Source organism: Oceanihabitans sp. 2_MG-2023, from assembly GCF_030547245.1.
Classification (GTDB): Bacteria; Bacteroidota; Bacteroidia; order Flavobacteriales; family Flavobacteriaceae; genus Oceanihabitans.
Window position 1 is genome coordinate 576,713 of record NZ_JAUOQT010000001.1, and the last position, 57,671, is coordinate 634,383.

The window sequence follows — 57,671 nt, forward strand, 5'->3', positions numbered from 1 at the left end:
TGATTTTGCATCTTTAACAAAAGCGGAATCTCCACATTGGCAAATGGCAGGACCTGAAGGTGTAGTGATTACAGAAGTAGGAAATGTACATACCAATTCTGGTGTTCTTCGATCCGATCCTGCTATGAATTAAAATTCAATTAAAACGTTACGGAATGTTATGATTTTTAACCATTTGATATTGAACCGCTTCCGTCATATCTTTTAAATTAAAATGTCCATAGGGTGAGGAGCTGTATGTTTTTTCTCCATTTTGTCCAGGAATTCTAGAAGTATATTGTCCATAAACAAGATTGCCATAACCAATAATCTGATCTGCTGTAGACCAAATTGAATAGGTGTACGCTCCTTCATAATTTGTAGTACTATTTATATCTACTAAATAATCGGAAACACCATAAGGTCCATAACCCCACCATAAATAACCAGGATATAAACCGTTATCATTATCGCAAGTTGCAGTTGCACCATTTACTTGATAACAAGAAACCAAACCTTGATTAGCTCCTGCAATACCAACAAATGCGTCTACTGAAGACGTTAAAGAGCTTCCTAAATTATAATTACCTACTGCTGCATCATAACCGCTTCCTCCTTTTATGGCTTTTCTACCTAAAGTAACTCCCATAGAATGCGAAATAATATCCACTTTTGAAGCACCAGTATATGTTTTTACTGCTTGAATAAATGCTCTTATTTGAGTTAGATATGCATAAGAATGGTATTGGGATCCTGATTGATAGGCATCTGCCGGCCCCCAAGTAAAACCATATAACTCTGCATTAGTATATCCTTGAGATACAAAATAATCTCTAGAATCTGTCCAACCAGATTGTCCAAACACATCTCCTAACGCTTTATCTGAATTACCATGAATAAATATGACTGGTTGATTTACGACTTGGTCTGTAGAGTTTATTTTACCTCCAAAACTACCACCTATTAAATCGTTTCTTAGGAAGTCATAATTCCCATAACCATTAGATTGTAGCCAAGATTGAAAATCGTTTGTAATAGCATCTTGAATTACAACACCAATTTTAGATTGCGAAGTAGTGGATGGGTTTAAATAGATAAAATCCTCTTCTTCTGCTTCGCATCCAAAAAAGGAAATAACTATAAATACCAAAGGAATAATATAAGTGAATTTTTTCATGATTTTGATTGTTTGTTGTACGTAATGTAACCCAAAACAAAGAAAAAAGTAGCTCTTGATAAAAATACAATCCCTAGACTATTATGATTAATCAAAAAAAATGAAAATATTAAATATTTGATAATCAGATAGTTAAATTAAATTTTAAGCTTTTAATTTTAGGGATGACTATCATTTAAGTAGCTACAAAGTGGAATATTAAAACCATTTAGAATAAAAAACCAGCGACAAGGACGTAACTTGTTCTATTAGATATATTTTATACTCTTGTATTTGCTATTCTAGCTTTTAGATTAAAAAAAGCAAGATATTACTCGATGTTTTAAATATCACTTTTAGCTTTTATAACATCTCGAAATGTTGGTACATTCTCTGAGATACTTCCTACTCCTTTTTTATTTACTTTAAAAGTAACATCTTTAGTTGTTGTAAATAAAATAACGGATAAAAATGGGTTTAATAAATAGGGCTTTAAAAATGCAAAAGCCTCTTCTAAAGAAAATTCGTGTACCTCATCTTCTATTTCTCTTGGTCTATAATGCAGTTTTACTAAAACCATAGAATTATTTTCAGAATCAAGAGGTCTTACAAATATGTTTTTTAATTCTAATTTACCAATAGTTTTTGCCATAGTTAATTTGGCAAATCGGTCTTCTTGAATACTATCTTTTACTTGTTCCCAGAAAAGAAGAAATACATCTTGGTATGGCATAAATAAAGTTAAATGTTATGATTGTCAAAAGTAACATTAATAATTCAATTCGTATATTATTGTTAGGCTTGAAAATGAAGTATTAAAAAACCAGCTACATTACTGTAACTGGTTTTCATTATTCTTCTATTCTCGATTTCGCGTTAGCGATAGAACGGTTTGTTTGAGCTCCTCGCAGAGAGCGAGTAGTGAAAGCGCGACCCTTGTGGTAACGCCCAAGTGTTTAGAAACTACAGCTAGTAATTTCGGTTACACGTAAAGTATTTACCATTCCTTTTTCTTGTATTGGCATTGCGGCAAGGCTGATTAGCATGTCGCCAACTTCTAAATATCCTTTTTTACAAGCTATTGCATTTACATCTTCTATGGTTTCGTCTGTGCTTACAAACTTATCATAATAGAATGCCTTTACTCCCCAAAGTAAGTTGAGTTGGGTTAATATGCGTTTGTTGGATGTAAATACTAGGATGTGTGAGCTTGGTCTCCATGCCGAAATTTGAAATGCGGTATATCCACTATTGGTAAGTGTTGAAATACCTTTTGCATTAATTTCGTTTGCCATATTTGCTGCGTGATAACATATAGATTTAGTGATGTATCTTTTGGTACGAATATGTGGTGGCAATTGTGGTACTTGAATAAGTGGTGAGTCTTCTACACTTTTAATAATGTTAGACATTTGTCTTATTACTTGTACTGGATATTGCCCAACGGAAGTTTCACCAGAAAGCATTACTGCATCTGCACCATCCATTACAGAGTTGGCAACGTCATTAACTTCTGCTCTTGTTGGTGTAAGGCTAGAAATCATGGTTTCCATCATTTGCGTTGCAATAATCACTGGGATTCTAGCTTTTTTAGCACGTAAGACTAATTGTTTTTGAATTAAAGGAACTTGCTCTGCAGGAACCTCAACACCTAAATCACCACGAGCTACCATTAAACCATCGCAATAGGCAACAATTTTATCGATGTTTTCTACAGCTTCTGGTTTTTCAATTTTTGCAATAATTGGAATTTTATGATCGCTATGTTTTTTAATTAGCTCTTCTAACTGCATTAAATCTTCTGCATGACGAACAAAGGATAAAGCCATCCAATCTACTTTTTGAGAAATAGCGAAGATTGCATCTTCAATATCTTTTTCGGTTAAAGCAGGTTGCGAAATATTAGTGTTTGGCAGATTAACTCCTTTTTTAGATTTAAGAGGTCCTCCTTGTATAACTTTTGCTTTTACTTCGGTTTTTTTATCTGTTGAGACTACTTCAAAAATAAGTTTACCATCGTCTAAAAGAATACGCTCTCCAGGTTTTGCATCTTGTGGAAAACGATCGTAGGTCATATAAACACGTTCCTTTGTTCCTTCAAAACGTTCGCCCGTTGCAAAAATGATTTCATCTCCTTCATTTACAATAACATCTCCTTTCATTACACCTACGCGTAGTTTAGGCCCTTGTAAATCTCCTAAAATTGCAGCATTATATCCAAATTCTTCGTTTAGTTCACGTATCATTTGGATGCGCTCTTTTACATCTTCGTAATCGGCATGCGAAAAGTTAATTCTAAACACATCTACTCCTTCTTCAAGCATTGCTTTTAAAACTATTTTGGTGCTTGTTGCTGGTCCTAGAGTTGCTACTATTTTTGTTTTTTTTCTTTTTAACATTAGTTAAATATTAATTGGTCTGTAGTTTTTAATTTGTTTGCATCTATACCAAAAGCAGTTACTACTTGAGGTATTTCTAAAATTTTATTCAAAGCTTGTTTTTCTAAGTGTTGATTAGGGTCTTCACTTATCTTTAGTATAAAGTTTACTTTTTTATATTCTGGAATTAAATGTTTTGTTTTAGTAAATTTCTCTTCGTTTATAAATAATGAAGTAACATCTACTGTGTCGCTAACTTCTATTTTGCTAATGTTAGAAACTAAATTCCAAATGGTTAATTGTTTTTCATCTTCCCATTCAAAAATAGAATAACTAGAAGTGTCTTTATATTCTATATCAACGGTTTTTCTTGTAAGATTTAACCCTAAATGTTTATTAAGTAAATAGGCCAATCTGTAATCTTCAATAGAGCAATGTATGCCTATTAGAGCATAGTCTATATCTTCTATAAAGTCTTCAAGAATTAGTTTTCGCAAAATGTTAATTCCTTTTAATTATTGTAAATATAGTATTTAAAACGAATAATTATGTTAAGCAAAAGGTAATATTAGCAGGAGTTTTTAACGAAAACGTTATAGTTTGTATATTATTTTTTAAACGGAAGTTCCTCTAGGAATTTGTTTTTGTAAAGCAAAAAATGCTCGTTTAGAAGCTTTTTCTTCAGCTTTCTTTTTAGAAGTTGCTCGTGCTTTAGAAATGACTTTTTTCTCTATGGATAGTTTTACAGAAAAATGTCTAATATTATCGTTTCCTGTATCTTCATAAACGTCGTAATTAAAGTTTTTCTTTTCTTTTTGACACCATTCAATAAGTAAACTTTTATAGCTAATTACTTTACCTTCTAATGTTTCGATGTCAACATGTGGTGTGATTACGCGTTTGTAAATAAATTTCTCACAGTATTTATAGCCTTTATCTAAAAATATTGCTCCTACTAAAGCTTCAAATAAATTACCATGAATATTATCGCCAAATTGGCCTTTTGGTATTTTGCTTTCTACAAGTTTAATAAGCTCCAGCTCTCTACCAAGTTCATTTAGGTGCTCTCTACTTACAATTTTAGAACGCATCTTAGTAAGATAACCTTCGTCTCCACTTGGTACCTCTATATATAAATGATGTGCAATTACAGCACTTAGCATCGCGTCTCCTAGAAATTCTAGTCGTTCATAATTAATAGCATGACCTTTGCTATTTTTTATGTTCATAGAACGGTGTGTAAAAGCCGTTTGGTAAACTTTTATTTGCTTAGGTTTAAAGCTTAAAATTTTAGTAATTTCCATAAAAAAATTCTCGTTGCCTTTAGCACGAGAATTAAATATGTTACTTATGTAGCTCATTCAAAAATTAATCTAACTTCTTAAATAAAACACAAGCATTATGACCACCAAAGCCAAAGGTATTACTCATAGCAACTTTAACCTCTCTTTTTTGTGGTTTATTAAGCGTTAAGTTTAATTCTGGATCTATATTTTCATCTACTGTAGTATGGTTTATTGTTGGAGGAACAATACCATGTTCCATTGCAAGTATAGATGCAATAGACTCAATAGCTCCTGCTGCTCCTAATAAATGACCAGTCATAGATTTTGTAGAGTTTATGTTTATATTTTTTGCATGCGCGCCAAATACTTCCGAAATAGCTTTAAGCTCTGCAACATCTCCTAAAGGTGTTGAGGTACCATGTGTATTAATATGGTCTACTTCTTCTGGTTTAACTCCTGCGTTTTCTAAACAATTTTTCATCACAGCAATAACTCCAATTCCATCAGGATGTGGTGCTGTCATGTGATGTGCATCAGAAGACATTCCGCCTCCTAATACTTCTGCATATATTTTTGCTCCTCTTGCTTTTGCGTGCTCATACTCTTCTAAAATAATAGCTCCTGCTCCTTCTCCCAATACAAAACCATCTCTGGTTGCATCAAAAGGTCTAGATGCTGTTTCTGGACTTTCATTTCTAGTAGATAATGCATGCATAGCATTAAAGCCTCCCATTCCTGCAATAGTTACTGCAGCTTCACTTCCTCCGGTTACTATAACATCACAATGTCCTAAACGAATATAATTTAAAGCATCAATCATAGCGTTAGCAGAAGAGGCACAAGCAGAAACTGTTGTATAATTAGGTCCCATAAATCCATGTTTAATAGATATGTTACCAGGTGCTATATCTGCAATCATTTTTGGGATAAAGAACGGATTAAATCTAGGTGTTCCATCTCCTTGAGCAAAGTTTAAAACTTCGTTTTGAAATGTTTCTAGACCTCCAATTCCAGCGCCCCAAATAACACCAACACGTAGTTTGTTGATGCTGTCCAAATTCAGCTTAGCATCTATGATAGCTTCATCGGAAGCTATCATAGCATACTGAGCAAACTTGTCCATTTTACGCGCCTCTTTTCTATCAAAAAAATCGGTAGCGTTAAAGTTTTTTATTTCACAAGCGAACTTGGTTTTGAACTTTTCGGTATCAAAATATGTTATAGGTGCAGCACCACTTTTACCACTTAATAAGGCTTCCCAATATTCATCTTTGGTATTACCAATAGGTGTTAATGCGCCTAGACCTGTAACTACAACTCGCTTTAGTTCCATAAAGTTTGTTCTTATTTAGCTGCTTCAATATAAGAAACCGCTTGACCAACTGTTGCAATATTTTCAGCTTGATCGTCTGGTATTTGGATATCGAATTCTTTTTCGAACTCCATTATTAATTCAACAGTATCTAATGAATCTGCTCCTAAGTCGTTTGTGAAGCTAGCTTCTGTTACAACTTCGTTTTCATCAACTCCCAGTTTGTCTACGATAATCGCTTTTACTCTTGATGCAATGTCTGACATAATCTTTTTAATTTTAAGTTTTAATTAGATGGCAAAAATAAAAAACTTTATTTTAAAACACACCTTTAGTTTAAAAATGTGCTTGTAATTTAATAAATAAAGCTGAATATTTTCTTTTTTGCTACTAATTGTTAATAATTATTCTTTTTTTTGTTCGAACAATTTTAACATTATTATCTGTAAATGAAACGTATTGTAATTTTTGCTTCCGGAAGTGGAACTAATGCTGAAAATTTAATTAAGTTTTTTCACAACAGAGAAAATGCTTCTGTTATTCAGGTTCTAACTAACAATCCTCATGCCAAAGTACTGGAGCGTTGCAAAAAACTGAATACAAGCGCTTTATCATTTAACAAAATAGCTTTCACTAAAACCAATGATGTTCTAAACATACTTAAAAACACGCAACCGGACTTAATTGTACTTGCTGGTTTTTTATGGAAATTCCCAGAAAAAATACTCGCACATTTCCCTAATAAAGTGATAAATATACACCCTGCTCTGTTACCAAAATTTGGAGGAAAAGGCATGTACGGTATGCATGTTCACGAAGCGGTTGTTAATAGTAAAGAAAAAGAAACTGGTATCACGATTCATTACGTAAATGAACATTATGATGAAGGAGCAATCCTTTTTCAGGCAAAATGTGAAGTAAAAACGACAGATTCTGCTGAAGATATTGCAAAAAAAATTCATTTATTAGAAATGAAACATTTTCCAGAAGTGGTAGAAAAATTGTTGCTAGATACTAAATAATAAGATTTCTGTTTTCACGGAAACTAAAGATGGCTAAAAAGAAAAAAAAATATTACACGGTTTGGAAAGGGCATCATGTTGGTGTTTTTGAAACATGGAATGATTGTAAAGCGCAAATTAAAGATTATCAAGGTGCACAATACAAATCTTTTGCCACTTTTGATGCTGCAAAAAAGGCATTAAATGGGAATTATAAAGATTATATAGGTTCCAACAAAAAATTTAAAAGCGAACTCACACCAGAACAATTAAAAAAAATAGGTCAACCTAATTATAACTCTATTGCTGTAGATGCTGCTTCCTCTGGGAACCCTGGTATTATGGAATATCGTGGTGTAGAAACAAAATCTAAAAAACAACTTTTCATCCAAGGCCCTTTTGCCGAAGGCACAAATAACATAGGAGAGTTTTTAGCTTTGGTTCACGGATTAAGCTTTTTAAAAAAACACAATAGCAACCTTATTATATATACAGACTCTAGAACAGCCATGAGCTGGGTTCGCAAAAAGCAATGCAACTCTAAGCTAGAACGAAACGATAAAAACAAACCTGTTTTCGATTTAGTAGATCGTGCAATTACATGGCTTAATAAAAACACGTACACCACAACCATTGTAAAATGGGAAACAAAAGCTTGGGGAGAAATACCTGCAGATTTTGGTAGGAAATAATTTATTAAACTCGTTTTAAAATAACGTATATTTGCAAAAAAAATTAACATCGCTTTATGAGCAAATTAGTAATAGTTGGAACTGTAGCCTTTGATGCTATTGAAACCCCTTTTGGTAAAACCGATAAAATTCTTGGAGGCGCAGCAACATATATAGGTTTTTCTGCAGCCAATTTTGACAATGTAGATGCAGTAGCTGTTTCTGTTGTTGGTGGAGATTTCCCTCAAGAATACTTAGACCTTTTAACCGAAAGAAAAGTAAGTATAGAAGGAATAGAAATAGTAAAAGAAGGCAAAACGTTCTTCTGGAGTGGTAAATATCATAACGATATGAACTCTCGTGACACTTTAGTAACAGAGCTTAATGTACTTGAACATTTTACACCTGTTGTTCCTGAAAGCTATAAAGACGCAGATATTGTTATGCTTGGCAACTTACATCCTTTAACCCAACAAAGTGTTTTAAATCAAATGTCTAAAAAACCAAAATTGGCTATTTTAGACACTATGAATTTCTGGATGGATATTGCTATGGATGATTTAAAAGCAGTATTAAAAAATGTAGATGTTATTACTATTAATGATGAAGAAGCTCGCCAATTATCTGGAGAATACTCATTGGTAAATGCTGCAAAAAAGATTCATGAAATGGGTCCTAAATATGTAGTTATTAAAAAAGGAGAACATGGCGCTTTACTTTTTAGTGAAGGGAATATGTTTTATGCACCAGCTTTACCTTTAGCCGAAGTATTTGATCCAACAGGAGCAGGAGATACTTTTGCCGGTGGTTTTGCAGGTTATATTGCTAAAACAGGCAACATCTCTTTTGATAATATGAAGAAGGCAGTCATTTACGGCTCTGCATTAGCGTCCTTTTGTGTTGAAAAATTTGGAACTGAACGCATGCTAACACTAACAGATAAAGAAATCTTCGAACGCTTGCAACAGTTCAAGGATTTGACCCAATTTGATATCGAATTAAAATAAACACAAACGCGCTCTAAAATAGAGCGCGTTTTTTATTTCCGCTAAACAAAAGAAGCACAATTAAAATATTGTAAATTAACTGGTAAAGCGAAAAACAAAATAAAAAACAACAAACACAATACAACAAAATGAGCGATGCTTTAAAACATGAATGTGGAATTGCACACATTAGACTTTTAAAACCATTAGAATATTACAAGAAAAAGTATGGTACCGCATTTTACGGCGTGAATAAAATGTACCTTTTAATGGAAAAGCAGCACAATCGTGGACAAGATGGAGCTGGTTTTGCAAGTATTAAACTAGACACCAAACCAGGAGAACGTTATATTAGTAGAGTTCGCTCTATTGCACAACAACCAATTCAAGATATTTTTGCGCAAATTAATGAGCGCATTAACAAAGAACTAACAGAGCATCCAGAATACCAAAACAATGTTGCTTTACAAAAAAGAAACATTCCTTATATAGGAGAAGTTTTATTGGGTCATGTTCGTTATGGCACCTTTGGAAAAAACAGTGTAGAAAGTGTACACCCTTTCTTAAGACAAAATAACTGGATGCATAGAAACCTAATTCTTGCGGGTAACTTTAACATGACTAATGTTAAAGAGTTATTTAAAAACCTGCTGGACCTTGGGCAACACCCAAAAGAGTATACAGATACCATTACTATAATGGAAAAAATTGGACACTTTTTAGATGATGCTGTTGCAAAAATTTACAAGAAACTCAAAAAAGAAGGTTACAACAAAAACGAATGCTCTCCGTTAATTGCCGAAAGATTAAACGTGGCTAAAATATTAAAAAGAGCAGCTAAAAACTGGGATGGTGGTTATGCCATGGCTGGGCTTTTAGGTCATGGAGATTCTTTTGTACTTCGAGATCCTGCTGGAATAAGACCAACGTATTATTATCAAGATGATGAAGTGGTAGTTGTAGCTTCAGAAAGACCTGTAATACAAACTGTTTTTAATGTAGATTTTGACGACGTTAAAGAACTAGAACCAGGACATGCAATTATTACAAAAAAATCTGGAGAAGTTTCTATTCAAAAAATATTAGAACCTTTAGAAAGAAAAGCCTGTTCTTTTGAACGTATTTATTTTTCTAGAGGAAGTGACGCTGAAATTTATCAAGAACGCAAAGAGCTAGGCAAATTATTAATGCCTAAAGTTTTAGAAGCAATTAATAACGATACTGAAAACTCTGTGTTTTCCTATATCCCCAATACCGCAGAAACTTCCTTCTTTGGAATGATTGAAGCTGTTGAAGAACATCTTAATAAAAAGAAAACACAAGCTATTTTAGATGGCGATGGTAAACTCTCCAAAGAACGTGTTATTGAAATTTTATCGGAAAGAACCAGAATTGAAAAAATAGCTATTAAAGATGTGAAGCTAAGAACTTTTATTACAGAAGATAGTAGTAGAGATGATTTAGTTGCTCATGTATACGACGTCACTTATGGGGTAATAAAACCAACAGATAATTTAGTGATCATAGATGATAGTATTGTAAGAGGTACCACCTTAAAAAAGAGTATCATTAAAATGATGGATAGACTACATCCTAAAAAAATAGTTGTTGTCTCTTCTGCTCCTCAAATACGTTTTCCAGATTGCTACGGTATTGACATGGCTAATCTAGAAGGACTAATTGCTTTTAGAGCAATGTTAGCTTTGTTAAAAGAAAACAACAAATATCATTTAATTGAGGAAGTATATAAGAAATGTAAAAAACAAGTAGACTTAAATGATTCTGATGTAAAAAACTTTGTTAAAGAATTATACGACCCTTTTACAGACGATGAAATTTCAAATAAAATTTCGGAACTCTTAAGCGATGAAACAGTAAATGCTGAGGTAAAAATATTATTTCAACCTGTTGCTAATTTACATAAAGCCTGTCCTAAAAATTTAGGAGATTGGTATTTTACAGGAAACTATCCAACAGTTGGAGGAAATAGGGTAGTAAATAGAGCTTTTATTAATTTTTATGAAGGAAACAAAGAACGTGCTTATTAATTTGTTTTTTACGGTTTATCCGTATCTACCTTGTTTTGAAACACTTAATCCAAAAAAAAAGCTTTTCATCTAAAAGATTTTATAAATTCCAATAAATAAAAGTACATTAGTTGTACCATAACATAAGTAGGTTAAGTTCATGGTAGATTTGGGGCAAAAAAGGTGAACTCTCGTTCACCTTTTTTTTATTTAATAACATTTCTTTCATATTTCTCTCTAAAACAGACACTTTACCCCTTTAGACTAATATATTAGTCGTTTGTCTAATAATTTTCGCATTTACATCCAAGCACACTTATATTTGCTAGACCATAACATAAGTAGGTTAAGTTTATGGTAGATTTGGGGCAAAAAAGGTGAACTCTCGTTCACCTTTTTTCATTTTATAACCTCAAAAAAAATAAAGTTATATAAAATATTCAAAATACTTTTACGTTATTTGTATATCTCCATAACATAAGTAGGTTAAGTTTATGGTAGATTTGGGACGAAAAAAGGTGAACGCAAGTTCACCTTTTTTTATTTACACCTACTAAAATAATAATAGGTTTTGTTTTTGTATTAAAGCTTATTTAGCTTCGGCATAACGTCTTTCTACTTCGTTCCAGTTAATTACATTAAAGAAAGCTTCAATATAATCTGGTCTTCTGTTTTGGTAATTTAAATAGTAAGCATGTTCCCAAACATCTAATCCTAAAATTGGTGTTCCTTCACAAGTAACTCCTGGCATCAATGGATTATCTTGATTTGGTGTAGAACAAACCTCTACTTTCCCTCCTTTATGCACACATAACCAAGCCCAACCAGAACCAAACTGTGTAGCTGCAGCTTTACTAAAAGCATCTTTAAAAGCATCAACAGATCCATAAGCTGCTTCAATAGCATCTTTTAAATCTCCAGACAAACGCCCTTTTCCTTCTGGATTCATTACTTCCCAAAATAAAGAATGGTTATAAAAACCACCTCCATTATTTCTAACTGCACCATTATTCATATCTAGATTACCAAGAATATCTTCAATAGATTTTCCTTCTAAATCGGTACCTTCAATAGCAGCATTTAATTTTGTTGTATAACCGTTATGATGTTTTGTGTGGTGAATCTCCATTGTGCGTGCATCAATGTTTGGTTCTAAAGCATCATAAGCATATTTTAATTTCGGTAATTCGAAAGCCATAATATTTCTTTTTTTAAGTTAATATTTAATTTCTTTCAAATTTACGCATAAATGCTTTCAATTAAAAATAATAAATCGTTATGAAATCATTGATAGTTTTTATCTTGTCTAAAATTTAACGCATGACAAACCAACATCCTTTTACTATTTATAATGCATCTGCAGGAAGTGGCAAAACATTCACGCTAGTAAAAGAGTATTTAAAGATTTTATTGCAATCTAGTAATACCCAACAATACAAGCACATTTTAGCGATTACATTTACCAATAAAGCAGTTGGTGAAATGAAAGAACGTATTATAGAAATGCTTACTGCGTTTTCTTTAGAAGAAAGTATAGAAAACCCAAATAGCATGTTTACTGTACTTAGTGAAGAACTTGAAATGAAGCCTGAGAAACTTCAAAAAAAATCTAAAAAAATATTAAACAGTATTATCTATAATTATGCAGCTTTTGATGTTTCTACCATTGATGGCTTTACACATAAAATCATAAGAACTTTTGCACACGATTTAAAACTACCTTTAAATTTTGAAGTCGAACTAGATCAAGATTCGCTTTTACAAGAAGCTGTAGATAGTTTGATTGCAAAAGCAGGAACCAATAGAGAACTTACTAAAGTTTTAGTGGATTTTGCTATTGAAAAAGCAGATGAAGATAAAAGTTGGGACATTACTTTCGATTTAAATAAGATTGCTAAACTGCTAGTTAAAGAAAGTGATGTTCCACATATTGAAAAACTGAAAGACAAATCGCTTGAGGATTTTAAAACACTTAAAATACAAATAAAAAAAGACCTTAAAAATCTTGAAGATCAAATTGTAGAAATTTCAAAAAATCTATTACAACTTATTAGTGAAGCTGGTTTACAGTTTAATGATTTTTCAAGTAGTTATTTACCAAAACATTTTGAGAAACTAGCAAATAAAAACTTTACTGTAAAATTTGATCCTAAATGGCAAATTACCTTAATTAACAACGAAACACTATACCCTAAAAGACTCACTCCAGATCTTGGTGCTGTTATAGATGGTTTGCAACCGCAATTAATTAAGGCGTTTCTAGATACCAAAAAATTAGTTTTTCAATATAGATTCTTAAAAGCCTTTTACAGAAACATAACACCTTTATCGGTTTTAACTGCCATAAACAAAGAGCTTACAAACATAAAAATAGACCAAAACAAATTATTGATTTCCGAGTTTAATACCTTAATTCAAAAAGAAATTAAAGACCAACCCACTCCCTTTATTTATGAACGTTTAGGCGAAAAATTTAGACACTATTTTATAGATGAGTTTCAAGACACTTCTAAATTACAATGGCAAAATTTAATTCCGCTAATAGATAACTCACTTGCCGGCGAAAACCTAAAACAAGAAAACGGAACCGCTATGTTGGTTGGCGATGCCAAACAAGCAATTTATAGATGGCGAGGTGGAGAAGCAGATCAATTTATAGACTTATACTCTAAAAACGTTTATCCTTTTCAAGTAGAACAACATGTAGATAATTTACCAACAAACTATAGAAGCTATCAAGAAATTATTCATTTTAACAATCATTTTTTTCAATATGTAGCTTCAACTGTTTTTAGTAACCAAGATTACAGTAAGCTATATATAGATGGTTCTAAGCAAAAGACCTTTAATGAAAAAGAAGGTTATATTCAATTAGATTTTTTAGACCTAAAAGATGAAGCTAGAGACGAAATCTATCCGCAAAAAGTATTAGAGATTATTAAAACTTGTTTAACAAATGGGTTTACCTATCAAGATATTTGCATTTTAGTACGTAAGAAAAAGGAAGGTGTTGCTATTGCAGAATATTTAAATCAAGCAGATATTCCTATTATGTCCTCGGAAACAATGCTAATTTTTAATAGTCCAGAAGTACAATTTATAGATAATATGTTAACCCTCTTGGTACAATCTGAAAACGAAGAGATCAAGATTAACATGTTAAATTATCTTACTGAAAAATTTAATATTAAAGACAAGCATGCTTTTTTTAGCAAACACACAAAACAGTCTCTTTTTCAAACCTTTACCAGTTTTGAAGATTACAACATCTACCTAACTCCTAAGCAATTATTACAATTACCATTATATGAATTAGCAGAAACCATTGTTAGAAATTTTAACCTTGTAGAAACATCTAACGCATATGTTCAATATTATTTAGACTTTATACTAGAGTATGCGCAAAAACAAGGGTCTAGTCTTTCTGGTTTTTTAGAGCATGTAGCCAACAAAAAAGAAAAATTAAGTATTGTTTCTCCTCAAGGACAAAATGCAGTGCAAATAATGACCATTCATAAATCTAAAGGTCTAGAATTTCCTGTAGTTATTTTTCCATATGCAGATGTAAATATTTATAAAGAAATAGAACCAAAAGAATGGTTCCCATTACAAGCAGAAAATTTTAATGGCTTTTCCAACACCTTATTAAATTACAATAAAGAATTTGAAAACTATGGTGAAGTTGGCCTAGAAATTCATAACAAACACCAATCCGAATTGGAGTTAGATAATATAAACCTGTTATACGTAGCACTAACCAGACCAAAAGAACAACTTTATATTATTACAAAAAAAGAGACAACTCCTAAAAAAGAAGCAAAACCAAGAACCTTTTCTGCCTTGTTTTTAGAATATCTAAAACAAGCACAAAAATATAACGACAATGAAAGCATGTACACTTTTGGTACTGCTAAAAAAGTTTCAAAAAGGGAAACTTCCCCTAAAGAAATTATAGAACAAAAAGAATTTATAACTACAACCAAAGAAAGTCATAATATAAAAATTGTAACAAACTCTGGTTATTTATGGAATACCAATCAAGAAAAAGCCATTGAAAAAGGAAACCTTATTCATAACATTATGGCGCATATTAAAACAAAAGAGGATATTACATTTGCAATCTCGCATTTTCTAGACAAAGCTATTATTAACCAAGAGCAAGCAAAAGAATTACAAAAAACCATATTACAAATAGTTAACCACAAAGATTTAAAAAACTATTTCACAGATGGTTACACGATATTTAATGAAAGAGACATTATATCTAAACATGAAATTATAAGACCAGACAGATTGGTTATAAACCAGAATAATCAAGCAACTATTATAGATTACAAAACAGGAGCAATAGACAAAAAGCACCAATTACAATTAGAAAATTACCAAAGTATTATTGAGCAAATGTCTTACAAAGTGATAAATAAAATTTTAATATACATTAACGATGACATTCATGTAGTTACTTTTTAATAATGGCGTTACGCTTTTTCGTTAAAGACTTCAAAACCGTCGTGTCATCCACTATATCTTTTTTATAATTTCCTATAAAATATTATACTAAAAGAAGCCTTTCATCTAAATATAAACTCTAATCTTAAAACCAATATAAAAAAGGATGCCGTTTCTACCACTAACGCAAAAAACATCCTAAATTTGTAAAAAACAAAAATCATGTACGGAAATATTCAACAACAACTACAACAAGAAATTCAAGACATAAAAGATAATGGTCTTTATAAAGAAGAACGCATTATCACCTCTCCTCAAGGAGCAGAAATAACATTAAACACAGGAGAAACCGTTTTAAACTTTTGTGCAAACAACTACTTAGGGCTTTCTTCACATCCAGAAGTAATTCAAGCTGCAAAAGACGTTATGGATACCCATGGTTTTGGTATGTCTTCGGTACGCTTTATTTGCGGCACACAAGACATACACAAGGAGTTAGAACAAAAAATTGCAGATTTTTATGGCACAGAAGACACCATTTTATACGCTGCAGCATTTGATGCAAATGGTGGTGTTTTTGAACCTTTATTAGGTAAAGAGGACGCTATTATTTCAGACGCTTTAAATCACGCATCGATAATAGATGGAGTACGTTTATGTAAAGCTGCTAGATATCGTTATGCAAATAATGACATGGCAGATTTAGAAAAACAATTAATAGAAGCGAATACAAATGGAGCAAGAAATAAAATCATTGTAACAGATGGTGTTTTCTCTATGGATGGCTTAGTAGCTCCATTAGATGAAATTTGTGACTTAGCAGATAAATATGATGCAATGGTAATGATTGACGAATGTCATGCAACAGGATTTATTGGGCCAAAGGGAATTGGTACATTAGAAGAAAAAGGTGTTTTAGGTAGAATAGACATTATAACAGGTACCTTAGGAAAAGCTTTAGGAGGAGCTATGGGAGGATATACTACAGCAAAAAAAGAAATTATTGAAATCTTACGTCAACGCTCTAGACCATATTTATTTTCAAATTCTTTAGCCCCAGCAATTGTTGGTGCATCTATTAAAGTTTTTGATATGCTAAAAAATGACACCACACTTAGAGACAAATTAGAATGGAATACCAATTACTTCAAAAAAGGGATGAAAGAAGCAGGTTTTGACATTGTTGAAGGAGATTCTGCTATTGTTCCAGTAATGTTATACGATGCAAAACTTGCTCAAACAATGGCAAATATGTTATTAAAAGAAGGTATTTATGTTATTGGTTTCTTTTTTCCAGTCGTTCCAAAAGAAAAAGCAAGAATAAGAGTACAACTTTCTGCAGCACATGAAAAAGCGCATTTAGATAAGGCTATAACTAGCTTCATTAATGTTGGGAAAACATTAGAAATTATTTAAATTGATTACAAACAGATATTTTTAAACGTTTTTTTTAATATTTTTTTATATTTGTCTTTGTTAATAATATTTAACAACTTACTTTTGCTTATCAATTAACACTTAAAAATTAAATTTTTGAATATGAAAAATCTTAGCAGATTATTGTTCGCTATGTTGCTTGTATTAGGTTTTAGCAACACGTATGCACAAGATGAAAACAATCCTTGGGCAATTAGTTTCGGGGTAAACGCAGTTGATCTTTATCCAGTAGGAGAAGATTCTCCTCAAGGTGACTACTTCGATGAATACTTTAATGTAGATGATCACTGGAACATCCTTCCTTCATTATCTACCATTTCAGTTTCTAAATACCTTAACAATGGGTTTTCACTTGGAGTAACAGGATCGATCAACAAAATCGAAAAAATTGGTGAAACAGTTGGAGTACCTAGCGTAACTGTTAGTGAAATGTCTTATTATGGTCTTGATGCAGCTGTTAGATATAGCTTTGCAGACTTATTAAACTGTACAACTATTGAGCCTTATTTAGGTGTTGGTGGTGGTTACACTTGGATTGATGAAATCGGAGCTGGAACTTTAAATGGTTCTTTAGGATTAAACTTCTGGATTACAGAAAACATTGGTTTCAACTTACAATCTACGTATAAACATTCTTTCGAAGATTACTTATCTAAACATTTCCAACATTCAGCAGGTTTAACTGTTAAGTTTGGTGGAAAAGATACAGATGGTGACGGTGTATATGATAAAGATGATGCTTGTCCAGAAGTACCTGGTTTAGAAGCATTCAACGGTTGTCCAGATGCTGATGGTGATGGAATCGAAGATTCTAAAGATTCTTGTCCTAATGAAGCTGGTTTAGCTGAATTTAATGGATGTCCTGATAGCGATGGTGACGGTGTAGCAGATAAAGACGATAAATGTCCTACAGTTCCTGGATTAAAAGCTTTAGCTGGTTGTCCAGATGCAGATGCTGATGGTGTTGCTGATGGAGATGATAAATGTCCTAACGAAGTTGGTCCTGCTGCTAACAATGGATGCCCATGGGCAGACACTGATGGTGACGGTATCTTAGACAAAGATGATAAATGTCCTAACGAAGTTGGTGTTGCTGCAAACAATGGTTGTCCAGAAGTTGTTGCTGCTCCTACTGCAGAAGTAATGGCTACATTAAACAACTATGCTAGAACAATCTTATTTGATAGTGCTAAGTCTTCTTTCAAACAAGAAACATTCCCAGTATTACAAGCAATTACTGCTATCTTAAAAGAATATCCAGAATCTAACTTTACATTAGAAGGACATACGGATAGTGATGGTTCTAAATCTTCTAACCAATTATTATCGGAAAGAAGAGCTAACGCTGTAAGAGATTATTTAATTTCTAATGGAGTAAGCGCTCAAAGATTAGTTGCTGCTGGATTTGGTGAAGATTACCCAATCGATAGTAACTCTACAAGAGCTGGTAAGAAAAATAACAGACGTGTTGAAGTAAAACTTAGAAAATAAGTATTACCAAACAATCTAAATATTTAATAAAAACGCTTCGATATATCGAAGCGTTTTTTATTTTTATAGAATGACAACATTCATTCTAGATGTATTAAAAGATTTACAAAAAAGAAATAAAGATTTATCTACACTAATCTTTATATTACCCAGTAAACGGGCTGGTATTTTTTTAAAACATCAAATTGCTCAAATAGTTAATCATACTATTCTATCTCCTAAAATTATTAGTATAGAAGAATTTGTAGAAGACTTATCGCAATTAAAAAAAACTTCAAACACTGAACTTCTATTTGTTTTCTATAAAGTCTATTTAGAATTAACTAAAAAAGAAGATCAAGAAGGTTTTGATTCCTTTTCAAAATGGGCTCAAATACTACTTCAAGATTTTAATGAAATAGATAGATACCTTATTTCTCAAGACAAAATATTTAATTATTTAAGCGCTATACAAGATTTAAAACATTGGTCTTTAGAAGAACCTAAATCTGATTTTATAAAAAAATATTTATCCTTTTGGAGTAAATTAAATCAATACTACACAAAATTTTCAGAAACGCTTTTACAAAACAAAACAGGTTATCAAGGTTTAATCTACAGAGAAGCCGTTGAGAATTTAGAAACATACATACAAAGTAATTCTAAAAATCAACATGTTTTTTTAGGGTTTAATGCATTAAATAAAGCCGAAGAAAATATTATTCAAGAATTACTTGAAAATGAAATGGGAGAAATTTTTTGGGATATTGATCAAAAGTTTTTTGATAATAAATATCATGATGCTGGCTTATTTACAAGACAACATCACAAAAACTGGAAATACTTTTCTACAAACCCGTTTAATTGGAAAACGAATAATTATAAAAAAGAAAAAAAAATAGAGGTTTTTGGAGTCCCTAAAAACATTGGACAAGCAAAATATATTGGTACACTTTTAAAAAAAATAAAAAAAAATAATGCAAGCTTACAACAAACAGCAGTTGTTCTAGCAGACGAAAACCTACTCACACCAACATTAAATGCTCTTCCATCATCAATAGATGCATTAAATATTACAATGGGGTTTCCCTTACAATCCATTCCCTTAGCATCCTTGTTTGAACAAATTTTTCAAATACACAAAAAAGGAGGCGATACATTTTATTACAAAGATGTAATAGCTATTCTTTCTCACCAGTACATTAGGCCTTTACTTAATAATAATAATGTAGATATAGCATCAAAAATAACAAAAACGATACTTAACAATAACTTAGTTTACATCACTATAGATCGCTTAAAAGAGTTAGCCGTAAATTCTTCAAAAGTGCTAGACTTATTATTTGTGGTAAAAGACAACAATGTAGAAAACATTCTTAAAAACTGTAATACACTAATTTTATGCATTAAAGAAGATTTGGACTTAAATAAATCTTTAAACAAACTCTCTTTAGAATACTTATTTCGCTTTAATGAGCTATTTAATGAACTTTCTAACCTAAATAAAAGCTACAGCTATATTAAAGATTTAAATACGCTTCATGGTATTTATAAAGAATTATTAAGCGCAGCTACTTTAGATTTTCAAGGAGAACCTTTACAAGGCTTACAAGTTATGGGAATGCTGGAGTCTCGTGTACTAGATTTTGAAACCGTAATCATAGCTTCGGTAAATGAAGGTGTACTTCCGTCAGGAAAAACTAATAATTCATTTATACCTTTTGATGTTAAAATAGAAAACAAACTACCAACATATAAAGAAAAAGATGCTGTTTATACTTATCACTTTTACAGGTTAGTACAACGCGCTAAAAATGTTTACATTTTATACAATACAGAAGCAGATGTTTTAACTGGAGGAGAAAAAAGCAGGTTTATTACGCAGTTAGAATTAGAAGGAGATCATTCTATTAAGCATCAAATAGTAACTCCAAAGGTAGAAGCGTGTTTTACTAAACTAATAGAAATTGAAAAAACGGAAGCAATACAAAACGAGTTAATAGCTGTTGCGAAAAAAGGGTTTTCACCTTCTTCATTAACCAACTATATTAGAAACCCGATAGACTTTTATTATCAAAAAATATTAGGGATAACGCAACAAGAGGACGTAGAAGAAAGTGTTGCCTTTAATACACTTGGGACGGTTGTGCATAATACACTAGAGGATTTATATAAAGAGTTTATTGGTGTTTTTTTAACGGCTGAGAATTTAGAAAAACAAAAACAGAAAATCGCCCAAAAAGTTACCTATCATTTTGAAAAGGAATATAAAGAAGGAGATATTAATACTGGAAAAAACCTTATCATTTTTGAAATTGCAAAACGCTATGTTTTTAATTTTATTAATTTAGAAATAGAAGAAGTAAAACAAGGAAACCAAATTAAAATAATTGCTTTAGAGGCTAACAACAGAACAGCCATTTCTATTTCAGAATTAGATTATACAATACACCTAACCGGTAAAGTAGATCGCGTAGATTCTTACAATGGTATTACCAGGATTATTGATTATAAAACTGGGAAAGTTGCTTCCAATCAAGTAGAGATTTCTAATTGGGAAGACATTACAACAGATTACAAAAAATATAGTAAAAGTTTCCAGGTACTTTTATATGCGTATATGATGAAGCAAGAAAACAAAGTAGCATTTCCTTTAGAAGCAGGTATTATCTCTTTTAAAAACCTAAGCGCTGGTTTTATAAAATTTGGTGTGAAAGAGGGACGAAATAGCGACCAACTTATTACTGAAGAAACCCTCGCTAATTTCGAAATAGAACTCAAAAAAATCATTATAGAAATCTGTAATCCTAAAATTAATTTTATTGAAAAAGAAGTCTAATGCTAATGATTCACAAAAACCTAGTAATACAAAGAGAGCAAAAAAAACCAATACTTTGGGATGCTTTTTATAAAGACAATGCCAACAAAAAACCTTTAGTTATTTTCTGCCATGGTTATAAAGGATTTAAAGATTGGGGAAGCTGGGATTTAGTTGCGCAAGCTTTTAGTGCTGCAGAATTATTTTTTATAAAATTTAATTTCTCGCATAATGGAGGAACAATAGATAACCCAATAGACTTTCCAGATCTGGAGGCTTTTGCAGAAAACAACTACACCAAAGAACTAGAGGATGTTGAAAGTGTATTACAACATATTCTATCTAAAAATAATGCGTTTTTAAATCAAATAGATACAAATAACATTACACTAATTGGACATTCAAGAGGAGGTGGAATTTCAATACTAAAAACTTCTGAGGATATTAGAATAAAAAAACTAATTACTTGGGCAAGTGTTAGTGGTTTTGCAAAAAGAACTGCTACCATTGGCGATCTTGGGCAATGGAAAAAAGATGGTGTTAAATATGTTTTAAACGGTAGAACTAAACAACAAATGCCACATAATTATCAGTTTTACTTAGATTATAAAGCAAATGAAACAAGGCTTAATATTGAATTAGCTGCCAAAAGAATCAAGATTCCATTTTTAATTATTCATGCCGTTGAAGACCCTTCGGTACCATTTAACGAAGCAAAAAATCTAAATCTTTGGAACTCAGAAAGTGAACTTTTTAAAATAGAAAATAGCAATCATGTTTTTAATAGTTCCCATCCATGGACAGAAAGCAAAATGCCAATTTCGTTAAAAAAAATAGTCGATAAGAGTATTTCTTTTATTAAAAAAAATTAAGCGATTTTTAAAACAGCAGTATGACAACTAGAAGCGATTTTTGCTAATAAAACGTCTTTATTAACTGGTTTGGTTAAATAATCATTCATCCCCAAATCCAGAACTCTTTGCTTGGTTTCTTGCATTGCATCTGCAGTAACTGCTATTATTGGTATTTTTGTAATCGCTTCATTAAAGATGCCACTTCTAATAATTTCTGTTGCTTCATAACCATCCATTACCGGCATTTGTAAATCCATTAAAACGACATTAAAGGTCTCTGTTTTTAAAGCATCTAAAGCCTCTTGACCATTATTTACCATAGTATAAGTAACATCCGAAAAACTTTTTAAAAGTTTTCCCATAACCATTTGGTTTAACTTGTTATCTTCAACAACCAATATATGCATTGGCGTATGCAACTGTTTTACTTTTTGTTTTAAAATTTCCTTTTTTAATGCTTTTGGTGCACTTTCTAATTCTAAATCAATAAAAACTTCTGTACCAACCCCTTTTTCACTTTCAATTTTAATACTTCCTTTAAAAAGAGCTACTAAATGTCTAACAATGGTTAACCCTAAGCCAACACCTCCAAACTCTCTTTTATGGTTTAATCGCATTTGATTAAAACTATCGTAAACACTAGATTTCATTTTAGCATCCATTCCTACTCCTGTATCTGAAATATGAATAGAAAAGCGATGTATGTTATTGGGTTGCGCGATACAACTAAGCTTAAAACGAACACTTCCCTTATTGGTGAATTTTACAGCATTACCTAAAACATTATTAATTATTTGAATGAAGCGTTTCGAATCTCCTTTAATACTTTCTGGTAAATTATTATCAATTTTAAATTGATATGCAATACCTTTTTCTTCTGCTTTTATTTTCCAATTATCTACAATTTGTTGAATCGCTTCTGTTGGATTGAATATAGATTCATCTAGCTTTAGCTTATTTTTTTCTATATTTTCAAAATCCAATATGTCATTTATATTACTTAATAAGCTAAAGGAAGCATTTTTAATAATTTCAAAAGGCTTTCTATCTTCATCCTTTAATTCTTTAAGCTCTGTTTCTGCTATTCCCATAATAGCATTAATTGGAGTTCTTAATTCATGGCTCATATTAGACATGAAATATGTTTTTAGTAAACTAACTTCTTCTGCTTTTTGTAGTGCTTCTCTTTGCGATATTTCTTTTTCTACCCGCAAATTTCGTATTAATGTAGTCATGGACATAGATAGAAAAATCACTTCAAATCCAGAACCAAATTTAGCACTGTTTAATGTGTAAAAATTATTAGGAAGTAGACTTAAATTATTCATTACAAAACCTAATAAGCCAATTACTAAAAAGAAAATACCGAAAGTAAAATAGGTGTCAATTTTAATGCGCTTATATCGCATTCTAAAAAGAGTACCAACAATTAAAACTAAACTAAATAGTCCATTTAAATTACTAAGAGGATATGCTAACTCTAATGTTTTAGGGTTTATAAAAAGCATTAAAAACAAAATACCTAACACAATGTAAATGGTATTAAATACTTTGTGTGTTTTATTAAATACTTCTCTTACTTTTAAAAAATGCTCACAATATTTTAAAAGAAAAAAGTTTGATAATAGTGCTGTAATTAAAACAGCTCTACTATTAAAGAAACCTCCTTCTGGAAGGATATATTGATGTATAAAACCATCTAGAGCAGCTTGCATTAATCCTATTGAAAAAACATAAAAACCATAATACAAAAAAGTTTTTTCTTTTATTCCTGTGTAAAAGAATAAATAGATTGTTCCTGCTAAAAATAGTAAACCATAAAAAATACCTAAAAACAATTGTTGCTTATAATTTACCATCCAAAAAGTAGACTCACTATATAGGTTCAATGGAATATTAATAGTTTCCCCGTCACTTTTTAGGTGAATATAAAACTGTTGTGTTGATCTACTTGGAAGGGTTAGCTTAAAAAAGGTGGAACGATGTTGTACTTGTCGTTCATTAAAAGAAATTTGATCACCACTTTTAAAAGCACTAATATCTCCTGCTTTATTTATTTGATATAATGTAGCAACATCTGTTATTGGTCTTGCCGTTTCTAGATAATAAGTCTTTTCGTTTTTAGTAGTGTTTTCAAGTTTAAATTTCACCCAGTAATCACTAGATGTAAAACCTACACTATGGTTATCAGAAGATAGTGATTGGTATTTTAAACTATCATTTTTAATAATAGAATTAATATCTAAATCTTGATTTTCTACAGTAGTAAAAGAAGCAGATTTATATAATTCATTTTCTCCTTTTTCAGGATTAAAAGACTCTTGAGCATGCATTAAATGGCACACAAAAACAGCAAAAAAAAGTAGGTATCTCATAGTTTTGGGGTTATGGGAATATATACGAATGTATTAAAAAAGGGTTTTACTAAACCCTTGGTTTTCGATAAGATACCAAAAAAATCTATGAATTGACTCAAAAAGACAATTCTCTAATTAAATAATAAGCATTAAAAAATTTTACTCTGCTCCTTTTAAAACCAATAATGGTACACGACTTTCAAAATCTGCTTTTTTAATCGTGTTTTGTTCCCAAAGCTTTTTAAAGAAACCTCTTTTGCGTCTAAAAACACAAATAACATCTGGATTATGTGTGTTTAAATGTTCTAAAACACCTTGAAATAAAGTAGCGTTTTCTGAAGTGCTATAACCTGTCTTTAAAGATTCTAATTCCCTAGAAATCTCTAAATCTTTTGGTGTGAATTTTTTAGTTTTCACTTGTAATAAATGCATGTTAGCTTCAAAAGTAGTAACTATTTTTTCTAAAGGTAATACTGCATTTTTCTTAGTAATAATACCCGATTTAATTGCTGTTAAAACCTTTTTAATTGGTTGAAAAATATATCCTTCCGGAATTATTAAAACTGGAATGTTTGTTTGTTTAACTAGACTTCCTGAGGTTCTTCCTAAAAAAAAGGATTCTTGTAAATCATTTGGCCTTTGCCCTACAATAACTAAATCTATTCCTATCTCTTTATTTAAAACATCTAAACTATCAATAACTCCACCTTTAGCAGATATTATCTTTACATCAATACCTTTAGTGTCTACTTGATCTACAACTGCTTTTACACTTGCAACCTGTTCTCTCGCAATAATACTATCTATATTTATCATTGCTCCTGCTTTTGCTGTTACACTAAAAGCTCTAAAAACAAAAACATTTGCATTCATATCTTTTGCAAAATCTATAGCATATTGTAAGGTGTTTTTTGCATTACTTGATGATCCTATAGGAACTAAAATATTTTTCATTACGTATTATTTAGATTGCAAAAATACAGATTTTATAATAATTGTTACGACCTTTAGTTTTTCTAATTAAATAATTAAACAATTGCACACCAATATTAGCTTGAAAAACATAAATAAATTGGCAATTCCTGCATTGATTTCTGGAGTGTCTGAGCCTATTTTGTCTCTAACAGATACTGCAATTGTAGGAAACATAAGTGTAAATGCTACAGAATCTTTAGCCGCTGTTGGTATTGTTGGTGCTTTTATTTCTATGCTTATTTGGGTTTTAGGGCAAACAAGAAGTGCTATTTCCTCTATCGTTTCGCAATATGTAGGAGCAGATAATGTCGATGCCGTTAAAAACCTTCCTGCACAAGCTATATTTATTATTACTTCTTTAAGCATTCTTATTATTATAAGTACCTATCCTTTTGCTCAACATATTTTTAAACTCTATAATGCCTCTGGCTTAATATTAGATTATAGTGTAGATTATTATAAAATTCGCGTTTTCGGTTTTCCTTTTACTCTTTTTACTATTGCTGTTTTTGGAACTTTTAGAGGCTTACAAAACACTTATTACCCAATGCTTATTGCTGTTATTGGTGCTTCAGCAAATATTATTTTAGACTTTATTTTAGTGTATGGTATTGAACACTATATTCCTGCCATGCATATTAAAGGTGCTGCATATGCAAGTGTATTTGCACAGTTTTTAATGGCAATTTTTTCTGCATATTACCTTTTAACCAAAACTAATATTCCATTACGTTTTAGCTTTCCGTTTAATCCAGAAATAAAACGTTTTATAGGTATGATACTTAATCTTTTTCTACGTACTCTGGCTCTAAATGTAACCTTGTATTTTGCAAGTGCTTTTTCTACAAGCTATGGTAAACAATATATTGCAGCATATACAATTGCTATTAACTTATGGTTTCTTGGTGCTTTTATTATTGATGGTTATGCTAGTGCAGGAAATATTTTATCCGGAAAATTATTAGGAGGAAAAGAATATAAAAACCTCTTAAAACTAAGTAATAAATTAATAAAATACGGAATTATAATAGGACTTATCATTGCATGCTTTGGTGCTCTTTTTTACTATTCTTTAGGAACCCTTTTTACAAAGGACCCAGAAGTACTAAAAGAATTCTATAACATATTCTGGTTGGTACTACTCATGCAGCCACTTTGTGCTTTAGCTTTTATTTTCGACGGTATTTTTAAAGGTTTAGGTAAAATGAAAACCCTTAGAAACGTACTACTCCTTTCTACAGGTCTCGTATTTGTACCTATTCTATTTTGGCTAGATGCTTTAAACTATAAATTATATGGCATTTTTATAGCTTTTACACTATGGATTATCGCCAGAGGATTCCCATTAATCATAAATTTTAGAAAAGAATTTTTACCACTTTCACAAAAGGCGTAACTTTGACTAAACTTTTATCTTAAATATAAAATATGCTGCTTTCCCTTATTCAAGACATAGATATAGAAGAAAAAATACAACACGCGCCAGATGCTAATTATAGCATCGGTGTATTTATTGGTTCTATGTTGCCTTTTATCATTTTAGTGGCTCTTGCTTATTTAATATTTAGATATAATAAAAACAAAAAAGAATAACATGGATATTTTAAATTTTTTAAGCGGAAACGGATTGTTTTTAGTGCTAGGAATAGCACTAGTTATCATCTATTTTTATAACAGAAACAAACGCAGATAATGAGTAACATACGCATTACAAAACAATTTTCATTCGAAACTGGTCACGCGCTTTATGGCTATGATGGCAAATGTAAAAACGTACATGGGCACAGCTACAGGTTATTTGTAACCGTTATTGGTAAGCCAATCAAAGACGCAAACAATGTGAAATTTGGAATGGTTATCGATTTTGGCGATCTAAAAAAAATAGTCAAAGAAGACATTGTTGAAGTTTTTGATCACGCAACCGTTTTTAATAAAAACACACCACATCGCGAGCTTGCCAAAGAATTATCAGACAGAGGGCACAACGTACTTTTGGTAGACTACCAACCAACTAGTGAAATGATGGTTATCGATTTTGCCTCGAAAATAAAAAAACGCCTACCAGAAAACATACAATTACACTCGCTAAAACTGCAAGAAACAGCAACTTCTTATGCAGAATGGTATGCAAGTGATAATGCCTAAATAATTTTGGCGTTACCTAAAAGGTCAGGCTTTCGCAAGTCGCTCTTTACAAGGAGCTCCAACAATTGCTTAATCCTTAACGCTGCATCTAGTTAACTAACAAACATTTTCTATATTTACAGTATGCAAATTCCAAAAGGAAAAAAAATATACTTCGCAAGCGATAACCATTTAGGGGCTCCTACAAAAGAAGCTTCACTACCTCGCGAAAAAAAGTTTGTAGCCTGGTTAGATCATGTAAAACAAGATGCTGCCGCTATTTTTCTTTTAGGAGATTTATTTGATTTTTGGGTAGAATATAAAAATGTAGTTCCTAAAGGCTTTACAAGAACACTTGGTAAACTAGCCGAAATAGCAGATTCTGGCATACCAATCTATTACTTTGTTGGTAATCATGATTTATGGATGAATGGCTATTTTGAAGAAGAACTAAACATCCCTGTTTATCACAAACCCAAAGAATTTACCTTTAATAACAAAAGTTTTTTTATAGGTCATGGCGACGGCTTAGGTCCACATGACAAAGGCTACAAACGCATGAAAAAAGTGTTTACCAACTCTTTGTGTCAATGGTTATTTAAACGCATTTTACATCCAGATTTTGCCATGCGAATCGGGCAATACATGTCTGTAAAAAACAAACTGATTTCTGGAGATGACGACGCAAAATTTTTGGGCAATGATAACGAATGGCTAGTACAATATTGCAAACGTAAGCTAGAAGACAAACATAGAGACTTTTTTGTTTTCGGACATAGACACCTTCCGTTAAACATTGATTTAGAAAACAACGCAAAATACATCAATCTTGGCGATTGGATTCAATATTACACCTATGGTGTTTTTGATGGAGAAACCATGACTTTAGAAACCTTTAAACCATAACACTTGCTAGTAACCGCTTGTATATTTATCCTTTTGGGAACATTAATAAAATATGGCAAATGCTATTTTTTAATTGCTGGTTATAACACCATGACTAATGAAGAAAAAGAAAAGTACCATATAGAAGGAATTGGCAACCCTTTTTAAAAATGTTATGTTTGGTATGGCATTAGTAATAGGTATAGGGTATTTGGCTTCCAAATATTTTGAAAACAACAACCTGCAAAACATCTTTTTCTTTATTTCTCTACTCATTGGAATTCCTTATTTACTTCTCCAATCCAATGCCAAAAAATATAAAAAATAGAAGGTTATTCTTCATTTTCATGTGCTTCAATATCCTTGGTTAAATCCAATTCCCGTAATGGCTTATTTTTAACCCCAATTATCGTAACAATAATAAGAGTAACTGTACCACCAAGAACAACCGCTAAAGGTGCCCCAAAAATACGTGCTGCAATACCACTCTCTAAAGCTCCAAGTTCATTAGAAGAACCAACAAACATAGAATTAACCGCACCAACGCGACCACGCATATTATCGGGGGTTTTAAGTTGGAGAATTGTTTGACGAACCACCATAGAAATACCATCAAAAACTCCAGAAAAAAACAATGCTACAATACTTAGCCAAAATAATTTTGAAGCCCCAAATAGGATCATAAAAACACCGAAACCAAAAATAGAAACCAACAACTTTTTACCTGTATTTTTAGTTATTGGAATATACGTTGTTGCTAACATGGTTAAAATACTTCCTGAAGATAGTGCCGCATTTAATATACCAAAACCTTTGGGTCCAGCATTTAAAACATCTGTTGCAAATACTGCAAAAAGAGCGACTGCACCACCAAATAAAACAGCAATCATATCTAAGGTTAATGCACCTAAAATAACTTTATCGGTAAAAACAAAGCTAAGTCCTGCCCGCAAACTTTCTTTCACAGATTCATTAACACCTTGGTTTAAAATTGGTTTCTTATCAATTTGGAATACCAGTAACAAAGCAATCATTACCAAAACAAAAATAATTCCGAGCGTATAGTTTACTCCTATCCATGCTATAAAAAAACCTCCAAACAAAGCACCAAATACATTCGCTCCTTTCCAGGTACTACTGCTCCATGTTGCAGCATTTGGATAGGCTTTTTTAGGAACGATAAGTGCTATTAAGGAAAAGATTGTTGGCCCAAAAAAAGCACGCAATACACCACCAAAAAACACCAAACTATAAATTCCGTACAAAATGGTTTTTGTTTCCCAAGAAGATTCTATGGTATCTGACGTTAGCCAAAACAAACCAAAACTTATCAATGAAAATAACGCAATACAAAGCGTGAAAAGGTTTCTTTTTTCCTTTTTATCTACAATATGCCCAGCAAATGGGGCTAAAAAGAATGCAGGTAAAAATTCACAAAGACCAATAATACCTAATGCTAATGGGTCTTTTGTTAAAGCATAAACCTGCCATTCAATTACTACAAATTGCATGGACCAGCCAAAAACTAAAGCAAAACGCACCAATAAAAAAACATTAAATTCTTTAAACCTTAGCGCTTCATAGGGATCTTTTCTTGCCATAAACTTATGCTTTTAAATCTCTTAGTTTTAATTGCAAAGACACATTGCCTTGCCAATGATTTTCATCCACAGAATACACTGCTTTAAATCGTTTTTTGTTTGTTATAAGATCTAGCTTGTTTCCTAAACCAAAACCAATACAAACTATTTTATCTGCTTGCGGTTGTGTTACAGTAATTCTTAAATGCTTATCGTCTTCACCAACACATTTTCCGTAGCCTGTATCTTGTAAATCTTCGGTTACAAAAATGGGTGTCATATTTCCTGGACCAAAAGGAGCAAATTGTTTAATAATTCGCCATAACCTTCCATCTACTTGACGTAAATCTATCTTTCTATCTATTTTTATTTCTGGAGTCATTAAAGACTTGGCTATCGTTTTAGAGACTACCGCTTCAAAAGCCTGTTTAAAAGCTTCGTAGTTTTCTTCTTTTAAAGTTAAACCAGCAGCATATTTATGTCCACCAAATTGTTCTATATGTGTTGCGCAAGCTTCCAAGGCATTGTATACATCAAAACCAGAAACCGAACGTGCCGAAGCAGCCAATTTATCACCACTTTTAGTAAACACTAAAGTGGGTCTGTAATAGGTTTCAATTAATCGAGAAGCCACAATACCAATAACGCCTTTGTGCCAAGTTTCATGGTAAACAACAGTAGTAAAACCTTCCTGTTCTTTATGTTCTTCAATTTGTTGAAGTGCTTCTTCCGTAATGCGTTTATCTGCATCTCGTCTATCGGTATTAAATGTTTCAATCTCGGTAGCATATTTTTCGGCCAAAGCAAAATCCATTTCGGTTAATAAGGTTACCGCGTAATTACCGTGTTTCATTCTTCCGGCAGCATTAATTCTTGGTGCAACGGTAAATACAACATCTGTTATGGTTAATTCTGTTTTTTTTACCTGATTAATTATAGCTTGAATTCCTGGTCTCGGATTGGCATTTATTACTTGCATACCAAAATAGGCAAGAGTTCTGTTTTCACCTGTTATAGGAACAATATCTGCTCCAATTGCAGTAGCTACCAAATCTAGATATTGGGTTAAGTCTTCTACTTTTTTATTTTGTTTGCTAGCTAAAGCTTGAATAAGTTTAAAACCTACACCACAACCACAAAGTTCTTTATACGGATAATTACAATCCCCTCTTTTAGGATCTAAAACAGCAACAGCATCTGGCAAATTTTCTCCAGGTCTATGGTGATCGCAAATAATAAAATCGATGCCTTTTTCTTTAGCATATGCTACTTTATCAATCGCTTTTACACCACAGTCTAATGCAATAATTAATGTAAAATCATTGTCTTTTGCAAAGTCAATTCCTTGATAAGAAACGCCATAACCTTCGTCATAACGATCAGGTATATAGGTTGCTATACGGTCTACTCTAGTTTTTAAATACGAAGACATTAATGCCACAGAAGACGTACCATCTACATCATAATCGCCAAATACCAATATATTTTCTTTTTGAAGAAATGCGTGTTCAATTCGAGCAACAGCCTTGTCCATATCTTGCATTAAAAAAGGATCATGCAAATCGGCTAAGCTAGGTCTAAAAAACGTTTTTGCATCCTCATAAGTATCTATACCACGTTGTAAAAGTAGAGTTGCAACCACTTCATCTACCTGAAGCGCTTTTTGTAAAGCTTCTAATTTTTTAGTTTCCGGTTTTGGTTTGATTGTCCAACGCATACACTAATATAGAAAATTTTCGCTATTTATTATGAAGATGAACAGAAGTTTTTACGGTAGCAAACTTTCTAAACATTTCCATAACACCGCAATATTTTTCAACCGATAAATTAACAGCCTTATTAATTTTAGATTCGTTTAGCTCTTTTCCAGTAAAATGATATTCAACAGTTACTGTATGGTAGTATTTTGGATGTTCATCGGTAAGCTCTCCTTCTACAGTCATATAAAAACCTTCTACAGAAGCTTTCATTTTTTCTAAAACAGAAACCACATCTAAACCAGAACAACCAGCTAAAGAAGAAAGCATCATAGCTTTTGGAGCCATTCCTGAATTGGTTCCTCCAAATTCTTCAGAAGCATCCATCATTATAGAATCCCATCTTGGGTTATCAGATTCAAAAACCATATTCCCTTTCCAATTGGCTGTAATTTTATCAGACATTGTATTATTTTTTTTGTTTATTGTTACATCAAAAATACCACTAAAAAAAAGATTATGCCATTAGTTACACCATTATCTGCCGACCATGACTTAGAAACCAAAGCGTTAGCAGAATTTTTTAACGAAACATTAGGTTTTTGCCCAAATTCGGTACTTACCATGCAACGTCGCCCTGCTATTAGCAAGGCATTTATTCATTTAAACAAAGCCGTTATGGCTAATGAAGGTAAAGTCACCTCTGCTTTAAAACGAATGATTGCTTGGGTTTCTAGTAACGCTACAGGTTGTAGGTATTGTCAAGCACATGCTATTCGTGCTGCAGAGCGTTATGGCGCAGAACAAGAACAGTTAGATAATATTTGGGAATACAGAACCCATCCTGCATTTAATGAAGCAGAACGTGCTGCTTTAGATTTTTCTCTTGCTGCTAGTCAAGTACCAAATGCTGTAGATGCCGAGATACAAAAACGATTACATGCACATTGGACAGAAGGCGAAATTGTAGAAATGCTAGGAGTAATTTCTCTTTTTGGTTATTTAAATAGGTGGAATGATAGTATGGGAACAACCCTTGAGGGAGATGCTATTGAAAGCGGAAACCAATTTTTAGGAAAACACGGATTTGAAGTTGGAAAACATGTGTAGATAGTAGGGAGTTGTTGTTTTCAGTTTGCTTACTCTTCTAAATAAGATATAAACCTTGCTAGAGATAGTGAGGTTTATTAGGATAAAATATTTTGTGTTATTCTCTGCAACTCAGGAACCACATCGATTTCAAACCAAGGGTTTTTACTTTTCCAAAATCTATTGGTTGGTGAAGGATGCGGAATAGGAAAATACTTAGGTAAGTATTCTTTATAATTCGCAACCGTTTCGGTTAGTGTTTTTTTAGCATCCTTTTTTAAATAATATTTTTGCGAATACATTCCAATTAAAAGAATCAATTTTACATTTGGCATTTTTTCTAATAAAGCTCCATGCCATTCTGGTGCACATTCTTTTCTTGGTGGTAAGTCTCCTGTTTTTCCTTTTCCTGGATAACAAAAACCCATTGGCATAATGGCAAATTTGTTTTCATCATAAAAATCTTCATCGGTTACTCCTAACCATTTTCTTAATTGTCTTCCGCTAGGATCATTCCAGGCAATTCCAGTTTTATGCACACTAGTTCCTGGTGCTTGTCCTATAATAATAATTTTAGATTCTATATTTCCTGTTACTATTGGTCGTGGACCAAGTGGTAAATGTGCTTCACAAATAGCACATTGTCTTATTTTGTGCAGTAAATCTTCCATTGTATGAGAAATAATTTTTTCACTTTTTCACCAAAGGAAAGCTTTCAAAAACCAAACCTTCAAAACTAGTATTCATAAAATTTCTAATATTTTGATGCCCTTCTCCGTTTGGGTCTTTTAAAACATCTTTAAAATAAAAAGCACCAAAACATGCTAGCGTTTCTTCTTTAGATAATCCTTCTGTTATTGCAAAAGCAAACAATTTACAGGAACCAGAATTTTGTCCTTCGGCATTTTCTAAAGGACCATTTTTAAATGCTTTTGGTGTGAATTCATAATTCGTTTCAATAACATCCATAGTTTCTGAAAACACAATAGTCCTTGGAGTTGTTTTTAATTTATTTTTGAATGTTTGTATATCCATTTTCATCTTTAAATTGTTATTCTAAAAAAGAAAACAACTTTCTTATTTTTTAGGATTTCCTCCAACCACAACTACAATTTCTCCTTTTGGCGGTTTATTTGTGTAGTATTCTAAAACTTCTTTTGCTGTTCCTCTAACCGTTTCTTCGTATAGCTTTGTTAATTCTCTAGAAACAGAAACCTGTCTTTCTTCTCCAAAATATTCTGAAAAATGGGTGAGTGTTTTTATAAGCTTATGTGGACTTTCGTAAAAAATCATGGTTCTGGTTTCTTCAGCTAGAAGTAATAATCTAGTTTGTCTTCCTTTTTTTACAGGAAGAAAACCTTCAAAAACAAATTTATCATTTGGCAAACCACTATTAACTAATGCTGGTACAAAAGCGGTTGCTCCAGGCAAACAGTCTACCTTTATACCATTTTCTAAACAAGCTCTGGTTAGTAAAAAACCTGGGTCTGAAATAGCTGGAGTTCCAGCGTCACTTATTAATGCAATTGTAGTTCCTGCTTTTAGTTTTTGTATTAAACCTTCCACCGTTTTATGCTCATTATGCATATGATGGCTTTGCATTGGTGTGCCAATCTCGAAATGCTTTAAAAGCTTACCAGAAGTTCTAGTATCTTCGGCTAAAATAAGATCTGCTTCCTTTAAAACCTCAATAGCTCTAAAGGTTATGTCTTTAAGGTTTCCTATTGGTGTTGGAACAATATATAGTTTACTCATTACTCAAACTTACTTTCAATGAGTTCTAAAAGGCGTGCTTCTACTTCCTCTTTTCCTATCCAGTTATTATAATCTGGTTTTACCATTGTTTGAATAAAACTTTGTGCAGCTTCAAAAGATTCGGAAGTATTTATTTGCGAAATTACACGATCATAATCTTCATTTTTATTGTCAAAAAGATGTTTTATAAAAGCTATTTTATCATTTAAACCAATATGTAATGCTCCCGTTTTAAGTTTTTCATTTAACGACTTTTTTTCATTCGTTTTATTAACTTTTTCAAAAACAGGCATTTCTGTAAAATCGGCAGTAATTTCATCTAAATCATTTTTATGAAACTGTGTTTTTGGTATTACCTTTTCTAAAAAATCATCCACCTGATGTGTTTCACTAGGCATTTGAGCTACCATGTCTTTTATTTTTTCGATAGCAGGTTCCATGATGGCTTCATTCTCATTATCATCCATATTTACATAGATTTTATCTTCAATCTCTATGTTATCACTAACCTTATTATTAAAAGCAGTATCTAGCATTCCGAAAAAAGAAGAATCATTACCAATTGTAGGTAAGCTTTCCTCAAAATTTTCCTGTGCAAATTTTAATACCGTAAGTTTTTCATAAAGTGCTGCAACCTCTTCATGCATTTTATTAACGTCTTCTTTTCCTTTTAGCTTTAAAATTCTATGAGCAATACTCATTAATTCAGATTCTAACTTCTTCTTCATGATTTAATAAATTTTAATTTTTTCAATATAATGCAATTTAGGCTTTTGATTTTTAATAAATTTACGCCACCTTTATGCAAACGAAAAACTAGTTTCGTTGCAGTGATAAAATTACAAAATGTTTCTTGAAAATACAGTAAATCAAAAAGAACAATTTGGTTGGATTGAAGTAATCTGCGGATCTATGTTCTCTGGCAAAACCGAAGAGTTAATACGTAGGCTTAAACGTGCGCAATTTGCAAAGCAAAGAGTCGAAATCTTTAAACCAGCTATAGACGTACGTTACGACGAAGAAATGGTGGTATCTCATGATGCTAACGAAATTCGCTCGACGCCAGTTCCTGCTGCTGCTAATATTCCTATTTTAGCAGACGGTTGTGATGTGGTTGGTATTGACGAAGCGCAATTTTTTGACGATGAAATTGTACGCGTGTGTAATGATTTAGCAAACAAAGGTATTCGTGTAATAGTTGCTGGTTTAGATATGGATTTTAAAGGAAACCCCTTTGGACCAATGCCAAACCTTATGGCAACTGCAGAATACGTTACCAAAGTGCATGCTGTTTGTACTAGAACCGGTAATTTGGCACAATATAGCTTTAGAAAATCGCAAAACGACAAATTGGTATTACTTGGTGAAACGGAAGAATATGAGCCTTTAAGTCGCGCTGCATATTACAAAGCTACCATGCGTGAAAAAATAAAGAGTATGAAAGTGCAAGGAGCTGAAGAAATTTCTTCCAAAGAAAACAAACCCAATGTCTAAAGTGCAAGAAACAATACTTGAAATAGATTTAAAAGCACTTTCTCACAACTACAAACATCTTAAATCTAAAATACAGCCAAAAACAAAATTTTTAGCTGTTGTAAAAGCGTTTGCTTATGGAAGTGATGCAATAGAAGTAGCAAAACACCTTCAAAATTTAGATGTAGATTCATTTGCTGTAGCATATGTAAATGAAGGTGTTGCTCTACGTGATGCAGGAATAACAAAACCTATTCTAGTATTACATCCTCAACCTATTCATTTTAAAACCATTATTGAACGCTGTTTAGAACCTAGCATATATAGTCTAAAAATTTTAAAAGAATTTATAAACGTTGCTTCTAAAGAAAAACAACAGAAATATCCAATTCATATAAAATTTAATACCGGATTAAATAGGTTAGGCTTTAATGCCGAAAAAGTAGACGAAATAATTACCATACTTCAAAAGACAGAAACAATAAAAATAGCATCTATCTTTTCGCATTTAGCAGCAAGTGAAGACCTTAACGAAAAGGAATTTACTTTAAATCAAATGAATAAGTTTAAAGCGATTGCAGAAAGATTTATCGAGCAGATTTCGTATCAACCAGTCCTTCATATTTGCAACACATCTGGAATACTAAACTATCCCGAAGCACATTTTAATATGGTAAGAAGTGGTATTGGTTTATATGGATTTGGAAATTCTGAAAAAGAGAACAAAAATCTATTACCTATTGCGTCCCTTAAAACTATTATTTCGCAAATTCACATTATAAAAAAGGGAGAATCGCTAGGTTATAATAGAGCATTTACCGCAAACAAAACCACTAAAACGGCAACACTACCTATTGGTCATGCAGACGGTATTGGTAGACAGTATGGAAATAAAATTGGCTTTGTAACGATAAACAATAAAAAGGCTCCTATTGTTGGTAATGTTTGTATGGACATGATTATGGTAGATATAACCAACATCGATTGTAAAGAAGGAGATGAAGTTATCGTTTTTGGCGGCATTACAACTGCCGAAACTTTAGCAAAAGAAACAAACTCAATTTCTTATGAGTTACTTACGGCTATATCTCAACGGGTAAAACGAGTATTTCGTCGTTAAAATCTCTTTTCATAAAATTTATCATTTAGATTTTGTTAAAATTTTAAGTAAATTGCTGCTTAATTAATTAACTATAAAACACTAAATCATGTTAAAAGAATTTAAAGAATTTATTACAGGTGGAAACGTAATTGAGTTTGCTGTTGCTGTAATTATGGCAGGAGCAATTGGAGCGGTTGTAACTGGGTTTGTAAACAATATTGTTATGCCGTTTGTTGGTCACTTTACAGGAGGAACAGACTTTGCAGACAAAAAAATCATTCTTGATGAAGCTATTGTAGATGCAGCAGGAGTAGTAACAACTCCAGAAAACGCAATTATGTGGGGAAGTTGGATAAACACAATTATTAACTTATTAATAGTTGGTTTAGTTATGTTTTTAATTGTAAAAGCATACAACAAAACTAAAAAACCTGTAGAAGCTCCAGCACCAGCAGGACCATCTCAAGAAGATTTACTTGCAGAAATTAGAGATTTATTAAAAAAGTAATTTTCTTTAATAGAACACTATAATTATATATTATTCATATAATTACTTAAAAAGCCTCATTTAATTTAAAATGAGGCTTTTTTTATACTTCATTTTTAACAAAAAAAACACAGTATATTAAATGTTTGCATTAATAAATGATATAATTTTGTAAACTAAATTTTTAATAAAATGAAAGTAGCTGTAGTTGGTGCCACTGGAATGGTTGGCGAAGTTATGAGACGAGTGCTTGTAGAACGTAATTTTCCTGTAACAGAATTTATTCCTGTTGCATCAGAAAGATCTGTTGGTAAAGAAATTGAATTTAATGGGAAAAAATACACTATTGTAGGTCTACAAACAGCTGTAGAAATGAAACCAGACATTGCAATATTTTCTGCAGGAGGAAGCACCTCTCTAGATTGGGCTCCAAAATTTGCAGAAGTAGGAACTGTTGTAATAGACAATTCTTCTGCCTGGAGAATGGATCCAACAAAAAAACTTGTAGTTCCAGAAATTAATGCAAAAGAACTTACTAAAGAAGATAAAATTATTGCCAATCCTAATTGTTCTACTATTCAATTAGTACTAGCGCTATCTTCACTTCATGAAAAATACAAAATGAAACGTGTAGTTATATCTACATATCAATCTGTTTCTGGTACAGGAGTTAAAGCTGTACAGCAATTAGAAAACGAAATAAAAGGTATTGAAGGAGAAATGGCTTACCCATATCCTATTGGACGAAATGCTTTACCGCATTGTGATGTTTTTGAAGAAAACGGCTATACAAAAGAGGAAATGAAACTTGCTAGAGAACCTCAAAAAATATTTAACGACAGAACTTTTTCGGTAACCGCAACAGCAGTTCGAATACCAACAGCAGGAGGTCACTCGGAAGCAGTAAATGTTGAATTTGAAAATGATTTCGATTTAAACGAAGTAAGACAATTATTAAGTCAAACTCCTGGAGTTGTCGTTCAGGACAATACAGCAGCAAACGAATATCCAATGCCAATTTTTGCTAATGGTAAAGATGAAGTTTTTGTTGGAAGACTTAGAAGAGATGAAACACAACCAAACACATTAAATATGTGGATTGTTGCAGATAATTTACGAAAAGGAGCAGCAACAAACGCTGTTCAAATTGCAGAATATTTAGTAGAAAATCATTTAGTTTAAATATATAAAACAACTTTAACATAATTATTACTGTAGTTTAACCTGTTTAACATATCGTTTACATAAAAAATCGTACCTTAATAGCCATTTTTAAATCTATGGCTAAAAAGGTACTTTCTATTCTCTCTTGTTTTTTTCTTAGCATACTATTTTATGCTTGTGACTCAGATGACAACTACGTGGCCAACGAAGTGCCAGAAATTTCACCTGTAGTTTTTGATATTACTCAAGTGCCTTACGCTACCCTTTCAGAATACAACTTTTTTGAAGGCGACATCCAAAACTTAAACCCCGTTTATGGTGTATTGCCTTACGATTTACGTTCCACGCTTTTTTCAGACTATGCTAAAAAAAAACGATTTATCTGGATGCCTAATGATGTGAAAGCAAATTACATTAGCGATAGTGATATTTTAGATTTTCCGATTGGAACCGTTCTAATAAAGAATTTTTATTACAACAACGTATTGCCTGAAAATAAATCGAAGATTCTAGAAACTAGGTTAATGATTAAAAAAGACGACAGTTGGATCTTTGCAAACTACATTTGGAATGATTCGCAAACTGAGGCGGTTTTTGATTTAAGCGGAAGCGTTGTAAGTATGGATTGGAATGAAAATTCTATAACAAATCATGTAGAGTATAGAATACCAAGCGAATCTCGTTGTCACACATGTCATAAAACTGGAGATACTTCTATACCTATTGGGCCTAAACCTAGAAATTTATTCTTAAATTATAACTATGAAGATGGCTCCATGAATCAACTGCAAAAATGGGCGGAATTTGGTTATCTTAACACTAATTACCCTTCTAATGTAGAGGCGCTACCAAAATGGGATGATACCACTTTATCGCTAGATTTAAGAGCACGAGCTTACCTAGAAATTAATTGTGCACATTGCCACTCGGAAGAATCCCATTGTGCTTATAGACCTGTTCGATTTAATTTTAATGCTACCTCAGATCCATTAAACATGGGAGTTTGCGTAGTTCCAGACACAGATCTAGGTGTAGGTTTAACTTATATTGTAGAGCCACGAAGCACCAGAAATTCTGTCCTATTTTATAGGTTAAATGAAACCGAAGAATCTGTAAGAATGCCACTTTTAGCGAGAACCTTAAGGCATCAGGAAGGAATTGAATTAATTGAAGAATGGATTAATTCATTAAATATAAATTGTAACTAATTATCAAAACCATGAAAAAAATTACACTAATTATCGCTTTTCTTATTAGCAGTACCTCTGTTATTGGCCAAGTATTAAATGAAGATGCTAATTGGCCAAATTCCAATTGGGATTTAGACGGATCATTTGACGATGCTTCAAATATTTTCACAGGAAACCCAACAATAGTAGGTGGTTCTTCTAGTTTTTCTTATGACGAAGATGAAGCAGGAGGATCTTCTATAAATAATATTGGTGTTCAATCACCAACAATTAATTTAGTAAATGCATTTAATGCTGGAGAAACGGCATTAACTATTACCTCAACTTATGTTTTAAATGTTTACACGGATGAATCTTTAAATATACAATATTGGGATCAAGATGCTACTTCTTGGGTAAATTGGGGACCAATTTATACTAATAACAGTAGTGGTGATGTTCCAACTGTAGATTTTTGTTCAGGTGAAAGAGCAGTATTTAATCCTGGCGAGTTAGACATTTCTGGCTTTTCAAATAATCAACTTCAAAATTTTAGATATCGTATTTATTATGACGACAATGGAGCTTATGGTTGGGGAGTTTGTTTTGATTCTCCAAATATATCATCTGTAGCACCACCAAATTGCCCAAATATTTCTGATTTAAGTATTTGTATAATAACCGATTCTTCTGCTAATATTAGCTGGTCAGCTGGTTCTAATGAAATTGCATGGGAAATTGCTGTAACACCACAAGGTTCTGGTGCTCCAACTTCTGGAACTCCAACTAGTTCGAATGATTCTTATTCTGTAACTGGACTTTCAGCTAGTACTGGATATGAGGTTTATGTTAGAGGGAATTGTTTAGACGGTAGCGGATTTAGTTCATGGATTTCCATGCCATTTACAACAAATGCAACTTCACCTACCCCTGGTGCTTTTATTTTCACTCAAGACAGTAGTATTTCTATGTCTGGAACAAGTTATGCCGCTGTAGATATGAATAATGATGGACTTGATGATTTAGTTGCTGCAACCTCTTCTAATGTAAGAATAGCTTACCAAACAACAAATGGTTGTTTCGATGAGGCTATCTATACTGCTTCTACCACATATGGTCCTGGTTGGAGTATTGCTGCTGGAGATTTAAACAAAGACGGTTATAACGATTTATTATATGGCGCAGGAAATGGCGTTTCTTTTCTTACGAATAATGGTGACGGAACAGGTTTTACAAATTCCTTTAATACAGTTGCTTCAGCAGATGTGTTTTCACAACGTTCTAATTTTATTGATATTAATAACGATGGAAATTTAGATGCATTTGTTTGTCATGATGTAGAACCAAACGTGTATTTTATTAATGATGGTAGTGGAGCTATAACTTATTATCAAGGGGCCTCATCTATTTTGCCAAATGGTTTAGGAACTCATGCTAATGGCGGAAATTATGGTACTGTGTGGATTGATTATGATAATGATGGTGATATGGACATGTTTATTGCTAAGTGTAGAGGAGGAAATATTACACACAAAATAAATGAATTATGGCAAAACCAAGGAGTAGATATAAATGGTAATGTAACTTTTATTAATGTAGCAGATTTAGGTCACTATGCTGCCACATTCCCTACACAAGGACATAACAATAGTTCTGGGCTTGGGGATCCTGTGCAAACTTGGTCTTCTGCTTGGGCAGATTATGATAATGATGGTGATTTAGACGTATATGTTGGTGCTAGTTCTAGCTCAGATGGTTCTCATAAATACATGCTTAACAATGGCGATGGTACATTTTCTAATGCAACTAGTGGAGCTGGATTTGATAGCGCACCTTATGGTATTGAAAATGCTCCAGCAGATTTTAATAATGATGGATATGTCGATATTTTATCTAATGGTAACATTCTGTTAAATGATGGTGATAATACTTTTACTTTAGTAAGTGCAAATATGCCTCCTAGTGGTGCTATTGGTGATGTTAATGATGATGGTTTCTTAGATGTATTTAGACAAAATATGTATTTAAACAATGGTGGAAACGGAAACAATTGGATTAAAATTAGACCACAAGGAATACTAAGTAATTCTAATGGTATTGGAGCAAGACTAGAAATTGTTACAGCTTTAGGAACTCAAATAAGGGAGATTCGTAGTGGTGAAGGTTTTGAATATATGAGTACATTATTTGCACATTTTGGGATTGGTACAGATACCGAAATTACTAGCTTGACCATTAAATGGCCGTCAGGAACTGTCGATGTAATTCTTAACCCTGCTATTAATGAAACCATAACAGTAGCTGAAGGAGATTATCCGCTTAGTGTAAATAATAATTCATTAGAAGGAGACCTTGTAATTTATCCAAACCCAGCAAAAGATATCGTTAATATTAATGCTTCGGTAGAATTAAATAATGCTACTTATACTATCTATGATATTACTGGAAAACAAATCCTAAATGCAGACTTAATAGATAAGGCGATTAATGTTTCCAAATTAAATACAGGAATATACATTTTACAGATTACAGTAGATGGAAAACAAAAAACACAAAAGCTAATCAAACAATAAACATATAATAATATCTTAAAAGCTCTAATATTAATTTATTAGAGCTTTTTTTATGTTATTTTTATACCATCAAACTTTATTATTATGAAAAAAATAACACTTTGTTTAATTACACTAATAACCATAATGTCTTGTAAAGAAGAAAAGAAAAAGGTAGAAAGAAAGATAACTGTAAACTATCCAGAAACCAAAAAAGTAGATACCGTTACCAATTACTTTGGCACAGCTATTAAAGATCCTTACAGATGGTTGGAAGATGATAGAAGCACAGAAACCGAAACTTGGGTAAAAGATCAAAACCAATCTACATTTGGTTATTTAGACAATATACCTTACCGAAAAGAATTAAAAGATCGCTTTGAAAAACTTTGGAATTACGAAAAAATAGGCGCACCATTTAACGAAGGCGATTACACCTATTTTTATAAAAATGATGGCTTACAAAACCAATATGTTATTTATAGATATAAAAAAGGAAGCAACCCGGATACTGCAGAAGTATTTCTAAATCCAAATACTTTTTCTAAAGATGGAACCGTTTCTCTAGGAGGAACTAGTTTTTCGAAAGACGGAAAAACATTAGCTTATTCTATTTCGGAAGGTGGAAGTGATTGGCGAAAAATATTAATAATGAATGCCGAAACGAAAGAAATTATAGAAGACACCTTGGTAGACATTAAATTTAGTGGGATGTCTTGGTATAAAAACGATGGTTTTTATTATTCTAGCTACGATAAACCAAAAGGAAGCGAGCTTTCGGCAAAAACAGATCAACACAAAGTGTATTATCATAAAATAGGAACTCCTCAAAAAGAAGATGCCCTTATTTTTGGAGGCACAAAAGCACAAAAACACAGATATATCTACGGAAGCGTTACAGAAGACGATAGGTATTTATTAATTTCACCTAGAGTATCTACCTCTGGAAACAAACTTTACATTAAAGACCTATCTAATCCAAATAATCCTTTAGTTACTATTTTAGATCACACAGATAGTGACACTTACGTTATAGACAACATTGGCAGCAAACTTTATTTAGTCACAAATTTAAATGCTCCGAACCAAAAAATAGTAACAGTGGATGCCTCGAATCCAACTCCAGAAAACTGGGTGGATTTTATTCCAGAAACAGAATATGTTTTAAGCCCTTCAAAAGGAGGCGGGTATTTCTTTACAGAATATATGGTAGATGCTATTTCAAAAATAAAACAATACGATTATGACGGAAAATTCGTAAGAGATATACAACTTCCAGGAGTAGGAAATGCAGGAGGATTTGGTGGTAAAAAAGAAGAGAAAATAGATTATTATTCCTTTACAAATTATAATACACCATCAAGCATCTATAAATACGATATGGTAACTGGTACTTCAGAATTATACTGGAAACCAAACATAGATTTTAACCCAGAAAATTATACCAGCAAACAAGTATTTTACAACTCTAAAGATGGTACAAAAGTACCTATGATAATTACACACAAAAAAGGTGTTGAACTAAACGGAAAAAACCCAACTATTCTTTATGGTTATGGCGGTTTCAATGTAAGCCTTAACCCTTCTTTTAGTATTGCTAATGCAGTTTGGATGGAACAAGGCGGCATTTATGCAGTTCCAAATCTTCGTGGTGGTGGAGAGTATGGAAAAGAATGGCACAAAGCAGGAACCCAACTAAAAAAACAAAATGTATTCGACGATTTTATTGCCGCAGCAGAATACCTAATAGCAAACCATTATACTTCTAGTGATTATTTAGCAATTAGAGGTGGTTCTAATGGTGGGTTATTAGTTGGTGCAACCATGACGCAAAGACCAGATTTAATGAAGGTAGCACTACCAGCAGTTGGTGTTTTAGATATGTTACGTTACCACACATTTACAGCAGGAGCTGGCTGGGCTTACGATTATGGTACAGCTGAAGATAATAAAGAAATGTTTCAATACCTTAAAAATTACTCACCAGTACACAACGTAAAAAAAGGCGTGCAATACCCAGCAACACTAGTAACCACTGGAGATCATGACGATCGCGTTGTACCAGCACACAGTTTTAAATTTGCTGCAGAATTACAAGACAAACAAACAGGAAATAACCCAACCCTTATACGCATTGAAACAGATGCTGGACATGGCGCTGGAACTCCTGTAAGTAAAACGATAGAACAATATGCAGATATTTTTGGTTTTACATTATATAATATGGGCTATGATATGCTTCCAAGTAAAATAAAAGAATTTAAAGACTAACTAAGAAATCTAATACTTTATTTAGACCTGTCTAGTTTTAAAAAACGGACAGGTCTTTTCTAAATTTACACATGCTTCAAGTAAAAAATCTCACCTTTTCCTATAACAAAACACCAGTCTTAAAAGATGTTTCTTTTGCTGTAAAACCAGGAGAACACCTTTCTATTATTGGAGAAAGTGGTTCTGGAAAAAGCACCTTACTAAAAGTTTTATATGGAGAATATGATACCTTAAAAGGGAGTGTTTTCTGGAAAAATGAAGCAATTCTTGGCCCAGAACACAATCTCGTTATTGGTTATGATTTTATGAAATACGTAGCACAAGAATTCGACTTGATGCCTTTTATTTCTGTAGAAGAAAACATAGGGAAATTCTTATCTCGTTTTTATCCAGAAGAAAAACAAAAACGTGTAGCAGAGTTAATGAAGGTAGTAGAACTTACCAACGTTGCAAAAACCAAAGTAAAATTGCTTAGTGGCGGACAAAAACAGCGCGTGGCACTTGCAAGAGCTTTAGCAAAAGAACCTGAAATTATTTTACTAGATGAACCCTTTAGTCATATCGATAATTTTAAAAAACAATCCCTGCGTAGAAGCGTTTTTAAATATTTAAAAAAAAATAACATTGCTTGTATTGTTGCTACACATGATAAAGAAGATGTTTTGGGTTTTGCCGATAAAATGATTGTTTTAAATAACCACAAAATAGCCGTTCACGATACTCCAGAAAATTTATACAAAAACCCAAAAACCGCTTTAACAGCTTCGTTTTTTGGTGAATTTAATGTGATAAATAATGCAATAGTTTATGCGCATCAATTACAAGTAGTTGATAAATCTAATTTAAAAGCAACTGTTATTAAAAGTTATTTTAAAGGAAATTATTATTTGGTGGAGGCAGGTTTAGAAGATAAAACTGTTTTATTCGAGTCTCCAAAACCACTTCCTATAGATTCTAATGTATACCTGAAAACATCAAAATAACAGCTCTTAAAAAAGTAAGTGAAAGATGTTTAATTTTAGATATTTAAAGGATAATGAAATTACTTTTATTTCTAACCGAATAAATAGAACAAAAAAAGCGCTTTTAGGTTTATTTATCTTAGTTTTTATAATCATTACTATTGTTGCCTTTTTTGTATACAGCGAACTAGACGCAACAAACTACGCAATTAATGTAATATTTGGTGTTTTAATATTACTTCTTTATTTTCTAAATTGGTTTGTCAAAGGTTATAAAGAGCATGTTATAGACAGAAAAGTGCAAAAATCGGAAGGCTTTTACAAACGTATCTACGAACAACATGGTAAAAACGGAAGATACTACGACACTATAAATGGTATAAAAATTAAAATCCCTTGGCATTGGAGAAGCTATCTTAAAGCTCAGAAAGAAAAAGTTACTTTCGAGTTTATTGTTAGGGATGGAGCTGTTGCTTTTAATGAAGGCGCTTCACTATATTTAATTTCAGTAAACGATACATTATCCTTGGATTATGAATTGAAAAACGGACTTAAAAAAACAAAGCCAATTTCTTTTATAAATATGGCAAGTATCGTGTTAATTATTCCTATTAGTGTAATTTTATACATGAATCGCGATATAAACACTATTCAAAATTTTCTTCAATTAACAAAAACAGAAAAAGACATCCTTACGCTTAATGCTTCTGAAGACATCCTCCAGATACAAGCTCCTAATTACATTACAATAAAAAATGCTTGGGTCTATCAATATAAGCGTCCTTATGATTTATATGGGGAAAACTATGTCATCACAAAAGCAGAAAGAGACCGTATTTATTACAACCCTTCTTCGCATGCAAATTATCAATATTACTTGCCAGCTAAAGCGTTTACAAAACCAGAAAAAGAAAGCTTTAAAAAGCAATTAAAAGAAAACATGGAACAGTTTGGTTTTCAACAAAAAATGGACTCTAGCTTATGGGAAAAATCGATAAGTATTGCTTTTAAAAGTCAAATGTCAGACTATAAAAAACGTATATTTAGAGCAAAAAGGATGGATTCTGTTTTTAACGAGTTAAAACCAAAAACAAGTCTTCTTAAACTTTATGACAATTGTTTTAATCCTTCTGAAAAAAAAACCTATTCTATTAAAAGCAGTTTAGAAAAAACATATGTTATTCGTGGTTTTTACTACCCAAAAAAGAATACCATTATCAGTTTTGAAGAACAAGAAAACAAAAGAAAAGAAATTAAAAATGCTTGCTTATTATTTTGTTTTTGTGCTATAATTGCAGCCCTTTTTATTGTTTCCATTTTTAAAATAGCTTCTAATTCTATCCTTAAAAAAAGACTTGTAGAAGCACAATTAAATATTAATACTGGAGATCCTAGGATACAAAAATGATTTTATTTTAAAATACTTTTTTTATTTTAATCGCTTGCTCCCTAAAACTAAAAACATCCCCAACCGTTTTTCCTAATAACAATTTACCAATTGGTGTATTGGCAGAAATAGCATAAAAAGAAATATTATCTATTTTTAATTCCCCAGCACTAATAGCAACAAAATAATTGTTTTGAGTGGTATAAATAACAGATCCTAAACTTATGGTTTTTGAAGTTTTTGAGGCATCTACTTTAGAAAGGACTTCTTTTAACTTTTGAGTTCCGGCAAGTTGTTGCCCAATTTTTTCGCGCTCTAATTGTAACATAGCACGACCTGTTTCGTGCTTATCGCCTGCACTACTTTTAGTTTCACTAGTTAAAGATTCTTGGATTTCTTGGATTTTATTTTTTATTGTTTGTAGTTTCTCTTCTACAAACAATGCGCATTGGTTATATAATTGTTCTTTTATTTTCAATCTGTTTACTTGCTTTTATTATAATCTAAAACTCCAATATAACGCATTTGATTTATAGTCCATTTTTTTCGTGATTCGATATAACTTGAAGCTGGATTTGCTTTATATTTTCTTGGATTTGGTAAAATAGCAGCAATAGCAGCCGCTTCTTGTTGCGATAATTGAGAAGCCGATTTATTAAACCAATATTGAGAAGCAGCTTCTACACCATAAATACCATTTCCCATTTCAATACTATTTAAATAGACTTCCATAATGCGTTCTTTAGACCATATTTTCTCAATTAAAAATGTGAAATAGGTTTCTAAACCTTTGCGCAACCAACTGCGTTCTGGCCAAAGAAAAACATTTTTTGCGGTTTGCTGACTTATCGTACTTCCTCCCTTTATGCGTTTGCCTTTTTTATTGTACTGAAAAGCTTTTTCAATAGCCTTAAAATCGAAACCATTATGTTTTAAAAAGTTTTGATCTTCATTGCATATTACGGCAAGTTGTATTTTTTTTGAAATTTTATCTATAGAAACCCAATCGTGTTTCCAAACGATGTCTTTACCTTCTTGATTTTGTTGAAACCCTCTAATTACCATTAAAGGTGTAGCAGGAACAGGGGCTTTTTTATACACAAAAACCATTACAATAGACAATACGAACAACCAAAAAATACATTTTAATATAAATCTAAAAAGTCTTTGCAACAGATTGTCTTGCTTATTTTTTCTTCGCAACGCCATTATACTAAATCTGCTAATTCTTTACCCACTAAACTACCAATAGCAACTCCCATTCCGCCTAAACGTACACCACAAAACACATTATTGCTAAGTTGTTTTACTATGGCTTTTTTCTGGCTTCCAACTCCCATAATACCACTCCATCGATGCTCGATTTCAAAGCTTGTATTTGGCAAAATAGTAGTTTTTAAAAGCATTTCAAGTTGGTTTTGAATTATAGCTGTTTGTTCTAAAACTGTAGTTTCTTCGGTTTTAAAATCTAGGTTTCTTCCACCTCCAAATAAAATACGATCCTCAATATTTCTGAAATAATAATAGCCCTTATCTAAATGAAAAGTTCCTTTTATATTAAGATTTTTTATTGGTTTGGTAATTAATACTTGTGCTCTTGCAGGTTTTACTTCAGAAATATCCAATTGCGAAGCAAAACCGTTTGTTGCTATTAATAGTTTGGATGTTATAAATGAGAATTGATCTGTTTCTAGTTTTACCGAATTAATGTCTTCTGAAAAATTAGTAACCGATATATTATTCCATATTTTAATGCCCTTTGAAAGTACTTTCTGAAGTAAGGCATGCATCATTTTTCCGGTATCTATTTGTCCTTCAAACTTGTTAAAAATATAAGTCTCTTGTATATTTTTAAAATGGAAACTATTATTTTTTAAACTAAAAACATCGTTTTTAAATATGGGTTTCAATAATGTATTAATGGTTTGTTTTTTTGAAATACAATCTTCAAACAATTTAGAATCTTCTTTTGTAAACAGCTCGTAACCTCCAAATTGTTTATAGTTAATTGTTTTATCTCCAAGCGTTTTTCTTAATAGCTTTAGGCCATTAACGCGTTTTTTAATGAGCTGTATCACTTCTTCTTCGGAGTGTGTGTTTAAATCGTCTAGAATTTCACTTAGACTGCCAAAACATGCAAATCCAGCATTTTTGGTGCTTGCTCCTTGTGGTAGGGTTCCTTTTTCAAGTATAAGAATATTTGCTTTTGGGTATTTTTCTTTTAGTTGCAATGCACAATTTAAGCCAACAATTCCGCTACCAACAATGGTATAATCTATATTCGTGAGCCATGTTTTTATTTCCCAGTAACTTAAGTTCATGAGGTAAAGTTAGGGTTTTAATTTGAAGTTACGCTTTGTGTTAAGGATAGTAGCGGCATCCTTTTTGTTTTTACAAAAAGATATAGCGAATAGCCTGACTTTTGCTTTTGGGGCAAAAGTAACACCAAAAAAAACTCCGAAATTGCTTTCGGAGTTCTTTGTATTTATTCTTCTTCTGTTGGTGGTTGCATTTCAAAATCTTCCATGAATTTAGTAGTATAATTTCCTGCTAAATAGTCTGGATGATCCATTAATTGTCTGTGAAAAGGAATGGTTGTTTTTATTCCTTCAATAACGAACTCGTCTAGAGCACGTTTCATTTTATTAATGGCTTCTTCTCTAGTTTGCGCTGTGGTAATTAACTTTGCAATCATAGAATCGTAATTTGGAGGAATGCTATACCCTGCGTACACATGCGTATCTAAACGCACTCCATGTCCTCCTGGAGCGTGTAATGTTGTTATTTTTCCTGGTGAAGGTCTAAAGTTGTTAAATGGATCTTCTGCGTTAATACGGCATTCTATAGAGTGTAATTGTGGTAAATAGTTTTTACCAGAAATTGGCACTCCTGCTGCTACAAGGATTTGCTCACGAATAAGATCGAAATCGATTACTTGTTCTGTAATTGGGTGTTCAACTTGTATACGTGTATTCATTTCCATGAAGTAGAAATTTCGGTGTTTATCTACTAGAAATTCTACGGTTCCTGCACCTTCGTATTTAATGTATTCTGCTGCTTTAACTGCTGCTTCTCCCATTTTTTTACGTAATGCTGTAGTCATAAAAGGAGAAGGAACTTCTTCTGTTAATTTTTGGTGACGACGTTGAACAGAGCAATCTCTTTCGGATAGGTGACATGCACGACCTGTAGAGTCTCCAACGATTTGAATTTCGATATGGCGAGGCTCTTCGATAAGCTTTTCCATATACATATCATCGTTACCAAATGCAGCTTTAGATTCTTGTCTTGCAGAATGCCAAGCGTCTTTAAGGTCTTCTTTTTTCCAAACGGCACGCATACCTTTTCCACCACCACCAGCAGATGCTTTAAGCATAACTGGATAACCGGTTTCTTCGGCTGTTTTTTCGCAAGTTTCATAGTCTTCAATAACACCTTCACTTCCTGGTACTACTGGTACTCCTGCGGCTATCATGGTTGCTTTGGCATTGGCCTTGTCTCCCATTCTGTCTATCATCTCTTCAGATGCACCAATAAATTTTATATTGTGTTCTTCGCAAATTTTAGAAAATTTAGCGTTTTCAGATAAGAATCCATATCCAGGATGTATTGCATCTGCATTGGTAATTTCTGCAGCCGCAATAACATTAGACATTTTTAAGTACGATTCGCTACTTGCTGCAGGACCAATACATACTGCTTCGTCGGCAAATTTAACATGTAGGCTATCTGCATCTGCTGTAGAATATACAGCAACTGTTTTAATGCCCATTTCTTTACAGGTTCTAATGACACGTAGTGCTATTTCCCCTCTATTGGCAATTAGTATTTTTTTAAACATAACTTTTTGTATTAAAAATTTCAAATTCCAAGCTCCAAATTCCAAATATTGGATTTTAAGATTTGTTTATTGGAATTTTTAAAGGGTTATGATGGATCTACTAAAAATAATGGTTGATCAAATTCTACTGGAGAAGAATCATCGACTAAAACTTTTACAATTTTACCAGATACTTCTGATTCGATTTCGTTGAAAAGTTTCATTGCTTCGATAATACATAAAACATCTCCTTCTTTAATGGTTTGTCCTACCTCAACAAAAACAGGTTTGTCTGGAGATGGTTTTCTATATAAAGTTCCAATGATTGGAGACTTGATAGTGATGTATTTTGAATTTTCATCGGCAGCAACCGCTTGTACTGGAGCTGCATCTGAAACTGGTTGTGGTGCAGCAACAACTGGAGCTTGTGCCATTTGCGTTGCCATTGGTATTTGTTGTACAAATGTTTGCGTTTCCGTTTTGTCGTCTCCACCAGTTTTTATAGTGATTTTAACATCATCGGTTTCTAATTTTACTTCACTTGCGCCAGATTTAGCTACAAATTTAATTAGGTTTTGAATGTCTTTTAAATCCATAATATTTAGATTTTAATTATGATTGTTTGTTAGTTAGTTTAAGAATTGTAGGCCCATTTTAAATATATAGAGCCCCAAGTAAATCCACCTCCAAAAGCAGCAAGTATTACTGTATCTCCTTTTTTTAGTTTAGATTCATAATCGTTTAATAGTAAAGGTATGGTTGCAGAAGTAGTGTTTCCATATTTTTCAATATTCATCATTACTTTGCTAGAGTCTAAATTCATTCGGTTTGCAGTAGCATCAATAATTCTTTTATTTGCTTGATGAGCTGCTAACCAATCTACATTGTCATTTGTAAGGTTATTATTTTCTAGAACCTTTACAGAAGCATCTGCCATATTAGATACCGCCCATTTAAAAACGGTTTTACCGTCTTGAAAAACGAAATGTTTTTTAGCTTTAACTGTTTCTTCTGTTGCTGGGTTTATAGAACCTCCTGCTGGTACTTGAAGAAACTCTCTTCCTGCGCCATCACTTCTTAAATATTCGTCTAAGATACCTAAACCTTCCGTATTTGGTTCAAAAAGTACTGCTCCTGCTCCATCGCCAAAAATAATACACGTAGTTCTATCTGTATAATCTATCATAGAAGAGTTCATATCTGCTCCTATAACTAATACTTTTGTGTATTTTCCTGATTCTATAAAACTAGCGGCTGTGGATGCTGCATATAAAAAGCTTGAGCATGCTGCATCTAAATCGTAAGCAAAAGCATTTGTGGCTCCAATTTGAGAGGCTACAAAAACTGCTGTTGCAGATGCTTGCATATCTCTTGTTGCTGTAGCTACTATTACTAGTTCTATTTCTTTAGGGTCTAGATTTGATTTATTTATCAAATCTTTGGCTGCTTCTGATGCTAAAAAAGAGGTGCCTTTGCCTTTTTCTTTTAATATTCTACGTTCCTTGATTCCTGTTCTTGAAGTTATCCATTCATCATTAGTATCAACTAAGGTTTCCAATATTTGGTTAGTTAATATATATTCTGGAACATATTTACCTACAGCTGTTATTGCTGCTGAGATTTTACTCATAATTTTGGTGTTAATTTGACCTAAAATCGTTCAAAATTGGCTAAAACGAATCCAAATTTAATCAATTTGAAGTGTTTATGCTTATTTAATGCAAATTAAGTTGTTTTTAACGTAAAGAAAAATATATAACAAAAAAAACGCTCACAAAGGAGCGTTTTATTGTATGCACGCATAGTAACTATGCTAAATTTTCTTCTACTTGCGAGTTGTCTATTAAAACTTGTCCTCTGTGGTATAATTTACCTTCAAACCAGTGTGCTCTGTGGTATAAGTGAGCTTCACCTGTTGTTGGACATGTAGCAACTTGTGGCGCAACTGCTTTATAATGTGTTCTTCTTTTATCTCTTCTTGTTTTTGAGATTTTTCTTTTAGGATGTGCCATTTTTTATATTATTTATCCGTTAATAGTTTCTTTAATGTATTCCAACGAGGGTCAATTTCCTCTTGGTTTTCTTTATCTTCAGCCGTTTTAGGGCTAAGTTCTTCTAGTTTTTTAAGTATTTCAGAATCTAATGTTCCATCCACTACACCTGGATGAATTAATTTATTTGGAACTGCTAAAACAATGAGTTCATATATATACTGTTGTATATTTATTTCATACTCACCATGTGGAATGATTAATATGTCAATATTTTCGTCATTATACTCTTCACCAAAATTAACTACCAAATCGAAATTGTTTTCAATTTCTTGATTATATGGCTCATTGGTAAGATCACAATTTACGTTTATTGTTCCATAAATTTTAAAATTCAATTCTAGTAATGTTGCTTTTTTATTTAAAACAAGATTTACTTTTATATTTGAACTATTAAAATCTTCATACTCAAAATGTTCAAAGAACGATTGTTCAATATCATACTCAAAAAGGTGTTCTCCTACTTTTAAACCTACAAAAGGTATTGTAAATGCTTTCAAAAGCTTCATTTCCACATCTATTTTGAGCCTGCAAATATACAAATTTTTATTTACCAAGCACAGTTATAAACATTTTTTTGTTTATATCTTTTTTTGATTGAATTTTAAAGGGTTTTTACTAATCTCTTCAAATTCTAATCTATTCTTAAATATCTCCATTGCTTTATAAACTGCTTCTTTAAAAGAACTATTGTCTGCAAGATTTTTTCCTGCTATTTCAAAAGCGGTTCCGTGATCTGGAGAAGTTCGTATCTTATTTAGTCCTGCTGTATAATTTACACCTTGACCAAAAGAAAGAGTTTTAAATGGAATTAAACCTTGATCATGATACGAAGCTATTATAGCGTCAAAATTTGTGTAGTTGTTAGAACCAAAAAAGCTATCTGCTGCATAAGGACCATAGACTAACTTGCCTGTTTTTTTTATTTCATGTAATGTTGGTCTTAAAACGGTATCGTCTTCCTTACCAATTACACCATTATCCCCTGTATGTGGATTAATACCTAAGACTGCTATTTTTGGTTTTCTTATTTTAAAATCTTTTTGAAGTGAGTTATAAATGGTTTCTATTTTTTCTTTAATTCGTTCTGGTGTAATTTGTGCAGCTATGTCTTTTACAGGTACATGATCTGTTAACAAACCAACACGCAGTTTGTTAGCAACCATTAACATTAAGCTATTACCTTCTAATTCTTGTTCTAAATAATTAGTGTGCCCAGGAAATTTAAAAGTATCTGATTGAATATTGTGCTTGTTAATTGGTGCGGTTACCAATACATCTATGCTTCCCTCTTTTAAAGCTTTTGTTGCAGCCTCTAAAGATTTTATTGCAAATTCGCCTATTTTAAAATCTTCTTTACCAAAATCTATTTTTACATGTTCATTCCAAACGTTTAAAACATTTATTTTTTGTGGAAGGTTTTGTTTTATGTCATTTATTCCATTTAAATTCACATCTATTTTAAAATGATTTTTTAAAAAAGTCATTGTTTTTACGGATGCAAAAATCACTGGAGTACAAAACTCTAGGGTTCTAGAATCTTCAAAAGTTTTTAGTACTATTTCTGCTCCAATACCATTTAAGTCTCCAATAGATATACCTACTATTATATTTTCTTCTTTCTTCATTAATAATGCTAACTTTTGTTTGTAATTTTACTGCTACAAATTTAACTAAATAATCGACAATAATGTTTACTGGAATCATTGAGGAATTAGGAGAAGTAAAACAGCTGAATCAAGAGCTTGATAATTTGCACATTACAGTTAAAAGTAATTTTACTCAAGAACTAAAAATAGATCAAAGTGTAGCGCATAATGGGGTGTGTTTAACTGTTGTTGCAATCAATAATACGGAGTATAAAGTAACAGCGATAAAAGAAACATTAGAAAAAACAAACCTAAACACAATTAAGGTTGGCGATTTAGTAAATCTTGAAAGAGCGATGCAACTTGGCGAAAGACTAGATGGTCATATTGTACAAGGTCATGTGGACCAAACTGCAATTTGTACTCATATTGAAAATACTTCTGGAAGTTGGCTTTTTACTTTTAAGTACAATAGCGAATTAAATAATATTACCATTGAAAAAGGATCTATTACTATTAACGGTGTAAGTCTAACGGTTGTAAACTCTAAAAAAGATGCGTTTAGTGTGGCAATAATACCATTTACTTTCGATCATACAAATTTTAAAAACTTTAAAATTGGCACGTTAGTAAATTTAGAATTTGATGTAATTGGTAAATATGTTGCTAGACTAGTAAACTTAAATAAACTTTAAGCTTTAGCACGAATCGTTTTCACAACACCATAAATTAATCCAATAGCTAGTAGGAAATATATACCAGCATCTACAGGAAGTCCTGGAGGTGGTGGTGGAGCTGGAGGTGGTGGCCCACTCATTGTCTGTGCTGTACTAACAAAACTTATTAATAAAAATAAGATTGAGGCAATTATTTTTTTGTTTTGTATCATTCAGTTGTAAATGTATAAAAAAAAGCGAATTAACAAAAAGAATCTATTTCTTTTTAAGGTAAAAATCTCTTTTAATTGCAAAAAACATCGGTAAACTGTTAAAATTTAACACTTTTTCTATAATTAAATAAAAAAAGTGGTCCCACTTGGGCTCGAACCAAGGACCACCTGATTATGAGTCAGGTGCTCTAACCAACTGAGCTATGGGACCAAAATTTTAGAGTGCAAACTTAATATTATTTTTAAAACTCTACAAACAATTTATTTTAAATAATTTCTTGACAAAGTTCTATTAAAACTCCATTAGTACTTTTGGGGTGTAAAAAAGCAACTAACTTATTGTCTGCTCCTTGTTTAGGTGTTTCGTTAATTATTTTAAAGCCTTCCGATTTTAATCTTAAAATTTCTTTTTCAATATCATCCACATCAAAAGCAATGTGATGAATTCCTTCTCCTTTCTTCTCTATAAACTTCGCAATAGCGCTATTATTGTTTGTAGCTTCTAATAATTCTATTTTATTTTCACCTACTTTAAAAAAAGACGTATTTACACCTTCACTTGCAACCTCTTCTACCTTATAATGAGGTTCTCCAAAAAGTTGTGCGTATAATTTATTTGCTTTTTTAAGGTCTTTTACGGCAATACCTATATGTTCTATTTTATTCATCAAAAACTAGTTTTATGTTTCCGTGAAAACGGAAATCTAATTACTTTCTATATCATTAAGTAGATATAATCATCCTGTTATCAAGCCCAAGCAATTCTGTAAGGCACGAATTTTGTCTATAAATGTAAGATAATCTTTAAATATCAACTATTTTTGCAGTGTAGAAGATAAAGTTTATCTTTTATGTAAATTAAGATCTAATATTAAATAGGTCTAAAATAAAATTAAAGTGGAAGAAACACAAAGACAAAAAAAAATAGGTTCTGTATTACAACGTGACATCGTAGATGTATTACAAAAAGCAGCATCACAAGGTGGTATGCGAGGAATACTTATATCTGTTAGTAAAGTAAAAGTAACTGTAGATCTTTCTGTTGCTAAAGTGTATTTAAGTATTTTTCCTAACGCTAAAGGGAAAGAATTATTAGACGGTATTAAATCGAACACTCCTTTAATACGTCATGAATTAGCACAACGTACTAGACACCAATTAAGACGTATGCCAAATTTAGAGTTTTTTATAGATGATTCTTTAGAGTATATTGACAAAATTGAACAATCCTTAAAAGGTAAAGAAGACCCAATTAACGATCCAGAACTTTTAGGAAAACGTAAAAAACAATAAGTGAACTTCGCGCTTTACATAGCCAAACGTTATTTGCATTCTAAAAGTAGTAACAATGCTATAAATTTTATTACCATTATTGCAGCTGTTGGAATAATTGTTGGAGCTGCTTCGCTATTTATTGTACTTTCTGGTTTTGCAGGTTTAAAAGATTTTACACTTCAGTTTACTTCTATAATAGATCCAGATTTAAAAGCAGAAACTGCAGAAGGCAAATCTTTTTTTATTACAAATCAAGAATTAGAAAAACTAGATCGTCTAGATGACATTGTTTCTTATTCAAAAATTATTGAAGATCGCGTTTTTATTGCTTTCGATAATAAAAATTACCCAAACGCATATATAAAAGGAGTAGACGAAAATTACGAAAAAGTAAACACCATAGACTCCGTAATCCCTTTAGGAAGCTGGCTCTCTCAAAACACGAACCAAATTGTTGTTGGTTGGGGAATTTCTAGTAACCTATCTTTTGGCGTTTTAGATTATGGGAAACGTGTAAGTCTATATGTACCTAAACCAGGAAAAGGACAAATAACAGCTACCAACCAAATATACAATACTTTTCAAGCCATAAATGTTGGTATATTTGATATCAACGAAGAACTAAATGATAAGTACGTTTACGCGCCTTTTCATTTTGCAAAAGATCTTTTAGGCTACCAAGACAATCAAATTTCTGCTATTGAATTTAAACTAAATGAAGGAATTAAAGAAGACCAAGCAAAAACCAACATTCAAAATATTTTAGGAAATAAAGTGGTTATAAAAAACAGAGCACAGCTTAACGATGCGTTATATAAAATGCTAAATACCGAATATCTAGCTGTATACCTCATCTTCACGCTAGTACTAATTATTGCGTTATTTAATGTTATTGGCTCTATCATTATGATGATTTTAGACAAAAAGAAAAACCTAAATACCTTATTCAATCTTGGTGCAACACAAAAAGACATCCAGAAAATATTTTTTTATCAAGGCGTTTTAATGACACTTTTAGGCGGAATTATTGGTTTAATAATTGGTGTAGTTTTAATCTTTTTACAAAAAACATTCGCATTAGTAATGATAACACCATCGCTACCATACCCTGTTGCATTAAAAGCGATCAACATCCTTATTGTGTTTTTAACCATAACTATTTTAGGTGTTATTGCCTCTAAAATAGCATCTACA

56 protein-coding genes and 1 tRNA gene (2 of these 57 running past the window's edge) are annotated in these 57,671 nt (G+C 32.1%); 28 read left to right on the forward strand and 29 right to left on the reverse strand.

Annotated features, from left to right (window positions below):
• Nucleotides 1–133, forward strand: partial view of a hypothetical protein gene (locus Q4512_RS02430; protein ID WP_303421238.1) — the 3' portion only. 578 nt of this gene lie to the left of the window's left edge; only the last 133 of its 711 coding nucleotides appear in the window; the start codon falls outside the window, past its left edge; it ends in the stop codon at nt 131–133.
• 15 nt (nt 134–148) lie between these two features.
• Here Q4512_RS02430 and Q4512_RS02435 read toward each other — a convergent pair whose 3' ends face one another.
• The 7 genes from Q4512_RS02435 to Q4512_RS02465 all read right to left on the reverse strand — a co-directional run bounded on the left by Q4512_RS02435 (nt 149) and on the right by Q4512_RS02465 (nt 6,377).
• Nucleotides 149–1,156 carry a lipase family protein gene (locus Q4512_RS02435; protein WP_303421239.1) on the reverse strand — a complete coding sequence of 336 codons (1,008 nt, stop codon included), beginning with the start codon at nt 1,154–1,156 and terminating at the stop codon, nt 149–151.
• Between the two features lie 322 nt (nt 1,157–1,478).
• A complete protein-coding gene (locus Q4512_RS02440; RefSeq protein ID WP_303421241.1) occupies nt 1,479–1,868 on the reverse strand; it encodes a hypothetical protein in 390 nt (129 codons plus the stop codon).
• Nucleotides 1,869–2,091: 223 nt separating this feature from the next.
• A complete protein-coding gene (gene pyk, locus Q4512_RS02445) occupies nt 2,092–3,534 on the reverse strand; it encodes a pyruvate kinase (protein WP_303421243.1) in 1,443 nt (480 codons plus the stop codon).
• Nucleotides 3,534–4,010, reverse strand: a complete 477-nt coding sequence (locus Q4512_RS02450; RefSeq protein WP_303421245.1) for an IPExxxVDY family protein — start codon at nt 4,008–4,010, stop codon at nt 3,534–3,536. Before Q4512_RS02450 ends, pyk begins: the two co-directional genes overlap by 1 nt.
• 117 nt (nt 4,011–4,127) lie before the next feature.
• A complete protein-coding gene (gene rnc, locus Q4512_RS02455; protein WP_303421247.1) occupies nt 4,128–4,874 on the reverse strand; it encodes a ribonuclease III in 747 nt (248 codons plus the stop codon).
• Nucleotides 4,875–4,881: 7 nt separating this feature from the next.
• Nucleotides 4,882–6,132: a beta-ketoacyl-ACP synthase II gene (fabF, locus tag Q4512_RS02460; RefSeq protein ID WP_303421249.1), complete on the reverse strand. Its 1,251-nt coding sequence runs from the start codon at nt 6,130–6,132 to the stop codon at nt 4,882–4,884.
• An 11-nt stretch (nt 6,133–6,143) separates the two neighbouring features.
• Nucleotides 6,144–6,377: an acyl carrier protein gene (locus Q4512_RS02465; RefSeq protein WP_013869581.1), complete on the reverse strand. Its 234-nt coding sequence runs from the start codon at nt 6,375–6,377 to the stop codon at nt 6,144–6,146.
• Between the two features lie 183 nt (nt 6,378–6,560).
• Between Q4512_RS02465 and Q4512_RS02470 the strand changes: the two genes are divergently transcribed.
• The 4 genes from Q4512_RS02470 (at nt 6,561) to Q4512_RS02485 (ending at nt 10,817) form a co-directional block, all read left to right on the forward strand.
• Nucleotides 6,561–7,133 carry a phosphoribosylglycinamide formyltransferase gene (locus Q4512_RS02470; protein WP_303421277.1) on the forward strand — a complete coding sequence of 191 codons (573 nt, stop codon included), beginning with the start codon at nt 6,561–6,563 and terminating at the stop codon, nt 7,131–7,133.
• A gap of 29 nt (nt 7,134–7,162) precedes the next feature.
• Entirely contained in the window at nt 7,163–7,804 is a 642-nt protein-coding gene (locus Q4512_RS02475) for a ribonuclease H family protein (RefSeq protein ID WP_303421279.1), read from the forward strand.
• Nucleotides 7,805–7,860: 56 nt separating this feature from the next.
• Complete coding sequence (locus Q4512_RS02480) at nt 7,861–8,790, forward strand: PfkB family carbohydrate kinase (protein WP_303421281.1); 930 nt, start codon at nt 7,861–7,863, stop codon at nt 8,788–8,790.
• Between the two features lie 128 nt (nt 8,791–8,918).
• Complete coding sequence (locus tag Q4512_RS02485; RefSeq protein WP_303421283.1) at nt 8,919–10,817, forward strand: amidophosphoribosyltransferase; 1,899 nt, start codon at nt 8,919–8,921, stop codon at nt 10,815–10,817.
• A 568-nt stretch (nt 10,818–11,385) separates the two neighbouring features.
• On the opposite strand, the gene Q4512_RS02490 is transcribed toward Q4512_RS02485, so the two are convergent.
• Nucleotides 11,386–11,994, reverse strand: coding sequence for a superoxide dismutase (locus tag Q4512_RS02490; RefSeq protein ID WP_303421285.1), 609 nt, complete (start codon nt 11,992–11,994; stop codon nt 11,386–11,388).
• Nucleotides 11,995–12,116: 122 nt separating this feature from the next.
• Between Q4512_RS02490 and Q4512_RS02495 the strand changes: the two genes are divergently transcribed.
• The 5 genes from Q4512_RS02495 (at nt 12,117) to Q4512_RS02515 (ending at nt 21,842) form a co-directional block, all read left to right on the forward strand.
• Nucleotides 12,117–15,266 carry an exodeoxyribonuclease V subunit beta gene (locus Q4512_RS02495; protein ID WP_303421286.1) on the forward strand — a complete coding sequence of 1,050 codons (3,150 nt, stop codon included), beginning with the start codon at nt 12,117–12,119 and terminating at the stop codon, nt 15,264–15,266.
• 201 nt (nt 15,267–15,467) lie between these two features.
• The gene (gene kbl, locus Q4512_RS02500; protein ID WP_303421288.1) at nt 15,468–16,661 is read left to right on the forward strand and encodes a glycine C-acetyltransferase; all 1,194 of its coding nucleotides are present in this window, start codon (nt 15,468–15,470) and stop codon (nt 16,659–16,661) included.
• 123 nt (nt 16,662–16,784) lie between these two features.
• Nucleotides 16,785–18,173 (forward strand): OmpA family protein, encoded by a 1,389-nt coding sequence (locus Q4512_RS02505; RefSeq protein ID WP_303421289.1) that lies wholly within the window; start codon nt 16,785–16,787, stop codon nt 18,171–18,173.
• A gap of 70 nt (nt 18,174–18,243) precedes the next feature.
• Nucleotides 18,244–20,991, forward strand: coding sequence for a PD-(D/E)XK nuclease family protein (locus Q4512_RS02510; protein WP_303421291.1), 2,748 nt, complete (start codon nt 18,244–18,246; stop codon nt 20,989–20,991).
• A 5-nt stretch (nt 20,992–20,996) separates the two neighbouring features.
• Nucleotides 20,997–21,842 (forward strand): S9 family peptidase, encoded by an 846-nt coding sequence (locus tag Q4512_RS02515; protein WP_303421292.1) that lies wholly within the window; start codon nt 20,997–20,999, stop codon nt 21,840–21,842.
• Here Q4512_RS02515 and Q4512_RS02520 read toward each other — a convergent pair.
• The gene (locus tag Q4512_RS02520) at nt 21,839–24,199 is read right to left on the reverse strand and encodes a hybrid sensor histidine kinase/response regulator (protein WP_303421294.1); all 2,361 of its coding nucleotides are present in this window, start codon (nt 24,197–24,199) and stop codon (nt 21,839–21,841) included. The two genes, Q4512_RS02515 and Q4512_RS02520, sit on opposite strands and share 4 nt — an antisense overlap.
• 141 nt (nt 24,200–24,340) lie before the next feature.
• Nucleotides 24,341–25,135, reverse strand: coding sequence for a universal stress protein (locus tag Q4512_RS02525; RefSeq protein WP_303421296.1), 795 nt, complete (start codon nt 25,133–25,135; stop codon nt 24,341–24,343).
• An 82-nt stretch (nt 25,136–25,217) separates the two neighbouring features.
• Here Q4512_RS02525 and Q4512_RS02530 point away from each other — a divergent pair, with 82 nt between their 5' ends.
• From Q4512_RS02530 to Q4512_RS02550, 5 genes are all read left to right on the forward strand, one after another.
• Nucleotides 25,218–26,552, forward strand: a complete 1,335-nt coding sequence (locus Q4512_RS02530; RefSeq protein ID WP_303421297.1) for an MATE family efflux transporter — start codon at nt 25,218–25,220, stop codon at nt 26,550–26,552.
• Nucleotides 26,553–26,584: 32 nt separating this feature from the next.
• Complete coding sequence (locus Q4512_RS02535) at nt 26,585–26,749, forward strand: hypothetical protein (protein WP_303421298.1); 165 nt, start codon at nt 26,585–26,587, stop codon at nt 26,747–26,749.
• A gap of 99 nt (nt 26,750–26,848) precedes the next feature.
• On the forward strand, nt 26,849–27,301 hold the full coding sequence (locus Q4512_RS02540; protein WP_303421299.1) for a 6-carboxytetrahydropterin synthase: 453 nt from the start codon (nt 26,849–26,851) through the stop codon (nt 27,299–27,301).
• 123 nt (nt 27,302–27,424) lie between these two features.
• Nucleotides 27,425–28,186 (forward strand): UDP-2,3-diacylglucosamine diphosphatase, encoded by a 762-nt coding sequence (locus Q4512_RS02545; protein ID WP_303421301.1) that lies wholly within the window; start codon nt 27,425–27,427, stop codon nt 28,184–28,186.
• Nucleotides 28,187–28,219: 33 nt separating this feature from the next.
• Nucleotides 28,220–28,333 (forward strand): DUF3784 domain-containing protein, encoded by a 114-nt coding sequence (locus tag Q4512_RS02550; RefSeq protein WP_303421302.1) that lies wholly within the window; start codon nt 28,220–28,222, stop codon nt 28,331–28,333.
• 164 nt (nt 28,334–28,497) lie between these two features.
• Here the strand turns inward: Q4512_RS02550 and Q4512_RS02555 are convergent, their stop codons facing one another.
• Genes Q4512_RS02555 through Q4512_RS02565 form a run of 3 tightly spaced genes read right to left on the reverse strand, consistent with a single transcriptional unit; the run spans nt 28,498 to nt 31,907 of the window.
• A complete protein-coding gene (locus Q4512_RS02555; protein ID WP_303421303.1) occupies nt 28,498–29,766 on the reverse strand; it encodes an MFS transporter in 1,269 nt (422 codons plus the stop codon).
• A gap of 4 nt (nt 29,767–29,770) precedes the next feature.
• Nucleotides 29,771–31,462 carry a single-stranded-DNA-specific exonuclease RecJ gene (gene recJ, locus Q4512_RS02560; protein WP_303421304.1) on the reverse strand — a complete coding sequence of 564 codons (1,692 nt, stop codon included), beginning with the start codon at nt 31,460–31,462 and terminating at the stop codon, nt 29,771–29,773.
• A gap of 22 nt (nt 31,463–31,484) precedes the next feature.
• Nucleotides 31,485–31,907 carry an OsmC family protein gene (locus Q4512_RS02565; RefSeq protein ID WP_303421306.1) on the reverse strand — a complete coding sequence of 141 codons (423 nt, stop codon included), beginning with the start codon at nt 31,905–31,907 and terminating at the stop codon, nt 31,485–31,487.
• 54 nt (nt 31,908–31,961) lie between these two features.
• Between Q4512_RS02565 and Q4512_RS02570 the strand changes: the two genes are divergently transcribed.
• Nucleotides 31,962–32,552, forward strand: coding sequence for a carboxymuconolactone decarboxylase family protein (locus tag Q4512_RS02570; RefSeq protein WP_303421308.1), 591 nt, complete (start codon nt 31,962–31,964; stop codon nt 32,550–32,552).
• A gap of 77 nt (nt 32,553–32,629) precedes the next feature.
• On the opposite strand, the gene Q4512_RS02575 is transcribed toward Q4512_RS02570, so the two are convergent.
• Genes Q4512_RS02575 through Q4512_RS02590 form a run of 4 tightly spaced genes read right to left on the reverse strand, consistent with a single transcriptional unit; the run spans nt 32,630 to nt 35,014 of the window.
• Nucleotides 32,630–33,202, reverse strand: a complete 573-nt coding sequence (locus Q4512_RS02575; protein ID WP_303421310.1) for a uracil-DNA glycosylase family protein — start codon at nt 33,200–33,202, stop codon at nt 32,630–32,632.
• 19 nt (nt 33,203–33,221) lie between these two features.
• The gene (locus Q4512_RS02580) at nt 33,222–33,566 is read right to left on the reverse strand and encodes a HopJ type III effector protein (protein ID WP_303421822.1); all 345 of its coding nucleotides are present in this window, start codon (nt 33,564–33,566) and stop codon (nt 33,222–33,224) included.
• Nucleotides 33,567–33,608: 42 nt separating this feature from the next.
• On the reverse strand, nt 33,609–34,286 hold the full coding sequence (gene rsmI, locus Q4512_RS02585) for a 16S rRNA (cytidine(1402)-2'-O)-methyltransferase (RefSeq protein ID WP_303421311.1): 678 nt from the start codon (nt 34,284–34,286) through the stop codon (nt 33,609–33,611).
• Nucleotides 34,286–35,014: a hypothetical protein gene (locus Q4512_RS02590; RefSeq protein ID WP_303421312.1), complete on the reverse strand. Its 729-nt coding sequence runs from the start codon at nt 35,012–35,014 to the stop codon at nt 34,286–34,288. Before Q4512_RS02590 ends, rsmI begins: the two co-directional genes overlap by 1 nt.
• A 118-nt stretch (nt 35,015–35,132) precedes the next feature.
• On the opposite strand from Q4512_RS02590, the gene Q4512_RS02595 reads away from it, so the two are divergent.
• The 9 genes from Q4512_RS02595 to Q4512_RS02635 all read left to right on the forward strand — a co-directional run bounded on the left by Q4512_RS02595 (nt 35,133) and on the right by Q4512_RS02635 (nt 46,874).
• Nucleotides 35,133–35,780, forward strand: coding sequence for a thymidine kinase (locus Q4512_RS02595; RefSeq protein ID WP_303421314.1), 648 nt, complete (start codon nt 35,133–35,135; stop codon nt 35,778–35,780).
• Nucleotides 35,773–36,879, forward strand: a complete 1,107-nt coding sequence (alr, locus tag Q4512_RS02600) for an alanine racemase (RefSeq protein ID WP_303421315.1) — start codon at nt 35,773–35,775, stop codon at nt 36,877–36,879. Before Q4512_RS02595 ends, alr begins: the two co-directional genes overlap by 8 nt.
• A gap of 88 nt (nt 36,880–36,967) precedes the next feature.
• Complete coding sequence (mscL, locus tag Q4512_RS02605; RefSeq protein WP_303421317.1) at nt 36,968–37,369, forward strand: large conductance mechanosensitive channel protein MscL; 402 nt, start codon at nt 36,968–36,970, stop codon at nt 37,367–37,369.
• Between the two features lie 171 nt (nt 37,370–37,540).
• Complete coding sequence (locus Q4512_RS02610) at nt 37,541–38,530, forward strand: aspartate-semialdehyde dehydrogenase (RefSeq protein ID WP_303421318.1); 990 nt, start codon at nt 37,541–37,543, stop codon at nt 38,528–38,530.
• 98 nt (nt 38,531–38,628) lie between these two features.
• Nucleotides 38,629–39,720: a hypothetical protein gene (locus Q4512_RS02615; RefSeq protein ID WP_303421320.1), complete on the forward strand. Its 1,092-nt coding sequence runs from the start codon at nt 38,629–38,631 to the stop codon at nt 39,718–39,720.
• 11 nt (nt 39,721–39,731) lie between these two features.
• Nucleotides 39,732–42,254 carry an FG-GAP-like repeat-containing protein gene (locus Q4512_RS02620; RefSeq protein ID WP_303421321.1) on the forward strand — a complete coding sequence of 841 codons (2,523 nt, stop codon included), beginning with the start codon at nt 39,732–39,734 and terminating at the stop codon, nt 42,252–42,254.
• A gap of 84 nt (nt 42,255–42,338) precedes the next feature.
• Nucleotides 42,339–44,504 (forward strand): prolyl oligopeptidase family protein, encoded by a 2,166-nt coding sequence (locus tag Q4512_RS02625; RefSeq protein ID WP_303421323.1) that lies wholly within the window; start codon nt 42,339–42,341, stop codon nt 44,502–44,504.
• A gap of 71 nt (nt 44,505–44,575) precedes the next feature.
• On the forward strand, nt 44,576–45,487 hold the full coding sequence (locus Q4512_RS02630; protein ID WP_303421324.1) for an ABC transporter ATP-binding protein: 912 nt from the start codon (nt 44,576–44,578) through the stop codon (nt 45,485–45,487).
• Between the two features lie 25 nt (nt 45,488–45,512).
• The gene (locus tag Q4512_RS02635) at nt 45,513–46,874 is read left to right on the forward strand and encodes a hypothetical protein (protein ID WP_303421325.1); all 1,362 of its coding nucleotides are present in this window, start codon (nt 45,513–45,515) and stop codon (nt 46,872–46,874) included.
• 7 nt (nt 46,875–46,881) lie between these two features.
• Here Q4512_RS02635 and Q4512_RS02640 read toward each other — a convergent pair whose 3' ends face one another.
• The 9 genes from Q4512_RS02640 to pdxA form a co-directional block, all read right to left on the reverse strand.
• Nucleotides 46,882–47,331, reverse strand: coding sequence for a 3-oxoacyl-ACP synthase (locus Q4512_RS02640; protein ID WP_303421326.1), 450 nt, complete (start codon nt 47,329–47,331; stop codon nt 46,882–46,884).
• Between the two features lie 5 nt (nt 47,332–47,336).
• Complete coding sequence (mtgA, locus tag Q4512_RS02645) at nt 47,337–48,029, reverse strand: monofunctional biosynthetic peptidoglycan transglycosylase (protein ID WP_303421824.1); 693 nt, start codon at nt 48,027–48,029, stop codon at nt 47,337–47,339.
• Nucleotides 48,030–48,061: 32 nt separating this feature from the next.
• Nucleotides 48,062–49,174, reverse strand: a complete 1,113-nt coding sequence (locus Q4512_RS02650) for an FAD-binding oxidoreductase (protein ID WP_303421328.1) — start codon at nt 49,172–49,174, stop codon at nt 48,062–48,064.
• A 164-nt stretch (nt 49,175–49,338) separates the two neighbouring features.
• Nucleotides 49,339–50,694 (reverse strand): acetyl-CoA carboxylase biotin carboxylase subunit, encoded by a 1,356-nt coding sequence (accC, locus tag Q4512_RS02655; RefSeq protein ID WP_303421330.1) that lies wholly within the window; start codon nt 50,692–50,694, stop codon nt 49,339–49,341.
• 86 nt (nt 50,695–50,780) lie between these two features.
• The gene (gene accB, locus Q4512_RS02660) at nt 50,781–51,269 is read right to left on the reverse strand and encodes an acetyl-CoA carboxylase biotin carboxyl carrier protein (protein ID WP_303421332.1); all 489 of its coding nucleotides are present in this window, start codon (nt 51,267–51,269) and stop codon (nt 50,781–50,783) included.
• A gap of 38 nt (nt 51,270–51,307) precedes the next feature.
• Nucleotides 51,308–52,303, reverse strand: coding sequence for a beta-ketoacyl-ACP synthase III (locus tag Q4512_RS02665; protein WP_303421333.1), 996 nt, complete (start codon nt 52,301–52,303; stop codon nt 51,308–51,310).
• A 178-nt stretch (nt 52,304–52,481) separates the two neighbouring features.
• Nucleotides 52,482–52,685: a 50S ribosomal protein L32 gene (gene rpmF / locus Q4512_RS02670; protein ID WP_055444173.1), complete on the reverse strand. Its 204-nt coding sequence runs from the start codon at nt 52,683–52,685 to the stop codon at nt 52,482–52,484.
• A gap of 8 nt (nt 52,686–52,693) precedes the next feature.
• Entirely contained in the window at nt 52,694–53,233 is a 540-nt protein-coding gene (locus Q4512_RS02675) for a DUF177 domain-containing protein (RefSeq protein WP_303421338.1), read from the reverse strand.
• A gap of 72 nt (nt 53,234–53,305) precedes the next feature.
• Complete coding sequence (pdxA, locus tag Q4512_RS02680) at nt 53,306–54,352, reverse strand: 4-hydroxythreonine-4-phosphate dehydrogenase PdxA (RefSeq protein WP_303421340.1); 1,047 nt, start codon at nt 54,350–54,352, stop codon at nt 53,306–53,308.
• Between the two features lie 62 nt (nt 54,353–54,414).
• Between pdxA and Q4512_RS02685 the strand changes: the two genes are divergently transcribed.
• Nucleotides 54,415–55,008, forward strand: coding sequence for a riboflavin synthase (locus Q4512_RS02685; protein WP_303421342.1), 594 nt, complete (start codon nt 54,415–54,417; stop codon nt 55,006–55,008).
• Here the strand turns inward: Q4512_RS02685 and Q4512_RS02690 are convergent.
• From Q4512_RS02690 to mce, 3 genes are all read right to left on the reverse strand, one after another.
• On the reverse strand, nt 55,005–55,202 hold the full coding sequence (locus Q4512_RS02690; RefSeq protein WP_303421343.1) for a hypothetical protein: 198 nt from the start codon (nt 55,200–55,202) through the stop codon (nt 55,005–55,007). The two genes, Q4512_RS02685 and Q4512_RS02690, sit on opposite strands and share 4 nt — an antisense overlap.
• 137 nt (nt 55,203–55,339) lie before the next feature.
• Nucleotides 55,340–55,413: transfer RNA gene (locus Q4512_RS02695), tRNA-Ile, on the reverse strand.
• 55 nt (nt 55,414–55,468) lie between these two features.
• Entirely contained in the window at nt 55,469–55,870 is a 402-nt protein-coding gene (gene mce / locus Q4512_RS02700) for a methylmalonyl-CoA epimerase (protein ID WP_303421345.1), read from the reverse strand.
• 229 nt (nt 55,871–56,099) lie between these two features.
• Here mce and rbfA point away from each other — a divergent pair, with 229 nt between their 5' ends.
• Together rbfA and Q4512_RS02710 are read left to right on the forward strand one after the other, a co-directional pair.
• Entirely contained in the window at nt 56,100–56,495 is a 396-nt protein-coding gene (gene rbfA / locus Q4512_RS02705) for a 30S ribosome-binding factor RbfA (protein ID WP_303421347.1), read from the forward strand.
• A protein-coding gene (locus Q4512_RS02710) for an FtsX-like permease family protein (RefSeq protein ID WP_303421349.1) crosses the window boundary here: on the forward strand, nt 56,496–57,671 show its 5' portion. The gene runs 30 nt beyond the window's last position; only the first 1,176 of its 1,206 coding nucleotides appear in the window; it begins with the start codon at nt 56,496–56,498; the stop codon falls past the right edge of the window.

What these genes read in the sequence shown, in the direction of transcription:
- Q4512_RS02525 (WP_303421296.1), bottom strand. Translation starts at nt 25,135, where the DNA reads ATGAAAAATATTTTAGTTCCTATAGGATCATCAAGTAATGCAAAAAAC.
- rnc (WP_303421247.1), bottom strand. Translation starts at nt 4,874, where the DNA reads ATGAGCTACATAAGTAACATATTTAATTCTCGTGCTAAAGGCAACGAG.
- Q4512_RS02485 (WP_303421283.1), top strand. Translation starts at nt 8,919, where the DNA reads ATGAGCGATGCTTTAAAACATGAATGTGGAATTGCACACATTAGACTT.
- Q4512_RS02510 (WP_303421291.1), top strand. Translation starts at nt 18,244, where the DNA reads ATGACAACATTCATTCTAGATGTATTAAAAGATTTACAAAAAAGAAAT.
- recJ (WP_303421304.1), bottom strand. Translation starts at nt 31,462, where the DNA reads ATGCGTTGGACAATCAAACCAAAACCGGAAACTAAAAAATTAGAAGCT.
- pyk (WP_303421243.1), bottom strand. Translation starts at nt 3,534, where the DNA reads ATGTTAAAAAGAAAAAAAACAAAAATAGTAGCAACTCTAGGACCAGCA.
- accC (WP_303421330.1), bottom strand. Translation starts at nt 50,694, where the DNA reads ATGTTTAAAAAAATACTAATTGCCAATAGAGGGGAAATAGCACTACGT.
- Q4512_RS02625 (WP_303421323.1), top strand. Translation starts at nt 42,339, where the DNA reads ATGAAAAAAATAACACTTTGTTTAATTACACTAATAACCATAATGTCT.
- Q4512_RS02495 (WP_303421286.1), top strand. Translation starts at nt 12,117, where the DNA reads ATGACAAACCAACATCCTTTTACTATTTATAATGCATCTGCAGGAAGT.
- Q4512_RS02490 (WP_303421285.1), bottom strand. Translation starts at nt 11,994, where the DNA reads ATGGCTTTCGAATTACCGAAATTAAAATATGCTTATGATGCTTTAGAA.
- Q4512_RS02590 (WP_303421312.1), bottom strand. Translation starts at nt 35,014, where the DNA reads ATGAAGAAGAAGTTAGAATCTGAATTAATGAGTATTGCTCATAGAATT.
- Q4512_RS02665 (WP_303421333.1), bottom strand. Translation starts at nt 52,303, where the DNA reads ATGAGTAAAATCTCAGCAGCAATAACAGCTGTAGGTAAATATGTTCCA.
- Q4512_RS02635 (WP_303421325.1), top strand. Translation starts at nt 45,513, where the DNA reads ATGTTTAATTTTAGATATTTAAAGGATAATGAAATTACTTTTATTTCT.
- Q4512_RS02690 (WP_303421343.1), bottom strand. Translation starts at nt 55,202, where the DNA reads ATGATACAAAACAAAAAAATAATTGCCTCAATCTTATTTTTATTAATA.
- Q4512_RS02435 (WP_303421239.1), bottom strand. Translation starts at nt 1,156, where the DNA reads ATGAAAAAATTCACTTATATTATTCCTTTGGTATTTATAGTTATTTCC.
- Q4512_RS02545 (WP_303421301.1), top strand. Translation starts at nt 27,425, where the DNA reads ATGCAAATTCCAAAAGGAAAAAAAATATACTTCGCAAGCGATAACCAT.
- alr (WP_303421315.1), top strand. Translation starts at nt 35,773, where the DNA reads ATGTCTAAAGTGCAAGAAACAATACTTGAAATAGATTTAAAAGCACTT.
- Q4512_RS02520 (WP_303421294.1), bottom strand. Translation starts at nt 24,199, where the DNA reads ATGAGATACCTACTTTTTTTTGCTGTTTTTGTGTGCCATTTAATGCAT.
- Q4512_RS02575 (WP_303421310.1), bottom strand. Translation starts at nt 33,202, where the DNA reads ATGGAAGATTTACTGCACAAAATAAGACAATGTGCTATTTGTGAAGCA.
- accB (WP_303421332.1), bottom strand. Translation starts at nt 51,269, where the DNA reads ATGGATTTAAAAGACATTCAAAACCTAATTAAATTTGTAGCTAAATCT.
- Q4512_RS02595 (WP_303421314.1), top strand. Translation starts at nt 35,133, where the DNA reads ATGTTTCTTGAAAATACAGTAAATCAAAAAGAACAATTTGGTTGGATT.
- Q4512_RS02630 (WP_303421324.1), top strand. Translation starts at nt 44,576, where the DNA reads ATGCTTCAAGTAAAAAATCTCACCTTTTCCTATAACAAAACACCAGTC.
- rpmF (WP_055444173.1), bottom strand. Translation starts at nt 52,685, where the DNA reads ATGGCACATCCTAAAAGAAAAATCTCAAAAACAAGAAGAGATAAAAGA.
- Q4512_RS02615 (WP_303421320.1), top strand. Translation starts at nt 38,629, where the DNA reads ATGGCTAAAAAGGTACTTTCTATTCTCTCTTGTTTTTTTCTTAGCATA.
- kbl (WP_303421288.1), top strand. Translation starts at nt 15,468, where the DNA reads ATGTACGGAAATATTCAACAACAACTACAACAAGAAATTCAAGACATA.
- Q4512_RS02565 (WP_303421306.1), bottom strand. Translation starts at nt 31,907, where the DNA reads ATGTCTGATAAAATTACAGCCAATTGGAAAGGGAATATGGTTTTTGAA.
- pdxA (WP_303421340.1), bottom strand. Translation starts at nt 54,352, where the DNA reads ATGAAGAAAGAAGAAAATATAATAGTAGGTATATCTATTGGAGACTTA.
- Q4512_RS02535 (WP_303421298.1), top strand. Translation starts at nt 26,585, where the DNA reads ATGCTGCTTTCCCTTATTCAAGACATAGATATAGAAGAAAAAATACAA.
- Q4512_RS02540 (WP_303421299.1), top strand. Translation starts at nt 26,849, where the DNA reads ATGAGTAACATACGCATTACAAAACAATTTTCATTCGAAACTGGTCAC.
- Q4512_RS02685 (WP_303421342.1), top strand. Translation starts at nt 54,415, where the DNA reads ATGTTTACTGGAATCATTGAGGAATTAGGAGAAGTAAAACAGCTGAAT.
- rsmI (WP_303421311.1), bottom strand. Translation starts at nt 34,286, where the DNA reads ATGAGTAAACTATATATTGTTCCAACACCAATAGGAAACCTTAAAGAC.
- Q4512_RS02580 (WP_303421822.1), bottom strand. Translation starts at nt 33,566, where the DNA reads ATGGATATACAAACATTCAAAAATAAATTAAAAACAACTCCAAGGACT.
- Q4512_RS02555 (WP_303421303.1), bottom strand. Translation starts at nt 29,766, where the DNA reads ATGGCAAGAAAAGATCCCTATGAAGCGCTAAGGTTTAAAGAATTTAAT.
- mce (WP_303421345.1), bottom strand. Translation starts at nt 55,870, where the DNA reads ATGAATAAAATAGAACATATAGGTATTGCCGTAAAAGACCTTAAAAAA.
- Q4512_RS02505 (WP_303421289.1), top strand. Translation starts at nt 16,785, where the DNA reads ATGAAAAATCTTAGCAGATTATTGTTCGCTATGTTGCTTGTATTAGGT.
- Q4512_RS02480 (WP_303421281.1), top strand. Translation starts at nt 7,861, where the DNA reads ATGAGCAAATTAGTAATAGTTGGAACTGTAGCCTTTGATGCTATTGAA.
- Q4512_RS02440 (WP_303421241.1), bottom strand. Translation starts at nt 1,868, where the DNA reads ATGCCATACCAAGATGTATTTCTTCTTTTCTGGGAACAAGTAAAAGAT.
- Q4512_RS02465 (WP_013869581.1), bottom strand. Translation starts at nt 6,377, where the DNA reads ATGTCAGACATTGCATCAAGAGTAAAAGCGATTATCGTAGACAAACTG.
- Q4512_RS02620 (WP_303421321.1), top strand. Translation starts at nt 39,732, where the DNA reads ATGAAAAAAATTACACTAATTATCGCTTTTCTTATTAGCAGTACCTCT.
- fabF (WP_303421249.1), bottom strand. Translation starts at nt 6,132, where the DNA reads ATGGAACTAAAGCGAGTTGTAGTTACAGGTCTAGGCGCATTAACACCT.
- Q4512_RS02470 (WP_303421277.1), top strand. Translation starts at nt 6,561, where the DNA reads ATGAAACGTATTGTAATTTTTGCTTCCGGAAGTGGAACTAATGCTGAA.
- Q4512_RS02515 (WP_303421292.1), top strand. Translation starts at nt 20,997, where the DNA reads ATGATTCACAAAAACCTAGTAATACAAAGAGAGCAAAAAAAACCAATA.
- Q4512_RS02570 (WP_303421308.1), top strand. Translation starts at nt 31,962, where the DNA reads ATGCCATTAGTTACACCATTATCTGCCGACCATGACTTAGAAACCAAA.
- Q4512_RS02610 (WP_303421318.1), top strand. Translation starts at nt 37,541, where the DNA reads ATGAAAGTAGCTGTAGTTGGTGCCACTGGAATGGTTGGCGAAGTTATG.
- mscL (WP_303421317.1), top strand. Translation starts at nt 36,968, where the DNA reads ATGTTAAAAGAATTTAAAGAATTTATTACAGGTGGAAACGTAATTGAG.
- Q4512_RS02475 (WP_303421279.1), top strand. Translation starts at nt 7,163, where the DNA reads ATGGCTAAAAAGAAAAAAAAATATTACACGGTTTGGAAAGGGCATCAT.
- Q4512_RS02675 (WP_303421338.1), bottom strand. Translation starts at nt 53,233, where the DNA reads ATGAAGCTTTTGAAAGCATTTACAATACCTTTTGTAGGTTTAAAAGTA.
- Q4512_RS02650 (WP_303421328.1), bottom strand. Translation starts at nt 49,174, where the DNA reads ATGAACTTAAGTTACTGGGAAATAAAAACATGGCTCACGAATATAGAT.